The sequence below is a fragment of the Ensifer adhaerens genome, from assembly GCF_028993555.1.
GTDB lineage: Bacteria > Pseudomonadota > Alphaproteobacteria > Rhizobiales > Rhizobiaceae > Ensifer > Ensifer adhaerens_I.
In genome coordinates this window covers 1-57,242 of the sequence record NZ_CP118613.1, presented here as the reverse complement: position 1 = coordinate 57,242, position 57,242 = coordinate 1, and the positions used below count along the sequence as shown (strand labels likewise).

At 59.8% G+C, this 57,242-nt stretch carries 53 protein-coding genes and 2 pseudogenes (1 of these 55 running past the window's edge); 35 read left to right on the top strand and 20 right to left on the bottom strand.

What is annotated here, in order from left to right:
* Nucleotides 1-602, top strand: partial view of an AAA family ATPase gene (locus tag PWG15_RS36140; protein ID WP_275028148.1) — the 3' portion only. The gene continues 1,150 nt to the left of window position 1, outside the view; the window shows 602 of its 1,752 coding nt (coding positions 1,151-1,752); its start codon lies off the left edge, out of view; it ends in the stop codon at nt 600-602.
* Nucleotides 602-1,834 (top strand): hypothetical protein, encoded by a 1,233-nt coding sequence (locus tag PWG15_RS36135; protein WP_275028146.1) that lies wholly within the window; start codon nt 602-604, stop codon nt 1,832-1,834. Before PWG15_RS36140 ends, PWG15_RS36135 begins: the two co-directional genes overlap by 1 nt.
* On the opposite strand, the gene PWG15_RS36130 is transcribed toward PWG15_RS36135, so the two are convergent.
* Nucleotides 1,779-3,032 carry a DNA methyltransferase gene (locus PWG15_RS36130; protein ID WP_275028145.1) on the bottom strand — a complete coding sequence of 418 codons (1,254 nt, stop codon included), beginning with the start codon at nt 3,030-3,032 and terminating at the stop codon, nt 1,779-1,781. The genes PWG15_RS36135 and PWG15_RS36130 overlap by 56 nt on opposite strands.
* 309 nt (nt 3,033-3,341) lie before the next feature.
* Here PWG15_RS36130 and PWG15_RS36525 point away from each other — a divergent pair, with 309 nt between their 5' ends.
* A complete protein-coding gene (locus PWG15_RS36525) occupies nt 3,342-3,512 on the top strand; it encodes an EsV-1-7 cysteine-rich motif-containing protein (protein ID WP_342457090.1) in 171 nt (56 codons plus the stop codon).
* Between the two features lie 405 nt (nt 3,513-3,917).
* Here the strand turns inward: PWG15_RS36525 and PWG15_RS36125 are convergent, their stop codons facing one another.
* Nucleotides 3,918-4,355 carry a hypothetical protein gene (locus PWG15_RS36125; RefSeq protein ID WP_275028165.1) on the bottom strand — a complete coding sequence of 146 codons (438 nt, stop codon included), beginning with the start codon at nt 4,353-4,355 and terminating at the stop codon, nt 3,918-3,920.
* Between PWG15_RS36125 and PWG15_RS36120 the strand changes: the two genes are divergently transcribed.
* Nucleotides 4,308-4,967: an SOS response-associated peptidase gene (locus PWG15_RS36120; RefSeq protein WP_275028144.1), complete on the top strand. Its 660-nt coding sequence runs from the start codon at nt 4,308-4,310 to the stop codon at nt 4,965-4,967. The genes PWG15_RS36125 and PWG15_RS36120 overlap by 48 nt on opposite strands.
* Before the next feature lie 117 nt (nt 4,968-5,084).
* Here PWG15_RS36120 and PWG15_RS36115 read toward each other — a convergent pair whose 3' ends face one another.
* Nucleotides 5,085-5,234 carry a hypothetical protein gene (locus PWG15_RS36115; RefSeq protein WP_275028143.1) on the bottom strand — a complete coding sequence of 50 codons (150 nt, stop codon included), beginning with the start codon at nt 5,232-5,234 and terminating at the stop codon, nt 5,085-5,087.
* A gap of 61 nt (nt 5,235-5,295) precedes the next feature.
* Between PWG15_RS36115 and PWG15_RS36110 the strand changes: the two genes are divergently transcribed.
* Genes PWG15_RS36110 through PWG15_RS36100 form a run of 3 tightly spaced genes read left to right on the top strand, consistent with a single transcriptional unit; the run spans nt 5,296 to nt 7,601 of the window.
* A complete protein-coding gene (locus tag PWG15_RS36110; protein ID WP_275028142.1) occupies nt 5,296-6,267 on the top strand; it encodes a GIY-YIG nuclease family protein in 972 nt (323 codons plus the stop codon).
* A 15-nt stretch (nt 6,268-6,282) separates the two neighbouring features.
* Nucleotides 6,283-7,002 (top strand): hypothetical protein, encoded by a 720-nt coding sequence (locus PWG15_RS36105; RefSeq protein ID WP_275028141.1) that lies wholly within the window; start codon nt 6,283-6,285, stop codon nt 7,000-7,002.
* Entirely contained in the window at nt 6,999-7,601 is a 603-nt protein-coding gene (locus tag PWG15_RS36100; protein WP_127664450.1) for a GIY-YIG nuclease family protein, read from the top strand. The genes PWG15_RS36105 and PWG15_RS36100 overlap by 4 nt, the downstream gene beginning before the upstream one ends.
* Nucleotides 7,602-7,743: 142 nt before the next feature.
* Here the strand turns inward: PWG15_RS36100 and PWG15_RS36095 are convergent, their stop codons facing one another.
* Entirely contained in the window at nt 7,744-8,046 is a 303-nt protein-coding gene (locus PWG15_RS36095) for a hypothetical protein (protein WP_275028159.1), read from the bottom strand.
* Nucleotides 8,047-8,422: 376 nt separating this feature from the next.
* Here PWG15_RS36095 and PWG15_RS36090 point away from each other — a divergent pair, with 376 nt between their 5' ends.
* Together PWG15_RS36090 and PWG15_RS36085 are read left to right on the top strand one after the other, a co-directional pair.
* Entirely contained in the window at nt 8,423-10,033 is a 1,611-nt protein-coding gene (locus tag PWG15_RS36090; protein WP_275028138.1) for an RcgA family putative transporter, read from the top strand.
* Nucleotides 10,023-11,048, top strand: coding sequence for an RcgR family putative quorum lactone hydrolase (locus PWG15_RS36085; protein ID WP_275028136.1), 1,026 nt, complete (start codon nt 10,023-10,025; stop codon nt 11,046-11,048). The genes PWG15_RS36090 and PWG15_RS36085 overlap by 11 nt, the downstream gene beginning before the upstream one ends.
* An 83-nt stretch (nt 11,049-11,131) precedes the next feature.
* Here PWG15_RS36085 and PWG15_RS36080 read toward each other — a convergent pair whose 3' ends face one another.
* Entirely contained in the window at nt 11,132-12,508 is a 1,377-nt protein-coding gene (locus PWG15_RS36080) for a hypothetical protein (RefSeq protein ID WP_275028135.1), read from the bottom strand.
* 457 nt (nt 12,509-12,965) lie between these two features.
* Here PWG15_RS36080 and PWG15_RS36075 point away from each other — a divergent pair, with 457 nt between their 5' ends.
* On the top strand, nt 12,966-13,301 hold the full coding sequence (locus PWG15_RS36075; RefSeq protein WP_275028133.1) for a hypothetical protein: 336 nt from the start codon (nt 12,966-12,968) through the stop codon (nt 13,299-13,301).
* Between the two features lie 45 nt (nt 13,302-13,346).
* Here PWG15_RS36075 and PWG15_RS36070 read toward each other — a convergent pair whose 3' ends face one another.
* The 6 genes from PWG15_RS36070 to PWG15_RS36045 are packed head-to-tail and all read right to left on the bottom strand — an operon-like array spanning nt 13,347 to nt 16,623.
* Nucleotides 13,347-13,763, bottom strand: a complete 417-nt coding sequence (locus PWG15_RS36070; RefSeq protein ID WP_275028131.1) for a hypothetical protein — start codon at nt 13,761-13,763, stop codon at nt 13,347-13,349.
* Nucleotides 13,764-13,781: 18 nt separating this feature from the next.
* Entirely contained in the window at nt 13,782-14,378 is a 597-nt protein-coding gene (locus tag PWG15_RS36065) for a hypothetical protein (RefSeq protein WP_275028130.1), read from the bottom strand.
* A gap of 12 nt (nt 14,379-14,390) precedes the next feature.
* A complete protein-coding gene (locus tag PWG15_RS36060) occupies nt 14,391-14,726 on the bottom strand; it encodes a hypothetical protein (RefSeq protein ID WP_275028128.1) in 336 nt (111 codons plus the stop codon).
* A gap of 57 nt (nt 14,727-14,783) precedes the next feature.
* The gene (locus PWG15_RS36055; RefSeq protein WP_275028127.1) at nt 14,784-15,485 is read right to left on the bottom strand and encodes a thermonuclease family protein; all 702 of its coding nucleotides are present in this window, start codon (nt 15,483-15,485) and stop codon (nt 14,784-14,786) included.
* A complete protein-coding gene (locus PWG15_RS36050) occupies nt 15,482-16,018 on the bottom strand; it encodes a thermonuclease family protein (RefSeq protein ID WP_127664436.1) in 537 nt (178 codons plus the stop codon). The genes PWG15_RS36055 and PWG15_RS36050 overlap by 4 nt, the downstream gene beginning before the upstream one ends.
* Nucleotides 16,015-16,623: a hypothetical protein gene (locus tag PWG15_RS36045; protein WP_127664435.1), complete on the bottom strand. Its 609-nt coding sequence runs from the start codon at nt 16,621-16,623 to the stop codon at nt 16,015-16,017. The genes PWG15_RS36050 and PWG15_RS36045 overlap by 4 nt, the downstream gene beginning before the upstream one ends.
* Nucleotides 16,624-16,845: 222 nt before the next feature.
* Between PWG15_RS36045 and PWG15_RS36040 the strand changes: the two genes are divergently transcribed.
* From PWG15_RS36040 to PWG15_RS35960, 17 genes are all read left to right on the top strand, one after another.
* The gene (locus PWG15_RS36040; protein WP_275028157.1) at nt 16,846-17,757 is read left to right on the top strand and encodes a lytic transglycosylase domain-containing protein; all 912 of its coding nucleotides are present in this window, start codon (nt 16,846-16,848) and stop codon (nt 17,755-17,757) included.
* Nucleotides 17,758-17,768: 11 nt separating this feature from the next.
* Nucleotides 17,769-18,107 (top strand): TrbC/VirB2 family type IV secretion system protein, encoded by a 339-nt coding sequence (locus PWG15_RS36035; protein ID WP_015241462.1) that lies wholly within the window; start codon nt 17,769-17,771, stop codon nt 18,105-18,107.
* Between the two features lie 3 nt (nt 18,108-18,110).
* Complete coding sequence (locus PWG15_RS36030; RefSeq protein WP_014531077.1) at nt 18,111-18,410, top strand: VirB3 family type IV secretion system protein; 300 nt, start codon at nt 18,111-18,113, stop codon at nt 18,408-18,410.
* Nucleotides 18,411-18,412: 2 nt separating this feature from the next.
* On the top strand, nt 18,413-20,872 hold the full coding sequence (locus tag PWG15_RS36025; RefSeq protein WP_275028156.1) for a VirB4 family type IV secretion/conjugal transfer ATPase: 2,460 nt from the start codon (nt 18,413-18,415) through the stop codon (nt 20,870-20,872).
* Nucleotides 20,869-21,957 carry a lytic transglycosylase domain-containing protein gene (locus PWG15_RS36020; protein WP_275028123.1) on the top strand — a complete coding sequence of 363 codons (1,089 nt, stop codon included), beginning with the start codon at nt 20,869-20,871 and terminating at the stop codon, nt 21,955-21,957. The genes PWG15_RS36025 and PWG15_RS36020 overlap by 4 nt, the downstream gene beginning before the upstream one ends.
* Before the next feature lie 11 nt (nt 21,958-21,968).
* Nucleotides 21,969-22,670, top strand: coding sequence for a type IV secretion system protein (locus tag PWG15_RS36015; RefSeq protein WP_275028155.1), 702 nt, complete (start codon nt 21,969-21,971; stop codon nt 22,668-22,670).
* Nucleotides 22,660-22,887 carry a hypothetical protein gene (locus PWG15_RS36010; RefSeq protein WP_088196646.1) on the top strand — a complete coding sequence of 76 codons (228 nt, stop codon included), beginning with the start codon at nt 22,660-22,662 and terminating at the stop codon, nt 22,885-22,887. The genes PWG15_RS36015 and PWG15_RS36010 overlap by 11 nt, the downstream gene beginning before the upstream one ends.
* Nucleotides 22,888-22,902: 15 nt before the next feature.
* Nucleotides 22,903-23,931, top strand: a complete 1,029-nt coding sequence (locus PWG15_RS36005; RefSeq protein ID WP_275028122.1) for a TrbL/VirB6 family protein — start codon at nt 22,903-22,905, stop codon at nt 23,929-23,931.
* 25 nt (nt 23,932-23,956) lie between these two features.
* Complete coding sequence (locus PWG15_RS36000) at nt 23,957-24,652, top strand: VirB8 family type IV secretion system protein (protein WP_018210780.1); 696 nt, start codon at nt 23,957-23,959, stop codon at nt 24,650-24,652.
* Complete coding sequence (locus PWG15_RS35995; RefSeq protein WP_275028120.1) at nt 24,649-25,458, top strand: TrbG/VirB9 family P-type conjugative transfer protein; 810 nt, start codon at nt 24,649-24,651, stop codon at nt 25,456-25,458. Before PWG15_RS36000 ends, PWG15_RS35995 begins: the two co-directional genes overlap by 4 nt.
* Nucleotides 25,458-26,669 (top strand): type IV secretion system protein VirB10, encoded by a 1,212-nt coding sequence (gene virB10 / locus PWG15_RS35990; protein ID WP_275028118.1) that lies wholly within the window; start codon nt 25,458-25,460, stop codon nt 26,667-26,669. Before PWG15_RS35995 ends, virB10 begins: the two co-directional genes overlap by 1 nt.
* Nucleotides 26,650-27,678, top strand: coding sequence for a P-type DNA transfer ATPase VirB11 (gene virB11 / locus PWG15_RS35985; protein WP_275028116.1), 1,029 nt, complete (start codon nt 26,650-26,652; stop codon nt 27,676-27,678). Before virB10 ends, virB11 begins: the two co-directional genes overlap by 20 nt.
* Nucleotides 27,675-29,771: a type IV secretory system conjugative DNA transfer family protein gene (locus PWG15_RS35980; protein ID WP_275028115.1), complete on the top strand. Its 2,097-nt coding sequence runs from the start codon at nt 27,675-27,677 to the stop codon at nt 29,769-29,771. The genes virB11 and PWG15_RS35980 overlap by 4 nt, the downstream gene beginning before the upstream one ends.
* Nucleotides 29,772-29,822: 51 nt before the next feature.
* The gene (locus PWG15_RS35975) at nt 29,823-31,949 is read left to right on the top strand and encodes an ATP-dependent nuclease (RefSeq protein ID WP_275028114.1); all 2,127 of its coding nucleotides are present in this window, start codon (nt 29,823-29,825) and stop codon (nt 31,947-31,949) included.
* A 30-nt stretch (nt 31,950-31,979) separates the two neighbouring features.
* Nucleotides 31,980-32,948 (top strand): UvrD-helicase domain-containing protein, encoded by a 969-nt coding sequence (locus PWG15_RS35970; protein ID WP_275028113.1) that lies wholly within the window; start codon nt 31,980-31,982, stop codon nt 32,946-32,948.
* A gap of 56 nt (nt 32,949-33,004) precedes the next feature.
* Nucleotides 33,005-33,964 (top strand): hypothetical protein, encoded by a 960-nt coding sequence (locus PWG15_RS35965; protein WP_275028111.1) that lies wholly within the window; start codon nt 33,005-33,007, stop codon nt 33,962-33,964.
* Nucleotides 33,965-34,188: 224 nt separating this feature from the next.
* Nucleotides 34,189-34,929, top strand: a complete 741-nt coding sequence (locus tag PWG15_RS35960; protein WP_275028109.1) for a DUF8608 domain-containing protein — start codon at nt 34,189-34,191, stop codon at nt 34,927-34,929.
* Between the two features lie 319 nt (nt 34,930-35,248).
* Here PWG15_RS35960 and PWG15_RS35955 read toward each other — a convergent pair whose 3' ends face one another.
* From PWG15_RS35955 to PWG15_RS35945, 3 genes are read right to left on the bottom strand one after another with little or no spacing between them, the layout of a single operon-like run.
* On the bottom strand, nt 35,249-35,461 hold the full coding sequence (locus tag PWG15_RS35955) for a hypothetical protein (RefSeq protein ID WP_127629353.1): 213 nt from the start codon (nt 35,459-35,461) through the stop codon (nt 35,249-35,251).
* 6 nt (nt 35,462-35,467) lie between these two features.
* Nucleotides 35,468-38,287 (bottom strand): coiled-coil domain-containing protein, encoded by a 2,820-nt coding sequence (locus PWG15_RS35950; RefSeq protein ID WP_275028105.1) that lies wholly within the window; start codon nt 38,285-38,287, stop codon nt 35,468-35,470.
* Nucleotides 38,288-38,290: 3 nt separating this feature from the next.
* Nucleotides 38,291-38,692 (bottom strand): plasmid mobilization protein, encoded by a 402-nt coding sequence (locus tag PWG15_RS35945; protein ID WP_275028103.1) that lies wholly within the window; start codon nt 38,690-38,692, stop codon nt 38,291-38,293.
* Nucleotides 38,693-39,361: 669 nt separating this feature from the next.
* Here PWG15_RS35945 and PWG15_RS35940 point away from each other — a divergent pair.
* From PWG15_RS35940 to PWG15_RS35925, 4 genes are all read left to right on the top strand, one after another.
* Nucleotides 39,362-40,075: a ParA family protein gene (locus tag PWG15_RS35940; protein WP_275028154.1), complete on the top strand. Its 714-nt coding sequence runs from the start codon at nt 39,362-39,364 to the stop codon at nt 40,073-40,075.
* A complete protein-coding gene (locus tag PWG15_RS35935; RefSeq protein ID WP_275028101.1) occupies nt 40,068-40,505 on the top strand; it encodes a hypothetical protein in 438 nt (145 codons plus the stop codon). The genes PWG15_RS35940 and PWG15_RS35935 overlap by 8 nt, the downstream gene beginning before the upstream one ends.
* 3 nt (nt 40,506-40,508) lie before the next feature.
* On the top strand, nt 40,509-40,901 hold the full coding sequence (locus tag PWG15_RS35930; protein WP_275028100.1) for a hypothetical protein: 393 nt from the start codon (nt 40,509-40,511) through the stop codon (nt 40,899-40,901).
* Nucleotides 40,902-41,144: 243 nt separating this feature from the next.
* The gene (locus PWG15_RS35925) at nt 41,145-41,612 is read left to right on the top strand and encodes a helix-turn-helix domain-containing protein (protein ID WP_275028153.1); all 468 of its coding nucleotides are present in this window, start codon (nt 41,145-41,147) and stop codon (nt 41,610-41,612) included.
* Nucleotides 41,613-41,660: 48 nt separating this feature from the next.
* On the opposite strand, the gene PWG15_RS35920 is transcribed toward PWG15_RS35925, so the two are convergent.
* Entirely contained in the window at nt 41,661-42,224 is a 564-nt protein-coding gene (locus PWG15_RS35920) for a recombinase family protein (protein WP_275028099.1), read from the bottom strand.
* A 492-nt stretch (nt 42,225-42,716) separates the two neighbouring features.
* Here PWG15_RS35920 and PWG15_RS35915 point away from each other — a divergent pair, with 492 nt between their 5' ends.
* Genes PWG15_RS35915 through PWG15_RS35900 form a run of 4 tightly spaced genes read left to right on the top strand, consistent with a single transcriptional unit; the run spans nt 42,717 to nt 52,973 of the window.
* On the top strand, nt 42,717-43,271 hold the full coding sequence (locus PWG15_RS35915) for an RNA polymerase sigma factor (RefSeq protein ID WP_275028097.1): 555 nt from the start codon (nt 42,717-42,719) through the stop codon (nt 43,269-43,271).
* A complete protein-coding gene (locus PWG15_RS35910; RefSeq protein ID WP_275028095.1) occupies nt 43,252-46,467 on the top strand; it encodes a DEAD/DEAH box helicase in 3,216 nt (1,071 codons plus the stop codon). Before PWG15_RS35915 ends, PWG15_RS35910 begins: the two co-directional genes overlap by 20 nt.
* Nucleotides 46,468-49,572: a sacsin N-terminal ATP-binding-like domain-containing protein gene (locus PWG15_RS35905; protein ID WP_275028093.1), complete on the top strand. Its 3,105-nt coding sequence runs from the start codon at nt 46,468-46,470 to the stop codon at nt 49,570-49,572.
* 11 nt (nt 49,573-49,583) lie between these two features.
* The gene (locus PWG15_RS35900; RefSeq protein ID WP_275028092.1) at nt 49,584-52,973 is read left to right on the top strand and encodes a TM0106 family RecB-like putative nuclease; all 3,390 of its coding nucleotides are present in this window, start codon (nt 49,584-49,586) and stop codon (nt 52,971-52,973) included.
* A gap of 65 nt (nt 52,974-53,038) precedes the next feature.
* Here the strand turns inward: PWG15_RS35900 and PWG15_RS35895 are convergent.
* The 5 genes and pseudogenes from PWG15_RS35895 to repA form a co-directional block, all read right to left on the bottom strand.
* A pseudogene (locus PWG15_RS35895) lies at nt 53,039-53,155 on the bottom strand (integrase); the annotation flags it as partial.
* Nucleotides 53,147-53,385 (bottom strand): annotated as a pseudogene (locus PWG15_RS35890) (integrase); the annotation flags it as partial. The pseudogenes PWG15_RS35890 and PWG15_RS35895, both read right to left, overlap by 9 nt.
* A 242-nt stretch (nt 53,386-53,627) precedes the next feature.
* Nucleotides 53,628-54,842, bottom strand: a complete 1,215-nt coding sequence (gene repC, locus PWG15_RS35885) for a plasmid replication protein RepC (protein WP_275028091.1) — start codon at nt 54,840-54,842, stop codon at nt 53,628-53,630.
* Nucleotides 54,843-55,038: 196 nt separating this feature from the next.
* Nucleotides 55,039-56,028 carry a plasmid partitioning protein RepB gene (gene repB, locus PWG15_RS35880; protein WP_275028090.1) on the bottom strand — a complete coding sequence of 330 codons (990 nt, stop codon included), beginning with the start codon at nt 56,026-56,028 and terminating at the stop codon, nt 55,039-55,041.
* Nucleotides 56,025-57,242 (bottom strand): plasmid partitioning protein RepA, encoded by a 1,218-nt coding sequence (gene repA, locus PWG15_RS35875; RefSeq protein WP_275028089.1) that lies wholly within the window; start codon nt 57,240-57,242, stop codon nt 56,025-56,027. Before repA ends, repB begins: the two co-directional genes overlap by 4 nt.

Here is a 57,242-nt window from a genome sequence, read left to right as displayed (position 1 = left end):
CGGGGCAGCAAACAACGCTGCCCTATCGCACCGACCTGAGCGACAAGAACAGCCATCCCTATGCCATCCTGCCGAAACCCAAGGTGGGCGCGAGTGACCATGAATTTGCGCCAGGGCCAGCGTGGCGGCTAGTTGCCACGATCAACTCGATCGACAAGGCATCGCTCTACCAGATGTCCTATGCGCTTAGCCGGCGCTTTGGCTGGGTCTATGTCGATGCGCCGACCAACCTGGCTGGCTTCATCACCGAATATATTGCAAAGACCGACCCGGCCGCGCCTGTGCCGGCGGGGGGAGACGCCTGCGCGCTGGCAGACGTGTGGGGCGCGATCAATGCGGCCCGAGTGATCGGCCCAGCCCCGATCATAGACGCGATCGAGGCGATGCGCATCCTGGCCCCAGGGCGCTCGTTCTTTGGGCCACCGACCGAAGAAATACGCACGGCGGCGGTCGATGCCATCGACATGGTGCTCCTGCCCATGCTCGACGGGATCATTCAACAAGACGCGCACAATATCGCCGACGCCGCGGCTGTTGCCTTCGGCCTCACCCCGCCGGAAGCCGCGCGGGTGAAGAGGCGCCTGGAAGCGGTGGCAATCTGATGAGCCTCGATGCGGCCATTGTCGATTACTCGGCCGGGCTGCTGCTGCGGTATTTCAGGAGTGGCGCCGCCATCGAAGGCGGCGTGCCGCGCCTAGACTATCGCCGCGACGTGGAAGTCATCAAAGGACATTGGGCTGTGTCCGACGCCATTCGGACGTTGGTGGCCTATGCCCTCGAACACCAGCATGAAACGCAATCCCTGCTGACCTATCGGGAGCAGGTGCATGATGCGATCGCGCGTGGCCGGATCGATGCGCGGCGGACGTGGCTCTACCGCCAGCAGACCGGCTTGCCGACGGCCCTGGTGGCGCACGAACCTGTGCGCAGCTTCAACACCGGGCCGAATCTGGTGTTGGCGTGGGTCCTGCGCGAAGCTGCGGCCTACACGGCCCGGCTGCTTTCGTGGCAAGGCGCGAATTCGCCTTATCTGCCGGTCATCGAGCAGGCACAGGCCGAAATGCGGCTCGTCCAAAGGATCGAGGCGCTGCGCGAACCACTGCGGGCAGTGTCACTCGGCATACGGCCGACCGCTGGCGCGGTGCGCGACGCTGCCCGTTCACGCCGGCCGCTCTACCGCTTGGCCGTCGATGCCTACCGGCTCCTGCAGGGGCTGGAACGCGGCGATCGCGACGCGATGGACCGTGTGGCCCGAACCGCTTTGATCGCACCGCTCGAGGACTGGCGGCGTTTTGAACTGGCGGTGGGATTGGGGATTGGCGAAGCCCTGGCGCGGGTAACCGGCGGCCCGCTGCAGCTACATCTGCTTGGGTCCAATTCAGCAGGCCCGATCGTCACCGCGGGACGGTTCGCGGTCTATTGGCAGCAAATCACGCATTACCACACGCCGGCCCCGCTAGAGCCCTCGGAGATGGTCACGCGCGATGTCCTGAAAGACTATGGCATCGCCACCGGCACGGAACGTCCCGATCTGGTCGTGGTGGACCGCGATCAGGATGCCGTGGCGGCCGTGGTCGAGGTCAAATACATCGCCGGCGACACGGCGACCACTCGTTTTCGTGAGGCGGTTAATCAAGTCGTGCGCTATGGGCGAAGCTACGCCGCGGCGGACGCAACCGGGCCATTGCTGGCACGGTCGCTCGTCGCGTTATCCCGCAATGCGCCGGCGCGGACGGCACACACCTCACCGGCGCCTTTCAGCGTTGACTTTGAGACGCTCACGCAGCCGCACGGTCTCGACGCTTGGGCTGCGGCTGTGGCGGTTCCTCCTTAGTCGATGGCGGTCGCTTTGCGCCACCATCGGCGAAGAGCGGAACATCAGCCTCATCAACCGGCACCGCGCACGGGGGCGCAATCTCATAATTGGCGGAACGATCCCTGGGCAGCGGGGCCGGCTTCGGGTCGAAGCGTGACAGCGCGCCGTTCAAGTACTCTTCCGACATTTCACAACACACCCACTTTCGGTCGAGCGCTTCGGCTACAGCACCAGTGACGCAGGAACCGCCGAACGGATCGATCACAAGATCACCGGGATCGGTTAGAAACCGGATAAAGTATTCGGGTAGCTGGGGCGGGAAGCGCGCCGGGTGGATCGGGATGTTGTTATCGCGGCAGTATTCCTGGTAGCGGCTCGTGGACTCGGTGTTAGCAACCGCCAACAAGTTAGGTGGTACGGAACCGCCATTGTCCTTCTGGAATTTAGATGAAATATCGTGCCCGGACGGTCGCAGCTTGGCGACATACCCATTGCGGAGCAGGTCCTGCATGGACTTGCTGTAAGGCGCCAGCACGCGACGATTGTTGGCCTTTGGAAATGGGGTCTTAGATAGCCACCAGATTGTGTTTACGGCGTCTTTCACGCGCACGCGGCGCACGTTCACCCATTCGGCGGGTGACGGCAACTTGGCCGGATTCCACCAATAGTGCTCCTGGCACAGGTGGAAGCCGTATTCCTCCACCAGCATGACCAACAGCTTGAAGTGATACAGACTACGGGTTGGCTGCCCCGGAATCCAGGCGCCGCCGATGTCGATCACAAGGCTGCCGTTATCCTTCAACACGCGCTTGAAGCCCTCGGCAAAGGGACGAAACCAGTTACAGTATTCGTCTGCATCCTCATTGCCGTAGCTCTTCTTCCGCACCAGCCCGAATGGCGGGCTGGTCATGATGAGGTCTACGCTGCCGGCCTTCGTGTCGAACAGCCAGGCCCGTGAATCGCCCCAAACCATTTCCCCCAGCCGAGTCTTGTGGAAAGACCGGATTAGGCGCTTCGGGTAGCGGGCCTTGAAGTCTTCCGGCGGCGCTGCCTGCGCCGCTGAACTGACATGATGGTTGTGCAGGAAGCGGATGTACTCGCTGATGTTGTCAAAGCCGTGCCCGGCGGCCATCTCATCGAAGGATGCTCGTTCCTCTTCGGTCAGCCGAACGTTAGTGATTGTGTTTCTTGGTTTATTAGCCTTCGGCCGTCCCATTTGTCCCCCTCGAATCGGAAATACGAGAAAAGCCTAGCTCAGGACTTTTCGTATTACAAGAACGAAGGGTTCTTTCCTGTTTTACATCAACAGCAAAGCCATCGACGCCAGCACAAGACGGTATGCGTCCGACCGCGCATGGCTAGCTGATTGAGTGGATTGGTGTTTTCGCTGCGCTCCCTCTGTTGCGACAGCCATGCTTGCTAACGTTGTTCCTCCAATGAGGAGTGCTCGCCTCGCCATTGACTGTAGTCGCCAACGAGAACATTTTAGGAACACATCTACAATTGAACGGACAGCGACACAACGATGAGCGACGAAGCAGGCTCCACTGGGCGCAAGGAAACAGCGCTCCACCAGCACTGGTGCGAGCATCCTGGCTGCAAGAAATGGGGCTCTTTCGGATTTGCAGCAGGCAAGCCCGAACCGCGATGGTTCTGCATGGAGCATCGGCCGGAGTGGAAGCCGAAACATGCCTAAATCGGGCACATGGTGGCTGTCGGAGCGACTGTACTGGAAGAAGATCCGCGTCAAATGCGAATGCGGCGTACAGAGGCAATATGACGCAAAGGCGCTGTTTGACCGGATCGGCGATCGCAGCATGCCGGCGCTCCTCGGTGAAATCTCGGCCGCGATCGGCTGCGCAAAGAGCGCCAATCTCTACCGGGATCGCTGCAAGCTCACATACGAAATGCCTCCGGGGGAGTTGTCTGCCTCTCGACGGAGCCGGCTGGTGATGCGGCCCCAGCCGGCGCCCCCGATAAGATCACTTTCGCGAACCTCCCGGAATGGTGCGAGGTGTTATGCAAGTGCCGGCGTTGCGGTCACACCGATCGGCTTAACCGGCGCGCTCTGGCCGCTCGCTTCGGCAAAAGGCAGAGCATCCTATGGCTTGCGCCGCGGATGCGATGCAACAATTGCGAAAACAGGGACGGCAACACCATCTTCATAGGAAAGCCCCGACGATAAGGAGGAGGGGGGTCGATGCGCCATCGGCGCGGTATTGATTTGGTTCCTCACAAGGGAGTCATAGATCCGGATCGCAGCATAGGTCATCTGCGGCTCGCCGATCTCGCGAACGATCAACTGCTCGGCGCGCGCTGCTCCAAGTGCGACCACAACCAATGGGTTGACCGATGGGCCATCGCTGGCAAGTATGGTCACGACGTTACACTCGAGGGACTTCGGCCGCTGCTCAAATGCACCAAGTGCGGGAACACGAAAGGTAACGGCTTTCGGATCGGCAGGGCGCACCGCGACGGATAAGGGGGATGCATGTGCAATCGGTACCGGATCGAAGCTGAGTTTGACGAACTGTGGCACGCGACCAGGCCTCACCGGGACATGACCAACCGGGCAAACCCGACGACGGAAGTGTTTCCCGACAAAGCCGGGCCGGTCATCCGGAATGCCGACGGCGAACGCGAACTGGTGAATCTCACCTGGGGGATGCCGTCGCCGCCTTTCGTCACCAAGGGCAAACCGGATTACGGCGTCACCAACATTCGCAACGTCGATTCACCGCACTGGCGGCGCTGGTTGGCACCGCAATATCGCTGCATCGTGCCGTGGACGGCATTCTGTGAATACGAGGACACGAGTCCGAAGAAAACGGCGCGCTGGTTTGCGCTCGATAAGAGCGAGCCGCTCGCCTTCTTTGCCGGGATCTGGACGCCCTGGAAGGGAGAACGCGGATCCATGAAGAATCCGCGCGCCGGCGAACACGAGCTATTCGGTTTCCTGACCTGCGATGCCAATGAAATTGTGAAGCCGATCCATCCGAAGGCCATGCCGGTCATCCTGACGGAGCCGGCAGAGATCGAGCTTTGGCTTACTGCAGAATGGAAGGACGCAAAGCAACTCCAAAGGCCGTTGCCTTCCGACGCAATGATGCTGCTACCGCTCGAGAGCGCCGAAGAACCGATGCTGATCTAGCCGTCCTGAGCCCTTTCTGTGCAGTACTCGACTATGAGGCCAAGCGGTCGAGATAGAGAGTCCTCATGCGCGCAATGCGACCTTTGTCAGCATTTCAACGTCGCGCACGCCTGACTGCTAGATCTCCACCAGCCGGGCGGCAAGATCTTCAGCTGCCTGTCCATCTCGGGGAATCTGGTATTGGTGCAACAACTGCTCGAACACGTTGCTGAGCATTTCAACTTCGTCAGCACTGATAGCCTTGGATTGGTAGTCGCGGCGTTCCATTACGCCACTCCTTGGTTTTGGGATGAGAGTAAATCATCGCTTAGTCATGGCCGCCCGATTAATGAATACAGCATACTCCTTTCTGCGTGCATCTGCATTTTTCGAGATTACGCCATGTTTCATGGCCCGTCTTTTGTCGTGGGCGGCAATTGCAAACCGGCCGGGATTACTGCATTTGAGTCCGCAGGCGGGGATTCAGAACGTGCTGTCATTTGGCAATTTACTAGATCTTGTCGGTATAGAGCGAAGTGCAGTTAGGCTTCTTCGTCACCAAGACAATCGGTACACCGGGTACCACTCGCCTTATACCCTGTGGCGAGATCACCGCGATCGCTTTGAGGCTTATCAGGAGACCCAATCGATCAATGACGAGGCGAGATTGCGAGCCCCCTATTGGGCCTCCTTCGTCGGCGTACCTGGTCGAGAAACACTATTCGTAGGGCTCTATTCGGCCGAGCTGGTCGGCGTGTTGTCTGCCGATCGGGCGCATCCCGTTACTGGTGGCATTGAGGAGGCCGGAACCTGTCACCTCTATAAGCTTGAATTCCGGTCAGAGCTGGCTGAATTTGCGGGTCGCCTTTGGGTCGATTGGGGTAACGGTTATCGTTCTTGGATACAGAGAGGAGATAGCGGTGCAAAACCGGTTGTTGAGATCCGCCGCAATCTTGGCGAGCCCCCCTTTCCGGGCTTTCAGGCCCTTATCCTCAACCTTTCTGAAATCGAAAGCATCCCGGCGACCTGGGCTGCGGCATTGTCGGCCACACGCGGTATCTACCTTCTGACGTGCCCCAAGACGCGCGAACAGTATGTGGGCATGGCATCCGGCTTCGACGGTTTCATGGGTCGATGGAGAGAATATTTCGCGACCGGACACGGCGGGAATGTCGGATTGAAGAGCCGCGATCCCAGCGACTATCAAGTTTCGATCCTCGAGACGGTCGGCACCGGTGCGGCGGCTGCGGATCTGATCGCGCTCGAAGTTCGCTGGAAACACAAGCTTCAAAGCCGCCAAATGGGGCTCAATAGGAACTGACGGATAGGGGACCTCATGCGAGATCAATACGCCGGCGATGTAAGCGATGTACTGAAATTTGCGTTTCTGCGCTCCTTGGCCGCAGCCGATCGGACGCTAGGCGTGGCATGGTATTACGCGCCCGGCGATGACGGCCGACCCGACGGAAAACATCTGGAATGGCGTAATGAACCCGCTTGGCAAGTGTTAGATGCCGAGTTGCACGCCGGGCTTTCCTCACTGCCATCCCGAACGGTCGCCGCGCTCGAAAGCGCCGCCCTCTGGCCAGCAGGCTCGATCTTCCATCGAGAACCAATGCCGGCCCGCGTAGATCGCGCCGAATGGGGCAGGCGCAAACGTGAAGCGCTCGAAGGAGCCGATCTCGTCTTTCTCGATCCAGACAATGGACTAGGCGCGGAAACTGAAAAGCACGCAACATTTGCGGAAATTCGGCGCTTGCGTCGGCCCGGCCGGGCAATCGTGTTCATCACGTTCCCCGGCCGAAACATGCCCCATGACGTGCTTGTGAAGCAATTGCACGCGCGCCTGCAGGACGAGGCGCATGCGGGGCAGGTTGCGACGCTTCGCACAAACGTTTCAGTTCCCCGCGCTCCGGGTGCCAGCTCGTATGTCCAGCGGCAACGATGGTTTACGATGGTTGATCCCGATTTTCTGTTGATCCAACGGGCGGAGGCTTTTGCCGAAGCTCTGACCGTAGTTCCAAGGTTATCGGCAAAGTTGGATCAAACCACATGACAAAGGCCGATCAAATTCGAGCACTAGCGGCCGCTGGCCTCAAGACGGCGGAAATCGCGAAGCAAATGGGCATCCGCTACCAGCACGCTTACAACGTGCTGAATGGCCAACGGCTGACAAAGGCCGCGAAAGTCACCGCTGCGCACCAACGCGTTGAAACAGCCTCAATGTCCGCGGCCGGAAAGCCGCCGCTGAGCGTGGAAATACTCGTTGAAGGCGGGTTTCGCAAATTAGGCCGCTGGATGCTTTCTGGCGACAGTCTCGTCCTGGAAGGTCCAGTACCAAAGGAAATCGGTGTCTATGCCTTCGTCAAGGCCGGCATCGCTCAGTATGTCGGCGTTGCGACCATGGGCTTGTCTAAACGGCTCTATTTCTACGGCAGACCGGGTATTTCCCAGCGGACAAGCCAGAGGCTCAACGCGATGATTAAAGCCGAACTTCTTGGCCTTCACGTAATCGAAATTTATGTCGCTTCGCCGCCTGATCTGGAATGGAGCGGCCTGCCGGTCCACGGCAGCGCCGGGCTCGAACTCGGACTTATTAAGAAATTCGCATTGCCATGGAACATGCGCAGCACTGGACTCGCAAAAACGCCCTGACGCGCAAGCCATCCGTTGGCGTTATGCTTTCATAATCAATGACTTAGTTCCATAAGCTATCTTATGCGATGTTATAACATAACTATCTCGACACCAGCAGTGTGGTCTCAGCACACTATTGTGCAATCGGCATAAAGGAGACTCAGGAAATGGATGTGCTTGGGCGGTCGCAAGGGGTTTCCAATACGGAATCCATCTCATTGGCGTTCAAGGTGCCGCGTGTTGCGATCAGGTAAGCCGCCATATAGGTCAGCTTCATCCTCGATTCTCGATCGCTCCGCGGCCTGTAGTTTACGATCGCCAGCCAACGGGCTTGTTCATCGCTCGCAACGCCCAACAGTCCGTTTGCATAGGCGACGTTCGTAACCTCGCCCGCTGCCCTGCGCTCATCCCACGCACGAACGGCATCCGTAGCCGCCCGTTGCGCAAGAATATGACGATCCATCAGCTCGCGAAGGGAAGGGGAAACAGCAGTTTCCGCCCCGCCCGAAGGTCCCGCGATTTCTACGTACGAAATGCCATCGGAAGCTAACGCATTCAACGCCGTGTGCAGTCTGAATGAACTGAGCCCCCTGCTATGGCACCGAAGCAAAGTTGAGAAGCTGTCGGCCTCTGTAGGATGCTGGAACGCTGACGATGGCAGAATTGACATGGTTGAGTGCCTCATCGATGGCAAAAGGATCCCTCCTCCCGGCAGTTGCACGCTCCATCTTGGAAGCGCCACAAAGTTGCGTTCAACAGAAATGGCCGTATTTTGAGGGCAGAGGCACGATAGGAAACGAAATCCAGCGAAGCGAAACGAAAACAGGGCCGGTAAACCGTTGATAAAAAACGGAAAGTTTTTTCTTCCTCCGCCGAAGGACGGGAGCGATTTCAAAGAGCTATTCAAACAATTGGCTGCGGCGGGAGCGGGCCGGCCATTTGGCAGTGATGGGTTCCCCACGGGCCCATGGACGCCCGAACTTCTCGCAGAGGCGATTTCACAGATCGATTCCAACCGGATCGGCGTCGATCTGCGAACAGTGCAGCTCTGGTTTCAAGAGAATGACAAGGGAATTAGCACCGCCAACATTCGTTGGCTGGCAAGGATTTTTGGGTGCGATGATCCGGCAGCAACAAGCGAATGGCAGATAGAGCTTAGCGCGGCGCAATCACGGCTAACCGCCAAGAGGCGAGATTCGAAGAAGGCGGGTAGCAGCACGGCGCTGCGGGTTCCAGATATGCCGCCGCCTGTGACGGTCGATGATCAGACGCATCCTGCGGGCGATCTGCCACAAGGCATTGATGCCACCCGGCGAAGACAGGGTTTCAGCTTGGCGAGAATATCTGAGGCGCTTTTTAGCCATGGATCTCCCTTGAATCTACCGGCGTCGATATTCGCGGGTGCCTCCGCCCTTGGGTTTTTGTCGTATATCGTGGGGATCCACAGCGCCACCTATAGCAGGGCGGATGGTGTCGTTAAGCAGGTCGGTTTTCTATGGGCACCGAACTGGACGTTCCTCTTCATGGTGCTCTTGCCGCTATTTTTCGCGTTCGTGATAGAGCTGCTGGTCTTCTGGAAACATGACGCGCGCTTCAGACTGGTAGCGCCGGGCGACCGGTTGGAAAGCGACGATGCCTGGACGCGCAACGTTCAAGCTTATTCGTACACATACTGGGCGGTTTTCTTGATCTGTGTCTTGTTCGCGGGTCTTCTTCAGTGGATCGGCGTTTGTTTGATCCCGCTGCTAGAAGGCGGTGACGACTACGCGACCAGTTGGGGCACGTTAGCGATTGTGCAACCTGACGTCATATCAGTGCCAGTTTCGATTGTTTTCACGGCACTCGCATATCTCTACATGTGCCTCTGCTTTTATCTTTTTTTCGCGGGCCTCATTCTGCTTCATACGATCGTCCATGATCTCTGGAGAATTGAAGAGGCATCAACGATACGACCGGTGGAACATCGGCGCGAGGGCGGTGAAATCGGCCTTAGGGTGATGCGGGGAATTTTCCGGTGTACTGTCCTGGGTGTTCTGGTCGCCATATGCATGAAGGTCCAAAGCTCTTACCTAAGCTCGAACGGAGGAGATATCGTGACCTGGATAGCCGACGATATGTCTTCGGCCCTGTATGAGCGCCACGACGGCGGAAATAGCTTCAGCTATAGAATGCCAACGCATTACAGCAGTCTCCTGGTCGCCATTTCGACCTGTATCGTTTTTCTGTACGGTTCCATCCGCTTGGGTGTCGGAAAGCGGTTTCGCGTGCCTCTATGGAGGATGTCTGCAGTCGTAGGGTTGCTCTTTGCCAGCTACTTGTTGATCGATGCCTTTGAGGGCTTTTCGATCCTCCTCGGCGTTGGAGTGCTGCTCGCGACATACGGCCTCTTTGATCCAGAGTTTGGGCGATGGCGAGCAAGCGAGTTAGGAAGCAACCAGAGTGTATCATAATTGGCTTGATCGTTGGGACGAGCGGCGGGCGCGGCGCGGTGAGGAAGCGAAGAAAGTAACGGATTTCATCCTCGACGCCGGCCGGGCCTTTCCGGGCGAGACGAGGATAGAAACTTTCGACGAGTTTTGTGTCCTTGCGGACCAGGCCCTGTCTGATTCAAGCTTTTACGATGAGCCGAGCGGGAGCGGTCAGGGCTTTGAAAGGCACGACGGGTGGCTCAGATTTCCATCTGACATTTCTACTGACGTCGAAGAGAACAACGTCGTTTGGGCAAAAGTCACCGAGAGCGGCTCGCTCGATCAGGCATTGTTGATTTTTCATCACTGGAATGCCAGCGCCCGAAATCGTCAGATTGCCAAGTTTTTCTCGCAGCGTGGGATCACGGTTGTCGAGATTGCTATGCCTTATCACTTCGAGCGCATCCGTCCCGGCTCGCTGTACGCCGATTATATGCTTAGTTCGAATCTCGGCCGAACGATCCAGTCTGTAAGGCAGGCCGTATGGGACGGGCGAAAGCTCATCCGCTGGCTGAAGAGCGAAGGCTATCGAGAGGTCTCGGTTCTCGGCATGAGCCTTGGCTCCTGGGTTGCGGGATTGATCGCTGCGCATGATCCGGCCGTATCGAAGGCCTCGTTATTTTTGACGGCGGGTAGTCTCGCAGACATGGTTTGGACGGGGCGCGCGACCCGATCGATACGTGATAGCCTTGAGCCTGTAATTGAGCTCACCGATCTCCGAAGGGCATGGGGTCCGCTCAACTTGGAGAATTACGCGCATAATCTGGCACGGCCTGGTCTCCATCTTCACGTCGTGTTGGCTAAGAGAGACAAAGTGGTTTTGCCCGACCTATCGAGACGCCTCATTCAGAAGCTGAAGGACGCCGGAGTCAGGCCGAATGTTTTGGAACTGAATTGCGGTCACTATTCGCTCGCCTTGCCGCCTTACATTCTACTGGCGGGTTCGAGCTTGAACCGGTTTCTATCGTGTGCGGACAAATCGGCCCGGCGAATATGAAGTTGGCGTCGGCCCCCAGTTTACCAGTCTGGCAATCCTCCGGATCAGCGCGGCTTAGACATGGCTCGCATCCTAGCCTCTCTTTACCTGCGTTCGTTCAAGCCCTCTCGTTTGAATTGGAAGCTGAACGCTTCCTGCCGTTTGCCAACGGTGCCATCCTTCCGAAATCGCGTGCCGTTTACTGCGAAGGTGACATGATCGTCGCTGGCATAGAGAGTGACCCCTGTTACCGAAAGCCGCAGAAGGCCGCCGTGTTGTTCGATTGTCACGATGTCTCCCACCTCGATCCCAAGAATCGCCTGCGCTAACATGGAGCGTTCGCTTTCGAGCTCTCCTTCCCAGCGCTCCAATTCCCCCTCGATCTGGCGCCACGCCTCACGCGCGGATGAAAATGGTCGCTTTTCCCCGAACCATAGCCGGTCCGCGATGGCCAGCGTCTCGTTGGGAACTTCTCGTTCGATTGCGTAGGCAGCGTTGAGCATCATCTCGTTCACCCGCTCCGCCTCGAGAAAGGCAAGAAGCCGCTCGCGATAGGGCGCTACTGACGCCCTCGTGATAGTCGGTGAAAACGACACCTCACGCTCAGGCATATGGTCAATCGGCATGATCTCTTTCAGTGCCAGCCTGCCGGTCACATAGCGCTCCGGCGGATCTTCATCGCGCCAAGCCTTGCGGGTGTATTCCACCCACAGCTCTGCTGCCGAAACGCAAAGAGTGCTGTCAAGAAAGAGACGCGACTCGGGCGTGAAGACGTGACGAACAGACCAGGCATGATCGGTCGCCATGAGCGGCATGACCACGTGCTGGAGCCTTTGGTCGCGGACGAAGCGGACAAGAGCAGCGATCCGCTCCTGGAGGTTTGAAGTCAGGCGCACGAAGACTACTGGACCATCTGCAGTGGACCAGCTTTTCTTGTATGCGTTCTCAAACACCAATAGCTGTGGCCGGGCCAGCGGCAACAGCCTGCCGACAAGGCCTGCCAGGCTATTCTGTGCTGGATGCGCCCAAGTCGCGGCCACCTTCCCCGCCTTAACCCACTCATGCCCACGGTCTTGAATTGCCAGCAGGACCTGTGCGGCAACATCAGGACTTACCTCGGGGAGCCGGCCCCCTCGGAGCTCGGCTCCGCTCACATCGATCCCGCGACCTTGCAAGTCGGAGAGCGCCGCTCGATAGAACTGTTGCTGCAATTTCGACAGTAATTCCGCTGATCTGGCCCGAACCGATTCCCGGCGGCGACGTTCTATTTCCTCACGGAAAGCACCCAGCGGTGGACGACGTAAGATTTGGCCTGCCTCCACTTTCGCCCAGTATCCGCGCGGTGGCTTCGGAACCTGCAGGCGCGCGCAGAGCTTGCCGACCGCAACATCCGATACGCCAAGCTCCTTGGCCACCTCTTGGGTCGGTTTCTCCCAAACCAACGCGAACAATTCCTCGCGGGAAAGGTTCTGTCGAACCATGCCATCTCCTCGTTCTGCCCCGAACAAATGGAATACCACACTGGCGATCTCCGCCGTGGCAGTTGGCCACCTTCAAATAATGCCGCGCGCGCAGATCTTCTAAACGAAATGGAGCGCTTAGCTCTGTTCCTCAGCTCCGCCGCAATCTGCTGACGGTGCGAAGACGACTACGGCCTACGGCCTCATAGATTTTCAACTCACCGAGAGGGGGAGAGTGCCCTCTGTCCTCTCTCCCCCACAAGCACTAAACCGGTCTCCCCATGCTTCGGCCGAAGGCCTGCAGCACCGGTCGGCTGCGCCGACGCGGCCCTACGGGTGGGTGATCCCCCTCCGGTTTAGTGCTTGTCCCCCTCTCTTCCGCTGCTCCGCGCGAGCTCGGGAGCAGGAGCGAGGCTCCTGCCCTCCCCTCGATTTGGGAGGTCCAGGAGTGACCGCCGAGCCAGAGACAGAGGGTGCAATGACAGAAGATATTGGAATGGAAGCTACGGCTGCTTTGGATGCAAGGATGGAGCGGCATCTAGTGGCGCAACGGGCCGTCGCGGATGTCGTGCGCAAATGGGATGAGCGTCGAGCCGCCGGCGACGTGACCGAGGTGGTCTATGCAAATGCCCTGCTCGAGGTGGCGAAAGAAGAAGAGGCGGCAAGGCTTAGGATCGTTGAGCACCAGCCGCGCGACGAACGGGAATCAATGATGAAGCTCGCTTATTTTGCTGCGTATCTGTTCGCGACAAGGCGTTCACTCAAGACGGAAGAAATGGAAGCCGTCATGCGCTCGGCCGATGCGATTGCATAGGTAGACGCGACGAAAACAAAAGCCGCCTCGAGGGCGGCTCTTCTGTTAGTTGATCGTTGCGATCCACTCGCCGGATGCCGATTTGGCGAAGCCGACGATACGATCAATCGGCTGCGCATCACGTGACATCTTGACTGAGGTCATGCAGGCGACGCCGGGACCTGCACCGGCCTTGTCGCACTGGCCGAGCGCCAGCGAGATTTCCGGTAGATTGTTCCGATCCCAAACGAGAGGGGACGCCGCATGGGCTTTGCGGTAAGCGACTAGGGCTTCGGCCTCGGTCGGCGCTTCGACAGTTGGGACCGGGCAAAGGGATGGATCGTCAGAGATAGCCGCGGCCAATTCGGCTTTCGAGATGGCCTGAGCTTCGACATTCGGCTCCGCCGTCGCAAGGTAGGTGCCGCCGGCGCCAGCCGCTATACCGAGGGTCGCTGCGATCGCGATTAAGGTATTTTGGTGCATTGAATCTTCCTCTGATGACTAGGTCCTGAGATTGAACCAGAAGCGTTCTTTGACGCCCTTGTCTTTAGGGATGTCGAAATACCAGGGATTTGCGCGACGCGGCCGGGGAGACGTGATCTGCACCTTGCAGCCGTTGTAGCGGTTGTCGCGGTTCAAGAAATCGTCGTTGTGGCTGCCGCTGCGGAGAACCTTCACCGTTGTTCGATTCCGCTGATTGGCCTCTTCGTCACCATAGAGGCGATTAAACTCGCCGCGGTTTTCGCATCTGTCCACGATCCGGACGCACTGGTCGTCCTCGTTGCGGCGCGGGCCAAGGTCATCACCATCATTGCTCGAGGCGGGATGCGAACCTGCAGGGCATTCTTCGAATTCTTCCCGACCTGGCTCGCCGGCCTTCGCCCCTTGGCAAATGGGCCAATCGAATCCCGGTCTCGACATGGCTGCAATCAGCTTCTTCATTGGCGGAACACAATAGGGGACGCCCTGCCACGATGGGTTTTGAGATGCCGCGCAAAGGAGAACTTGGCAGCCCCAAGAAGCATCCTGTGCCTTTGCTCCTGTCGGGGCGAAGGTAAGCGCAGCAAGACCGGCTGCAGCATAAAGCAGGTGTTTCATGTCAGTTGGCCCTCATAATGGTTGCTGCTGGAGACGCCCGATCCACGAAAGCTTGTCGAGCGGTGTGACGTGCGCCACTCGGTCGCCCGCTGCGTAGATGACGGCGGCAACGAGCGCGAAGGCTGAGAACCAGAGAACCCCGATTCGAAAAAGCAGCGGCTGGTTGGGAATGTCCCGGCAAAGCGGTGGAAAGGCGAATAGGCCGACGAGAAAGCTGTCCAGTGCCAGATGACGTTGATCGAGAAAGAGGATCGAAACGATCAGGAGCGCCAGGGCGAACGGACCGTGCACCCACCAGATTCGTTCCGAAACGACGATGAGCGCAAACGATAAGGGCATGGCGAGCATTAAACTCGCCAGCGGATCGGTTGCGAATGAGCTCGCAAAATGTGCGAAGTCGGGCAACTATCGGTCTGTCCTCTTGGGCTTTTTCCGCGCGTCGACGAAGGGAGGCGATATTTCGCTTTCCCGTTCGACAAGCAGGTTCAAATCAGCGATTGGCTGGCGACCTAGCGTCTTGTCCACCGCCTTGCGACGCCACTCGTTCATGTCCAGGACGTACGTGGCCCACATCCCATAGCGGGCCGCCATCGCGTGCTGCTGATAGACCAGGTATTGGCCATTATAAGAATTGGGCGACGCGACACGCGCCCATCCGACACGAAGCATCTCCACCGCAATATCGCGGCCCCCTGACGTGCAACGGGCCAGCGGGATACCGTCACCGCCATAGGCTACGACGGTACATTCGACCGGCTTGCTGCCTATCGTCCTCTTGAGCCAAGCCTTTGCAAGTGGGCCGCACGGAACTGGTGAAGGCGCCTTTTGCCGCTCGCGATCCACCCACTTGGGATCTATCGCCCACTGTGGCAGCTCGCACGCGTCGATCTCGACGAGGCGAACGCGTTGCGCATATTGCGGATACCACAGGGTGCGGCCGTCCATGACGGCGACTCGGCCTTTGTAGACCGGATTTTGGTAGATCTGAGCTACGCTCAATCTCTGCGGTGGCCGAGCCGCCGCGGCCGGAGTCTTGATGAAATCCGCGCCTATCGCTGCGTGGGGGATCGTAGCGAGCGCGGCGGCTGCAAGTAGGTATCGCTTCATTGATCTGCCTTCTCGGTGCGCGCATTCACCTCGCGGCTCAAGAGAATGGCCGGATGCTGGACGTCTTCGAACTGCCAGAGGCCGGCACGCTTATCGCGCGCAAGTTTCTCAGCCACGGCATAGGGGACGTGATAGGGCATGCCCTCACCGCTGAGGGCCGCGAAAGCGTATCCGCTCGTGATCAGGACGTTTGCCAGATCAAGCCGCTCCTTCCCAACTGTGGCGTAGCAGACGACGTAAGCGATACCGTCTTTCTTCACCACAGGGGCGCAAACGGGTTTGGTGTCTTTGATATAGGCCGCCAGCACAGCAAGGGACGCCTCGCCGCAGTCGCGTTTCTGCCCGTGCTTGTCCGTATAGGCCGTGCCGCGCAAACAGGACTGGATGCCATAGAGGCGGAATCTTTCACCATTGGAAACCCACGTGTCGCCAGTTTCCAGGGTGACGCCAGGAAGAAGATCGAAATAGCCTGCGGGCGCTGCGGATACGGATGTCGGCAAGAGAGCCAACAGAATGGAAAGAGACCTTCTCATTGACCCTTCACCCTCGGATCGGCCCACATTCCGAATGACCCCTTCTGGCCAATCTCCTCAGCTTTGGAGAGATCCGGACGAACGGGAGTCCCATCTGGCTTTTTTGCGAGGCGGAGCGCGCCGAGCGACAAAAGCTGCTCCTCGAACATATCGACGGAGTCGAGGCTACCGGGGAAATTATAGTAGCCGTAGCAGGTGGCGTTCTGGACGGGCGAACCTTGCTCGCTCACGAAGGCACGGCAAAACACGACCTTCGGGCTTTGTAACAGGATCTGAAGCTGTTGCTGCGCATAATCGGTGCAGCTCCCGGCGAAGTCTTCATTGCGATTGACCATTTCGCCCTTGCATGGCTCCAGGCCAAAAAGGTGCAGTGTTGTCTTGTCATCCACGCGGAAGTCGGTCGGTGAAACGGCCTTAAATCCGGCAGTTGTTGCATATCCCTTCCGATCGGCGACCTTCCCGCTTCCGTCGTAATATTCGAGCACGAGAACGGTCTTGCCCGGCGCTGCGAGCGACTTGATGTAATCCTTGTTGATGTCCGAGACGGAAAAAGCAGGTGTTGCGATTGCGCAACTTGCGAGTGCGGCGATGATGGTCCGTTTCATTTTCTAGCCCTTACCCATATTGCTTCAACTCGTCCCCTGCAATAGGGGGGTTTAAGTCTGCCTCGAAAAGTTGTATCGCTGAACCAAATCGATGCGACACCTTCACCAGCTTAGTTGGTTTTCGTTTCGATCACAACACCGCAAGTTAGGCGCGCGGCGATGAAAAAAAGGGCTAGATTTTCAGGCGTTTTGGGCTGGGCCGCTTTGACGGGAAGCGCCCTTTTGTGCACGAGTTGGGGTCAGATTTCTTACGCCCAGGATGGGCAGAAATCTTCAGGTACTATAGCAAAAAGAAGCACTTGGACGAACGAGCGCAAGGCGGAGCTTGCAACGAACTTCGATGAGCGCTGGCGCGGCTCAGAAAAGGAGTTCGTGCTAGGCGTTGATGGCGTAGTCAAGCAGCAAAATGCGGGTCAGAACAAAGCTGACAAAAGCCCCCATGATTTTGGGGGTCTGCATCATATTGATGCAGATTTGAGCAATTTCGCCCCCTCCAAAGACATGCCGAACAGGATTCATGAACCGCAAGTTCCGACGGGTTCAATACAGCATATTGATGCAGTTCGGCAGATCAATGATAACACCAAGGACGTGTATGACTGCGGTCCGCCTCCGCTCAGCCCGGAAGAGGTTAAGTCTCTGGTTGTGCAGACGGCGCGCAAATTTCGCGTCGATGAAGTCTTCGCGACGGCCATCGCCTGGGCGGAGAGCGGCTTTGACCAAAGCCGCAATTCCCCAAAGGGCGCGCGCGGACCGATGCAGCTCATGCCTGCTACGGCTGCGCGGTTCGGCGTCAAGGACATCTGTGATCCCGCACAGAACATTGAGGGCGGGATGAAGTACCTGCGCTTTCTGCTCGATGAGTTTCAGAACCCGCTCCTGGTCGCGGCTGCCTACAACAGCGGCGAACAGCGGATCTATCAACACGGCGGCATCCCGCCGTTCCAGGAAACAGTCGGATACGTCGCCAAGGTGGTGAACTACCAACTCGGGCTGCCAATGCCGTCGGCGAAAGGCAGGGCCAGGCCGGCCGCCGCTCCGCAGGCGGTCTCGGATGCGAGTGACAGCGGCGACGCCGGTGTCATCGCCGTGAAGAAGACCGGCAAGTTTGTCGGCGGTGTCATGCACTTTTGAAGGAGAGAAACATGCAATTTGAAATGCAAACGAGGAAGTCTCAGGCGGTGAAGCTCGCAGCCACGCTCGGCATTGTGGCGGCATTCCAAGTCGCGGGCGCTGATGTTGCTCTCGCGCAGAGTGCAGGCGGCGCCTTCGGGCCGCTGCAGACGGCGGTGCAGATGATCGTCGATTTCATCACCGGCCCGTTCGGTCGGCTGCTCGCGATCATTGCCGTTATCGGCCTTGGCTTTCTGGCATTCGCCGGTCGCTTGTCGTGGTTCACGGCCGGCGCGGTCGTGATGGGAATCGGTCTGGTGTTTGGCGCACCGGCGATCGTCGACGAGATGATCTCGGCGGTCGGTCAGTGACCGATGAGTGAGTTTCAGGACGAAAAACCAGCTCTGACGCCGTTGGTGATCGGGCTAACCCGGTCCCCAACGCTTTGGGGCGTCCCCTACATGGCGGTGGTGCTGATCGTCGGCGTCACCATCATCGGCTGGCTTGCAACGAACGACCTCCTGGCATTGCTCATAGCGCCGGTCGCTTATCTTGTCCTGTTCTCGCTCTGCACCTGGGACAACAGGATCCTCGATGTGATGCAGGTGACGTCCCGCAAGACGCCCCGCACGCCCAACAAGCGCTTTTGGGGCACCAACTCTTACGGACCGTGACCATGCTGAAAGTCGTCAAAGAAGAGCTCGGATTCGGCCGGGTCGCCAGCAATGAGCGGCCCATGTCGACTCATATTCCGTATCTCCGACACGTCTCCGACACAGTGATCGGGCTGGAAAACGGATCGCTTCTAAGCGTCATCAAGCTCGATGGACTGTTCTTCCAGACGGAGGACCAGGCTGAGCTCAACATGCGGTCGGTTGTCCAGAACACGATGATCCGTGCCTTGGGGTCGAGCCGCTATTCTCTTTGGTCGACCGTGATCCGGAGAGAGGTCGAAACGCAGATCGGTGGCGCCTTCGACGAACCATTCTGCGACCTGTTGAACAAGCGCTACATGGGGCAACTGCGCCACAAGCGCATGTTTACGAACGAAATATACTTGACGATCGTGCGGTCTGGGATGCGGGGCGCTCTCGGCGTCGGCGACTCGTTGAAGAGGCTCTTTGACAAGACCAACAAGGACGCTCGGGTCCAGCAAACGCGCGAAGATGTTACCGAGCTCGAGGAGCTGATTGGCAACATCGCCCGCGATCTGCACAAGTATGGAGCCCGGGCACTCGGAATTACCTATCGTCGCAGGAATGACGACGAGGCCAAGATTGAAGGGCGTGAAGCGAAGGAAAAAGGCGAGCCCTACTCCGAACCCTGCGAGTTCTTCAATGCGATCCTGAGCTGCGGTGTGCCGCGCAAGATGCGCCTGCCCCGCATGGGCATTCGCAATTATGTCGGAACGTCGCGACTGCATTTCAGCAAGCGGACGATGCAGGCTCAAGCGGCTGTCGATGAAGACACCCGCTTCGGGGCGCTGCTGTCCATCAAGGAATATCCGCCCTTCACCGGGCCGGGAATGCTGGACGGCCTGCTGCAGGTGAACCACGAATTCATTCTGACGCAATCCTTCACCATCGCCGATAAGCCGATCGCTCAAGAACGCATTAGTCGATTGCAGAGGCAGATCAGAGCCTCGGACGAGTCCGGTAGCTCAGTCGAACAGGATATCGACTATGCGCTCAATAGCCTGATGAACCAGGAAGCCGTCTTCGGTTTCCACCATCTTTCGCTCCTATGCCTCTCCCGCGATCTCCCGGGCCTTAGCCGCACCGTTTCCGAACTTGGTGCTTGCCTCACCGACATGAATCTCACCTGGCTTCGCGAGGATCTGAATCTGGAAGCGGGCTTCTGGGCGCAACTGCCCGGCAATCACAGCTACATTGCTCGCAAAGCGATGCTGTCGAGCGCGAATTTTTCCGGCCTGTCCTCCATGCACAATTTCGCGACGGGCCAGGCCGATCGCACTCATTGGGGACTGCCGATCACGATCCTCGAAACCACGTCGCAGACGCCGTACTGGTTCAACTTCCATCGCCGCGACATCGGGCACTTCCTCGTCACGGGACCAACCGGCTCCGGTAAAACGGTCGCTTTGACTTTCCTGCTCGCACAGGCGATGCGCGTGTCACCGACGCCGAAAGCCGTGTTCTTCGACAAGGATCGCGGCGCGGAAATCTTCGTAAGGGCGATTGGTGGTTCATATGAGGTGCTGTCACCGGGAACGCCGACCGGCTTTAACCCGCTGCAGCTCGAAAATACCGGCCCAAACCGCGAATTCCTCCTTCGCCTATTGAAGGCAATGCTGCGCTCCGGTGATCGCAGTGACTTCACTCAGGAAGACGAGGATACGCTTGAGCGGGCGATCGTCCGCCTGATGCAGGAACCTGCGGCGGAGCGCAATTTAGCGAACCTGGCCGCCCTCCTTGTGGGCCGGTCGCGGGCGGATGCCAATGACCTTCACTCTCGCCTTCGGCCTTGGATCGAAGGAGAAAAGGCGTGGCTTTTCAACGCCCAGCACGACGTCCTCTCTTTCTCGGGGCGCAGCGTGTTTGGGTTCGACATGACGAACATCCTCGGCAACGAGGATCTCCGCACGCCGGCGCTGATGTACCTCTATCATCGTCTTGACGAGCTGCTCGACGGGAACCCGGTCATGTTCTTCATGGACGAGGGCTGGCAACTCCTTATGGATGAGACCTTTTCGGCGTTCATCGTCGACAAGATGAAAACCATCCGAAAGCTCAACGGCATTGTTGGCTTCGGCACCCAGTCCGCGGCGGATATCGCCAAGGCAAAAACCTCGCATACGCTGATCGAGCAGTCGGCGACGAACATTCACTTTCCGAACCCGCGGGCCGACGAAGAGAGCTACATCAAGCGCTTTGGCCTGACGGTCAAGGAATTCAACTTCATCAAGAACACTCCGCCCGAAAAGCGAACTTTTCTGATCAAGCACGGCAATGACTCGGTCATCGCTCGGCTCGATCTCTCCGCCATGCCCGATCTCGTGAAGGTGCTTTCCGGCCGCAAGGGGACCGTCGAGGAGTGCGCGGCGCTTCGGGAACAATATGGCGACGAGCCTGAAAATTGGCTGGCTGAATTTTGCGGATGGGAGAAGGCCGAATGAGGACGAGTCCTGCTTTGTGGGTGATTTCTGCGCTGTGGCTTGGTGCCTTCGGAACGGCGCACTCTCAGGTGCCGGTGCTTGACGGTAAGGTGCTCGAGACCGACACCAAACGCGACGAGACGACGACGGAAATCGAGAAGACGGATAGTGACCGTCATACGATCAGCAAGAGCGTGACCTGCTCGATGTATCGTCCGGGTCGCAGCGGTGATGCCGCTTCCGCTGCAACGGCCAACCCGGAAGTCACCGGCCTCGTGAAGCGAGTGGCCCAGGAAGAAGGTATCGACGAAAGCCTCTTCATGGCGCTCGTCTACCAGGAAAGCCGGTTCAACCCGTGTGCGAAATCGCCGGTCGGCGCCATTGGGCTTTCTCAGCTCATGCCGGGTACGGCAAAGGATCTCGGGGTCAATCCTTATGACATGGAAGACAATCTTCGTGGCGGCGCGCGCTATCTGAAGCAACAGCTTCGCCGTTTCAACGGCAACACCAATCTGGCGCTGGCCGCCTATAACGCGGGTCCTGGCAACGTCCAGAAGTGGGGCGGAATCCCGCCTTTCAAGGAAACGCAGGGGTATGTGGCGAACATCACCCAAAAGTGGCTTCCTGCTTTTGGCGGCTCCGACGTTGCGAATATTCCGGCGAATTATGGCGGCGGTTCTACCGCCTTCTCCGGGATGCGGGACTCCACGATTAATTCGATGGCGACATCCCAGGCGATCGGGGAAAGCAGCGGAAACGTTGCCTCTTGGCTGCAGCAGTTGGGCGCAATGTCCAGCGGGACGATCCAGGACAGTTGGGACCACAATTCCGGCGCGCGAAATGCCAACCTCGAAATGATGAACCAGGTCATCCGCCTCAGCACGACGATGGCAGACCTCATGAATTCTCGAAGTGCGGTCGATGTCGGCAATCTTTCCGGCGCATCAGGTACGAGCGACTTCAAGAATGATGACGACGAGGAGGATCGCGAAACGACCGGCGTTTGCGATCCCCACGAGGGGCCTGAATGGAGCCCGACTGAGAAGGCTTGCGTCCAGAAGCGGGAGCGCGAAGCCAACGTAAATCTGATGTTGACCGCTCAATGAGGAGAACTGCCATGAAACGTTTGATTTTAGCGGCGTGCTCGGTGGCCCTTGCGTCCGCAGCTTCCGCGCAAGTCCCGGTCATCGACGCTGCTAATCTTGAGATCGCCCAGAGGACGTCGACGACGACCGACCAAATTCTTGGGACGAATAAGGAAGTCCTGAAAACGGTCCAGGAGACCCTTCAGGCGGTGACCGGGGATCGCGGTAGCGATGCAAACCAGATGCAGAACCTTGCCGTTGGTAATGGATTCAGCGTCTCCCAGATGCCGTCCTTCGACAGCCTGATGTCGGGCGGCGTTCCGAATTTCGGAGGCATGGGCGGCGATGTTGCCAAGGTTGCAACGACCTTCATCAATGGGCTGCAACTGGTGAAGAACCTGTCCGGTCAGGCAGGCAGCTCGTTTTCGGGCGACAAATCGTATGAAGAGATGGTCAACACCGTTCTCGGTGTAGCGGCGCTCGTGACTGGCTCGCAGCAAGCCGTCCAGACGCGCCGCACCTCGTTCGAGCAGGCGGGCGCAAATATCGGCCAAGCCAAGGACATCAAGGGCTCGATCGATCAGAACACACAGCTTCAGGTCCAGGCAGGCCTGACCATCAACGAGCTGATCGGCGTCATGAACGGCGCCGTGTCTTCGCTCCAAGCCGATAACCAGCGGCGCCTGACGGACATTTCCAACTCGAAGAAGGCGCTCTCCTACAGTGACAAGTAAAATCACCATGACGGCAAAGGTTCTGTTTTCAGTCCTAATCGCGGCCGGCCTCGCCGGCTGCGGTACGGCGGCCAAGGAGAAGACCGCACCCTGCAAGAGACCTGCCAATCTAACTTCTTACGCGCCGGATCCTCGCCAGGAATGCGGACCGATGATGAGCGTCAATGGTGATGCAGCGGCCGCCCTGGCGGCAATCGAGGCAATCGCGGCTGAATAAGGACAATTTGCAACGATGCACGATTTCTTGGGCGATCTGCTGGACAGAATTGAACAGACAGGCGCGGATTTCTCTGAGCAAGCCTATGGGATTGTCGGCGATGAGATCGTGCCGCTGCTCACCATCATGTTCATCGCATATGTGGGATACTACGGGCTCCAACTCTTCATGGGAACGGCCCGCATCAGCGTCAGCGAGATCATTGGTCGCGTGGCCCGTATGTTGATCATTCTGGCGCTGGTCAGGGAGTGGGACTACTTCGACACTCTTTTCTATTCCTGGCTGAATAACACTCCGGAAGATGTGGGCCGGGCGATCCTGACCGCCACCGGGACAGGCATCACAGAGCCGACAAACGGTCTTTCGATGATCTGGAAAACGGCAAACGAGGCCGCTTCTGCCTTTGCGGAACAGTCCGGTTATTTCGCGGTACTCCCGTCCATGATCGGTTTTCTGATCATGCTTGCAGTGGCGGTTTTCATTGCAGTGGCTCTGGCGATCCTACTCCTTGCCAAGGTGATGATGTGGGTGCTGATCGGGACCGCACCTATCTTCATCGGCTGCATGCTCTTCGAACAGACAAGAGGCATGGGCGTCGCCTGGTTCCAGCAGGTGCTGATGTATGCGCTGATCCCACTATTCGTCTACGTCGTGGCTGCATTCCTGATCTCAGCGATGGACCCGGAACTGACAAAGGTCACGAGCGCTGCAAACCAGCGGGAACTTCAGCTTAGCGACATTTCCGCTTTCCTGCTGCTTTGCGCCGCGGGCGCATTTGTACTCTTCAACATTCAGGTTCTCGCGCAGGGCATTACCGGTGGCGTGGCCGCCGGCATTGGCAACGTAGCGCGCGCCGTCGGCCGATTTGCAGGCATATCGGGGCCAATATCCACCCTGTCAGGCGGACAACGTCTGGCGGGGTCAATTGGCAACGCCGGCATGCAAGCCAGGGCACGTACCCAGGAAGGCATGAGAACCAACATTCGCAACGCCGCTGCTGAGGCGATGCAGAACCGCATTAGCAGCAACAGCATGCCTCGCTGAGGCGCGAATTTAAGGGCTAGAACGAATGGCAGAAACGAATGACGCAGCTCTTCGGAGCTACTTTCAGGACGGCGATCGTTGGGAACAGGAGATCGTCAAAAAGGCCAAGCGATCGCGCTCGCTCGCATGGTTCGTCACAATGATTTTCGGCGCGATCACCCTGCTGTCACTGACAGCATTGGTGATGCTCGTTCCGCTGAAGAGCTTTGAGCCGTACATCGTCGAGGTCGATAAGAACACCGGCTATATGGAGGTGAAGACCGGCCTAACCAGGTCTGCAAAACTGACCGACCAACAGGCGGTCACTCAAGCGAATGTCGTTCGCTATATCCGATCTCGCGAAGGCTACGACCCATTCGCGATCGAGCAGAATTTCGGCATCGCCGCCCTACTCTCCACTGATGATGCGGCCCGTGAGCTGCAGGAGCTTTACAGCGCGGCCAATCCCAACAATCCCGCAAAGGTCCTCGGCAAGAACAAGAAGGTGACGGTCGACATCAAGTCCGTCACCTTCTCCAATGCAAGCACGGCCTTGGTCCGGTTTTCGACCACCGAAAAATCGGACACGGATTCCATCGTCCGTCACTACATTTCGGTCGTTCGCTATCGCTATACGGACACGCCGGCGACCAACGAATGGCGCTTTGAGAACCCCTTGGGCTTCCAGGTCTACAACTACCGTCGCGATCAAGAAACGGTTACGCCCGGAGGTGAGGAATGATCAAACGCCTCCTGCTTTCCGCGGCCTGCGCGGCCGCGATGATGACTCACGCCCATGCTGCGCAGGCACCTCGCCCGGGAAGCCTCGATTCGCGCGTAACCAGCGTCGTCTATCAGTCCAATAACGTGGTGAAGGTCTCTGCCACCTACGGCATCTCCACCATGATCATCTTTGACGAGGACGAAAAGTTCGAAACGATCTCGCTTGGCGACACCGACAGTTGGCAGGTTGCCCCTTCCGAGAAGGGCAACATTCTGTTCGTGAAGCCGATCGCAAAGAACGTCGCCACCAACATGAATGTTGTGACCAGCAAGAGGATCTATTTCCTCGAGCTCAACGACCATGCTCCGTCCGATGGCAAGCAGGTGTTCGGGATCCGTTTCGTCTATCCCGAGAAGGATCTTAATGCCGCGCTCCGCAAGGAGGCTGAGTACCGGGCGGCCTACCCGAATATGTCGAATGTCGATAAGGCCAACGTCAACATCGACTATTCGTTTTCCGGTGATCCGGCGTTGAAGCCCTTGGTGATCTTCGACGACGGGAAAAAGACCTTCTTCAAATTCGGCAGCCGGGTCCCGGCGATTTTTGCCGTCCAGTCCGACTTTTCCGAGACGCTGCGCAATTTCCGGAAGGAGGGCGAATACATCGTCGTCGATGGTGTCGCGACGCAATACACGCTGCGCGACGGCAATCAATGGACCTGCCTCTTTAACCTTCGCAAGCCCGACTTCGGCGCTCCGGACCCTGCCATTCTCGGTCCGGCTCCTGACACCAAGGCGACGAAACGTAGGAGGAGCGGCAACTAATGAAGCGCAGCCCTGAACTTGAGGCCATGACGACGGCCGATGAAACGGCCGTCAGCAACAGAAACGCTGGACGCAATCAAACCATCGGCATGGCTGCCCTACTCCTGGGGGGCGCTGTCGCCGCCTATTTCGTGCTTGCCACGGCAGGAGAAAAGCCGCGTGACGTCGCCGATAGCGATGAAGAGTTTCAGACTACCACCTTCCGGCCGCCGTCATTCGTGCGTGAGCAAGAAGAGCCAAAGCCGGAGATAGAGCCTGCAGTCATCAATCTGCCCCCTCCTCCGGAGCCAGTTGAAGAAGAGCCCGCCGATACCACGGAGTTTAAGGTTCCACCGCCACCAGAGGCCGTTGAAGCCACGCCCGAGATTGCGCCTGTCGAAGAGTTTCCCGAACGCTATAAGTCGGGGCTGATCTCGCTTGATCAGAAAGGAAATGGCAACGGCGACGGCGGTTTTCCAGGCGAAGACGAGTCCGGACTCAGCGTTGCCGGCGAAGACCGCAACAGCAAGTACCTCGCTGCGGCCTCGAGTCTCGCCGTTCGAAGCGCAAAGGCGCGGCAGATCGAACGCATCGACGCCATGATACCGGAAGGAACGTTAATCCCCGGCATCCTCGAGACCGCGATCAACAGCGATCTCCCCGGTCAGATTCGCGCGATCACGTCGCAGGACGTCTATTCCTTCGACGGGAGACGCGTTCTCATCCCGACTGGGACGCGCCTCATTGGCGAATACCAGTCCGAGATCACCCGCGGGCAAAAGCGTATTTTCGTCATCTGGACCCGCCTCATTCGCGATGATGGTGTGTCGGTGCGCCTTAACTCCATCGGCACGGATAGCTTGGGGCGCTCGGGCTTAACCGGCCATGTCGATAGCAAGTGGCGCGAGAGGTTCGGCTCCGCAATCATGCTTTCGGTCGTCGGCGCCGGCGCCAGCTTCTTGACCGGCTACGGAAGCGACGAGGCGTTCGGCGACAACAACAGCGAGGCACAACGTGGCGAGGAGCTCGCCCGCGAAACCATCGCCGAGACCTTCTCGGATATGGCGAACCAGGCCTTGAGCGAAAACCTGCGTATTCCTCCCACCATTAGCGTCAGCCAGGGCGAGCGGATCTTTGTCTACGTACGCCAGGACCTCGATTTCAGCGCCATGTATGACGACCCGGTCACCGAAGCGATGAAGGAGATTCAACGTGAACGTCGCCGCAGGTAACACCACTACGATCAGACACGATCCCCACTATTTCCTCAACCGCGCTCTCGAACCGATCAGGGAGTTTCTTGACGATCCGAGGGTGGTGGAAATCGCCATCAACAAACCGGGCCATGTCTATGTGGAACGGTTTGGCGCCGACTATATGGAGCATCATCTAATCGACGCCCTGACGGGTGAAGCAATCCAGAACGTCGGCGAGCGTGTTGCGGCTGCGACGAACCAGTTCATCAGCCGCTCCAAGCCAATCCTCAGCGCCGCTCTCCCGACCGGCGAGCGTATCCAGATCGTCTTGCCGCCGGCGGCACCCGAAGGCGGCTCGATCTCGATCCGCAAGCAGGTGGTCAACAACTTCACGCTCGAGGAGTATCGCGACAACGGTTCGCTCGATAAGGTCTCTGTAGCCGTCGGCGGCCTCAGCGGCATAGATCGCGAGCTGATAGGGCATCTGCGGGCCAATCGGATTTACGATTTCATCCATACCGCCATCACCAAACGGGTCTCTATCCTCATCAGCGGCGGCACTTCCTCCGGCAAAACGACCTTCCTCAATGCCTGCCTGAAGAGCGTCGATCCGCATGAGCGGATCATCACGCTCGAGGACACGCGAGAGCTCTTCCCGCCGCAAGCAAATGCCGTTCACCTGATCGCGTCGAAGGGCGACCAGGGCACAGCCGACGTAACCATTCAAAGCCTGCTCGAGTCATCCCTCCGCATGCGGCCGGATCGCCTGTTCGTCGGTGAAATTCGAGGAGCGGAGGCCTTTTCCTTCCTCCGCGCAATCAACACCGGCCATCCCGGCAGCATGTCGACGGTTCACGCCGATACGCCGATGGGCGCTTATGAACAGCTCGCCATGATGATGCAGCAAGCCGGCATGTCGGCGGGTTTTTCGAAGCAGGATCTGATGTCCTATATTCAAATGGTCATCCCGATCGTCATCCAGCTCCGTCGTGAAGGCGGCAAGCGCGGGGTCTCTGAGATCTTCTTCGCCCGGGATGAGTCATGACGAAGCAGCTCCAGGCTTTCTACCTACTCTTTTGCGTCGGGATAGCGTTCGTTGGCTGGATGCTCGGGTACGGCCTGGGGCTTCAGCTCTTCTATAAGGACGGTCGGATCCTCGAAACGACGATCACGAGCAATCCCTTCGCTCCGATTCAACAGCTCTGGCATTACAAAACGAGCCCTGCCCTGCAGAAGGTCGCGCTTGGTTCTATGGTGCCGGCGCTGCTGGTGGCGGGCCTCGTCGCCTACATCGGACTGAAGCCGACGAGCAGCCCATTGGGGGATGCTGCGTTTCAGGACATAGCTTCGCTCCGGCGCGGGAAATGGTTCCGCAAACAGGGCCATATCTTCGGGCGGATAGGACGGAACATACTCCGCAGCAAGGACGACCGGCATCACCTGATCATTGGCCCGACGCGCTCAGGTAAAGGCGCGGGCTATGTGATCCCCAATGCGCTGATGCACGAAGGCTCGATGATCGTTACCGATCTCAAGGGCGAAGTGTTCAAGGCGACGGCGGGTTATCGCCGGCAGAACGGCAGCCAGGTTTTCCTATTTGCGCCCGGCTCCGAAAAGACCAACAGCTATAACCCGCTGGACTTTATCCGGCCGGAGCGCGGCAATCGCACGACCGACATTCAAAATATCGCCAGCATTCTTGTGCCCGAGAACACGGAATCGGAAAATTCCGTCTGGCAAGCGACCGCCCAACAGGTACTTGCGGGCGTGATCAGCTACATCACGGAAAGCCCCTTCTACAAAGACCGGCGCAACCTCGCCGAGGTCAATTCCTTTTTTAACAGTGGCGTCGATCTCCAGGCGCTCATGAAATACATCAAGGAGAAGGAGCCCTACCTTTCGAAGTTCACCGTCGAGAGCTTCAATTCCTACATCGCCCTATCGGAACGCGCCGCCGCGTCTGCTCTCTTGGACATTCAAAAGGCGATGCGGCCTTTCAAGAACGAGCGGATCGTTGCCGCGACCAATGTCACTGACATGGATCTTCGCGCAATGAAGCGTCGGCCGATCTCGATCTACCTGGCGCCGAACATCACCGACATCACCCTGCTGCGCCCTCTCCTCACCCTGTTCGTGCAGCAGGTGATGGACATTCTCACGCTCGAGCATGATCCCAATTCCCTCCCCGTCTACTTCCTGCTCGACGAGTTCCGCCAGTTGAAGCGGATGGACGAGATCATGACCAAGCTGCCCTATGTGGCTGGCTATAATATCAAGCTCGCCTTCATCATCCAGGATTTGAAGAACCTCGACGAGATCTACGGCGAAACGTCGCGGCATTCCCTGCTCGGCAATTGTGGCTATCAGCTCGTCCTCGGCGCCAACGACCAGGCCACAGCCGAGTACGCATCCCGCGCGCTGGGAAAACGCACCATCCGCTACCAGTCGGAATCCCGCACGATCGAACTGATGGGCCTGCCTCGCCGCACGAAGGTGGAGCAGATTCGCGAACGCGATCTGATGATGCCGCAAGAGGTCCGGCAAATGCCGGAGAACAAGATGATCCTGCTCATCGAAGGACAACGGCCTATTTTTGGGGAAAAGCTGCGGTTCTTCCAGACGCAGCCGTTCAAATCAGCCGAGGCGTTTTCTCAAGCCAACATTCCGCAAGTCCCGGAAGTCGATTATCTCTCACCGAAGCCCGTGCCGGCGACAACTCCTGAATATACCAAGGGGGGAGATCCTTCCGTCGAAATGCTCTCGGCGCAAGCGAAAGAGGAGAAGCCTTTGACGACCGCCGCGGCGGAGGCAGCTCCGGTCAAGGCAGAACCTGCGGCAGACCAGAAAGCTCCAGCACCTGCCAAACGCACCGTCAATAAAAAGGCGCTGCGCCCGAAGCCTAAGGCGACTGCTGCAAACACTGGTGGTGCGGAAGCATCTGCAAGCCTCGATGCAATGGAAGCCCGGATAAAGGCCATCGAGGAGGGCCTCAAACCAAAGGCCGCGCAGATCAAAGAAGTGGTCGACAAAAAAGCTGAGAAGCTTGGCGACAAGTCCCCGACCAAGCGCCGCAACATCATGGACATCTTCAGCGCGACGATACCTGATCCAGTCGACGTTGGAATGCCGGCCGAATAGCCTCTGAGGAGACCGCTTCCGGACCCGTTGCGGTCATCTGCGACAGTCGCCATGAAGGGCTCGATTGAGCCCGGTCCAGTCATTCCCGCCACGCTTCGCGGGCGACCGCTGTGCGCCCCATTTCGGTCGTTCCGCGTTCCGTACCGAAGCACCAAAAGCAGTCGTCACTACGATCGAAGTGGTCCGGATTTTCGTAATCTGCTATTTTACAACTACACGTTTCAGGGAATCATCTGGGGCATTCGATTGTACATTTCCGAAATCTATGCCGCCGGCTTTCGTTGCTTTGCTCCCAACACGCCTCTGCAACTGAAACTCTCGCCCGGCCTCAATATTCTTGCGGGGCCGAACGACGCCGGGAAAAGCGCGATCATCGACGCTGCTCGCTACGTCCTTTGGACACGTGGCGACGACAACATCCGCCCAGACGAACACGACTTCCACGTTGGTATCGACGGAAAACGGGGTTGCGACTTCGTCGTGAGATGCACGTTCGATGACCTCAGCGCCGATGAGGAGGCCCGTTTCCTCGAATGGTGCGCCAACGAAAAGGGGAAGCTTCGTCTGCACGTCTGCATGCGGGGCGCTCGACGGGTTTCTCCTGGCGGCGGCAGTATCATTTCCAGCCAATACCGCGCTGGCGCAGAAGGCGACGGCCCACCGCTCGACGGGGAACTGCGCGAGTACCTGAAGGCCACCTATCTCAAGCCTCTCCGTGACGCCGAGCGCGAGATGCGAGCAGGACGCCGGTCGCGTCTGTCGCGAATTCTCGGCGCGATGCCCACGATGGGTCCTCAGGGCAAGCCGGCAGCGCCAGGTGCCAAGGATACGCTTCATGACACGCTTGCCGCCGCTGACGCGGCGGTCCGGGATAACCCTGCCGTAGGCGGCGTCGCCAGCAGCGTAAATACCGATTTTCTCGACAAACTGTCGTTTGTGGATGACCGCCTCGTCGCGACGCTGGACCTCGGCGCGGGCGGCTCGTTCGATCAAATCCTCGAACGGTTCGAGCTCTATCTCAACGCGAAAGCGGGCACCGAGCGCGTGCAGCGCGGGTTGGGCTACAACAACTTGCTGTTCATGGCGGCCGAGCTGTTATTGCTTCAATCGCATCCCGATCAGGTACCATTTTTGCTGATCGAGGAGCCGGAAGCGCACTTGCATCCTCAGCACCAGACGCTGTTCATGGAGGTGCTTGCAGCACGCGCCGCCAAGCCGAATCCCGAGAAAGGCGAAACCCATCAGCAGGTTCAAGTCCTACTCACCACTCATAGCCCGCAGCTCGCGGCCGGCGCCGACCTTGAGACCATGACGATGATTGTCGGTCACCGCGCCTTTCCGTTAGGTGCGACGCACACCCGGCTCAACGCCGACGACTATGAATTCCTGCGTCGGTTTCTCGATGCGACCAAGGCCAATTTGTTCTTCGCCCGCGCGCTGATTGTTGTCGAGGGGGACGGTGAGCACCTGTTGCTACCTGCAATCGCCGAAAAGCTCGGTCGTCCGCTCAGCCGCCACGGCGTGTCAATCGTCAATGTTGGTCATCGTGGTCTGTTCCGTTATAGCCGGATCCTGCAACGTAAGGCCGGGAATGTGATCGCGGTGCCTGTGGCACTGATCCCCGACAGGGACATCCCGCCACCTGAGGCGAAAGTCCTCGTCGGCGACCGCAAGACTGAGAACGAGTTGACTCAAGACGAGATCGCAGCGCGGCTGAAGACGCTGCGGCGCGATGTCGGCGACCCCGTCGACGCTTTCATCGCAGATAGCTGGACGCTCGAGTTCGATCTCGCGCTCCGGCCTGAGCTTGCCGAGAGCGTTCATCAGGCGGTCCAACTCGCCAAGACCAGCAGTCGTAAGCCTGAATGGCTTGCGAAAATCGTGAAGAAGGCCAGCGAAACCTACGCAGGCTGGAAAGAGGCTGGGCACTCTGCGACCGAGATCGCCCTCAAGATCTACCAGCCCGTCCATGACAAAGAAGCCTCCAAAGCCGAGGTCGCGGAGCAACTCGCTGCCATATTGCGCAAACGCTCCGATACGCCGGAGCAGATGCGCGATCGGCTTCCGCCCTATCTGGTGCGCGCAATCGACTATGTGACTGGTGGCTATGTCCCCGGTGCGCCGGCGATCGCTCCCGAGCCGGAAGCTGAAGACGAAGAGATCGGGAGTGCGGGATGAAAGGCGCAGTCGTGGTGGAGATGTAGCGCCGTGTTTGAGATCCTGCCTCTCACTCCTGAACTGCTCGCCGAACTTGGCGACGAGCTCGGCGGCTGCGATTTTAGCGATCCGAGCCAGACCGACTTCCTGGCGAAGGCCACCCCATGCGACGTCCAGGCCGCGCCCGGCAATGGCAAGACGACGCTACTGGCGGCGAAGCTCATGCTACTTTCGCGCAACTGGTTGACCCGCAGGCGGGGCGTCTGCGTCATCTCGCACACCAACGCCGCGCGGACGGAAGTCGAAGACTTGATCGCCCGTCACCCGACCGCGGCGCGGCTCATGTCCTATCCCCACTTTACCGGCACCGTCACGGCTTTCATCAACCAATACCTCGCGTTGCCCTATCTTCGAGGGCTGGGCTGGAGCTTTCGCCAGATTGACGACGACGCCTTCGCGGCTGAGGCGCTACGGCGGTATCCCGGTTGGGGCGTTCTCGACAGTCTCGCCAAGAGCAAAAAACTCAAGCTGAAGCGTAAGCTCGAAGAGTGGATTGCATCCCTTGATTTGGAGCCGAGCTTCGCGGACACACGTGCAGAGCCCCAGGCGCTAGCGGTGCGCTGCCGCAAAGGGCAATGGGGCGCCCACACCGATTGTGGGAAGGCGCTCGAGTCCCTCAAAGCCTCAATGGTCAGGAGCGGGCTGTATCGATACGCCGACATGACCGCGCTTGCGTGGCGCGCGCTCCGAGAAAATCCGGCTCTTGCCGACCGCCTTCGCGATCGCTCCCGCTCGTCATTCTTGATGAAGCGCAGGATACCAATGGCGACCAACTCCGGCTGCTGGAGCACGTCTTCAAGCAAGAAGGGGCGGCGTTTCAGCGTCTCGGGGATAGTAATCAAACGCTCTATGAAGACGATGCAGCAGCCCCGACCTATTGGACGCCAGGCCCCGGCTGCATCCCCCTCGATACGAGCCGCAGGTTCGGTGGCGATATTGCCGGTTTTGCGAGCCGGCTAACCGCACGTCGAGCTCAGACCATTGTGGGCCTGGGCATACGGCCGGCGTCGCGGGTGATGTTCCTGTTCGACGAAGCTACGATCGGGGGGGTTCTCAGAGCTTTCGCAGACGAGGCACGAGCGCTGTGGGGCGGTCATTGCAGCATGCGCGACGTCTGGGCGGTCGCATCACGTCACAATCTGGCCGGCAAGAAAGGGGCGTGGCAGCCGAAAAGTCTCGTCGACTATCATCCCGCTTATCGCAGCGAGGGCGCGTCTCGATCGAAAGCGAACCTCCTTTGCCGGCAGTTTCAGAAGGCCGCGGTTCACTACGACGCAGCCCGACCGCCCGCAGAGGTCAGTGAGATGCTCGCCGCAGGAGTGTCCGGACTGGCGCGTGCGCATGGTTGGAAAGCAGCGAATGATCGTCCCGTCACCGCGCACAATGTCTGGTCGGCGTTGGCCCATCGCGACCTCGCGTTGCCCCGCACCGTGCGTCGACTTCTGCGGGACCATGTGCTTGCCGGCACCGCAGTGTGGGAAGAGGCGGCATGGAAGGCGTTCATGGGAGCGTTGCTTCCGCTCTTCGGTCCGCCTCCTCAAGGCTCCGAGAGCGATATCGCGGATCTTTGCGCATTTGTCGCCGAACAGAAGGCGGATCTTGCCGATCCGGCGCGTCGCTCCACGAAACAGGTTCAATTCGATGATCTAACGCTGCGGCTGGGGTCAATCCATTCGGTCAAGGGCAAGAGCGTAGATGGCATTCTCGTCCTTGAGAGCGAGGTTTGGAAGGGCAGTAGTGCAGACGAACAGTGCATCGACCTAACCACGGTGCTTCCACGCGCGTTCGGCGTCACCGACGAGCTCTTTACGGGAGTAAGGCTCACCGCCGCGACGAATGTCTTTGTGGGCGTGACTAGGCCACGCGAATTGCTAGGCCTCGCGCTGCGAAAATCGCATTCGTCTGCAGTGGCAGCGGCGGCGCAAGAGCAGGGATGGACGGTTATCGACCTGACCACAAAGGTTCAACAAAATTGACGACGACTGCCAGATGTCCGCTTGTCAAATCACTCGGACCAAGTCCGAATGTTCCGCTCTGCCCCCAATTTAGACTTTCGAGGGCGGATCGCCCGCACCTTGCTCCGGCAGCATTATGAATTTCACTGGTTCGGGCCAACATGGCGAATACGAAATCCGCAAAAGGAGAGATGTCGGACAATTTGAACAAGGCTATACATGGCCGGATAAACGGGGATCGAAAAATGGCATCAAACCGCGAACTCTGGCCTGAGTTCTTCAACGAACTAGACTTTCCGGCATTCCCTTGTCCTTCATGTAGCCGGGGTCGGCTGGTTGTGGATCCAGAGACGTATTCAAAGGTGCGTTCCGGTAGCAGCGATCTCCACCTCCAGGAGCACGGCTATTCGCCTGACGAAGATTTCGGGCGCTTTACGTGCATCATGGTATGCAGCAGCAAATCCTGCCGTGAAGTCGTGACAGTCTGCGGCGACTATACCGAAGTGGAGACCTATGGCAGCCGTCGGGAAATTACGACGGCTACACAGAACTGGCCACACTTCATGGAACCGGCACCACCGTTGATGGACATTCCAGGCGAAACACCGACGGAAGCCGCGAAGGCGATGCAGCAGTCGTTCAACTCGTTTTGGGGTGACCGCGGATCGGCCGCCAACCGGCTTCGAATCAGCGTCGAACGCATCATGGATGCCCATGGCATCCCCAGGGAAGAGGGCCGCAATGAAATCAAATTGTTCAAGAGGATCGACCAGTTTGCTGAAAAGTATGCGGGCGGGTCTAAGGATACTTTAGACGCCCTGCGGCACGTCGGTAACCTCGGGAGCCATGACGGCGATGTGTCGAGGGAGGCTTTACTAGATGCCTACGAAGTTTACCAAGAGTGGTTGCGCAACTTCTACCGGGCCTATCCGGACCGAATAAAGGTGCTCACGGATCGGCTAATCAGGAGCAAGGGCAAGTACTAGCTTGTCCTCCAGACTATGCCCGTATCAAGAATCAAAGGGCAGCTCTTAATATAGACGCGCTCGGAAGCTACCAATCCACTCCCGGCCCCAAACACGTCATTCGGCAATCGGCTTGGCGGTGACCGCTGGTCCGCATGTCGGCCGTTCGTGCTGGCCGCAGCGAGCGACTGCCTACCACCGACACCTAAAATCATACTGCGGCCGCTACCGGGCGGCTCTCCGATTGCACGGCCTGCGAAAAGAGCAGTCTCAAAAGCAGGTCAGGTCCGGCCACGAAGACGAGCGCGATTGACGCCGATCTCGAAAAAACAACTGAGCGTTAGAAGGGCCAGAAGCCGGCAAGATAGGCCGCGGTATCATTTAGCCAAACCATGGTGTCGCGATACCAAGCCATGACCGAGTCATAGGCGACCTGGACGACGCCTAAGAACATCACAAACACGATAATCGCACCCAAGAACTTCCCGAACCCCTCGTCGCCTTTGGGGTCGTTGCTCTGGATGACGTACTGTTGACGGTTATCGTTGAGCATTGCCTCTTAACGGTCCCGGTCGTCGCGGTCGCGTTCCCTCTGTTGCATCTGTTCCCGCTCCAGCTCCTCGAGACGAGGAATATGCTGTTGGGCGGGGTCTGTCCGTATCGTTTCTCCGCTGCGCTGAGCGGCTTCCTTATCCCTATTTAGACGATCTTGTAGGCGATTTGTAGCATCGACGGTGGACGCCAACTCGTGAGCTTCGCGCGTGTCGTTGTCGATCGGCCGCCGATCCGGCTCATCGCGAGCTTCGCGTCCCTGGTCGGCAGCAGCATCGACATTCGCTGGCGCCTTCCCCTTTTCTTCGTCGAGGTCGGGCTCTGCTTCCGCAAACTCTTTCGCCAGCTCGTTCATATGGGCGTCGAAATCCCTTTGAGAGGGCGGCGCTGCAATCTTGAAGTCCGTGTCGACCGTGACGTAATCGACGCCACTCTCCCGAGCCGATGCGGCTTCCTCTTCATCATAGCCGTAGTCGGTTTCCGTCCGCGAGAGATCGACAACATCCTCTGGTCCAAGCTTGTCGAGTTGCCCATTCATATCCGAGAGGAATTGCCGTTCGGCAGATATCTCGCTTCGGGTCGCATAGCTGTCCTCTGCAATGTCACTCAAACGCTCATTCAGGCGGTCGATCCGCTCGGCTATGACCGTCTGCACCGCCTTAATGACGTCTGCGCGACTGTCATCCTGTCGGTCCTGCACTTCGGCTTGTTTTTCCGCGCGGTCGATGGCCTGTCGCAGATCCTGGTCCTGCTCGGCAACGTCTCTGAGGTAACTGTTTCCTTCGACAGCCAACCGCGCGGCCCTTTCCATCGCCTGCTGAAGGCCGGCTTGCAGCCCGCCTTTGCGGTCGGCCGAAAACTCGTCGGCCTCGATCCGATCAAGTCCCTCTCGGTGGTGCTCGATTTCGATCATGGCCTCGTTGCCGGCCTCAACAACAGCCTCGCCGTGCTTGGCGACCGCAGCGTCCCACTCGTCGTTGGCCGGATCACGCGGCTCGCTGCGAAGCGATTCGCCACCTTGCTCCGCCAATGCCTCTTTGCGCTGCTCGTACAGGTCCACCAGCTCACGCTTCTGATTGACGAAATCTCGGGCCAGGCCGGCTATCTCGTCAAAGTCCGCCCGATCGTCTGCCGAGACCGACCGCTCCAACTTGAACAAGGCCGTCTCGACCTTCTTCTCGTAGGTCTCAAACTCTGCTCGTGACATTTCGCGCAATTCCTGACCCTCCAAAACCACCTCCTGCAACGTAGCCAAATTGATGCGGAAGGTCGATCCAAATTCCGCGCGTATGACAGTGCCGCCCGTTTCCGTCTGCGCTTTTGAAACGCTTGATTCTAAATACTTTTGGTGCTGCGTGGCATAGGCCACGGTCTGACGATCACCACCCGCCAGAGCGACCTTCTGCCATGATTCCTGAACCTTTATGATGTACTGCCGGCTCCGATCGCTCTTCGCGACCGTGCGTCGGCCGCTACGCTTGGCGTCGTATCGCGCCTGCGCAGCCTCGCTCGTCCCGACATGCTCTGTGCGGCCTTCGCGGCTCACCGGCCGGACCTGGGTGCGCGTGAATGCCGGCGGGGTGGCAAACTCGCGCCGGTCCGTCATTTCCATTTCAATGCCGTGCTCCCGCGCCTTCTCTGCCATGACCGATCGCCATTCGCGAAACACGGCAGGCGTCGTCTCGATGCGATTACCGGAATCCGATTTCATCGCCACGATCGCATGGGCATGCACATGCGGACGCTTTCCCCCCTCCCCCGCCTCTTTCGGATCGCTAGCCGGATCGTGCATGGCGAAGACATACCGGTGGCCAGCAAACTGATGCGCCAGAAAGTCGCGAACCGCGGGTTCGAACGCGGCAACGTCGGTTCCGGCCCGAGCCGACATAATGACGTGCATCACGTCGCGGCTCTTGCGGCTGTGGAGCTCGCCGCGCCATTCCTTCTGCACTAGATCGCCCGCGATCTTCTCATTCGCTATCGACTGGCCGCGATCGTCGCGAACGTCGTCATGCCGATCGACCAGCCCGCGCAGGCGGCTGGCGCCGAACTCGACGCCATTTCCGTAGCCATGAAAGGAGAACTTCGCCGCAGCCTCGCCCGCGGCCGCGCTGGCGTCGTATCTCGCCTGGATGATGCCGGCCGCCTTCACGTCGCCCGTTAGCCGCTCCCCCTGCTCACTTCGCAACACGACAAGCCCCTGAACGCTCACGGAGCCGCCCTCATTTTTTGCGATCGCATAGGCATAGCGCCGGTCGCCAAAACCGCTCGTGAGCGTGCTTCTCACCTGCTCGTGCAATGCCGTATCCGAAGCAAAGCCGGACGCCGCAATTTCGACGGAAAAACTCCCAATGTCGCGGCTTTCCGCGCGGTTCTGAAAAAGGTGGTCCCAATCGCCACGGATGCGCGCCAATTCCTCCCGCCCCTCGAGGATCCTGCCGCTTTCATTCTCCACCTTCAGCTCGCCGCCACGGGACACATAGTTCAGCATCGCACCGACCCGAGCACCGCCGCCATAGGACGCCATTTTAACGACTGCCGGCTGGCTTCCCCTTGCGACGGCCGCTAGCCGCGCCTCCATCGGTCGGGCGCCCGTCGCCACCTGCGCTCGAGGAGCCGCCCTGCCCTTCGATGCAGATCCACGTCCACCGGATGCGCCACTTGAGCCTCCGCCGCCACCTGCAGCGCCGAGTTGAGCCAACTGCTTCAGGCGCCTTCGCATCTCTTCTTCGGCCGAAGCGCCTCGCCCGCCAGACGACATTTCGTGCAGCAGCGCTGCGCGCCGCTGCTCCCATTCGCTGGTGAATGCGCCGAAGAAGATTTCCAAAGGCTACTTCTCCCCTCGACGCTGATAACCAGCTCGCCGCGTCAGCGCACGCAGCTCGCTCATCACGGCCGCTTGAACCCGCTGCACGTTCTCAAGGTTGATGTCCAATTCACTTGGGTGGACACCACGGCCGCTGTTGAGCGCCCTCGCAACCTGGTTCAGGTTGATCCCGATCATCCGCATGTCTTCGAGCAGAGCCGCCATCACCAGCCGGTCATCGCCGGTCAGCATTGGCCGAACCCCCGCCCCCTCCAAAAGCAGCGACCGGAAAAAGCTGGACACCGTCATGCCGGCATCCTCGGCGGCCTTCTCGATCGCCGTATGTTCGTCACCCGTGACGCGGACATGCACGGTGCGATCTTTCTTCGTTGGCTCGAGAAGAGCGTTGAATTTCCCGTCATCCATTTGGCCGTTGGCCCCCTACTGGCGCTTGCGTCAGGTGATCGAGGGCTCGTCCCTCGATTGCAGGAAAAGGGCGTAGCACATTTTTCCGTATCCTGCCTCTCCAAATTGTAAGGGGAAATTCGACTAAACAACTCCTGCCCTCGCTACGCTCGTCCTTTTGTTCTTCCGGACGAGGGAACGCTCACCAGGGTTCACCTCCGAATCCGCTTTTGAAGGCCTTTGTCTGCCCCTCGTACTCAGCCGCAAGGGACGCTCCGCTCTTCGCCCTTGCGGCTTCCGTGCGAGCGTCAAAGGCGGCCTTACGCGGCTCCGGGGTTCACTGATCGGGCGGAGCGTTTAGGTTGGCGCCGCACCGAACGCCGTCGAATGAAGCGGCCGGCAGTCACATGCCAATGTCGTGTTGATATTTCACACGAGCTAGCAGCACGATCGTTCCACATCATGTGTTTATGGGGCGATTGCGAAAATGGTTTCACATCGTGGAGGGAATTGTTCACATCCTATAGCCGTGGTTTAGTTGGTTCGATTGACTACACGGGGCGGTAGTGCAATGATTCCACATCGTACGGGCAATTGTTCGCATTATGTGCAAGTGCGACGCGGAAACTCCGTGCAAGTCCACGACGAACTGCCGGAATGAATTTGGACCAGCAAAGGGAGTTGCGACGCTTGCCACTATTTATTTCTGCCGTGAGCGGCAAAGGTGGGGCTGGGAAGACAACAGCAGCAATCTTGATCGCCGGGGAGTATGCGCTTCAGGGGAAGCGTGTGCTTCTCATCGATGCAGACGGCCGCCAAAATCTGCAGGAATGGTGGAAGCGCTGTGAGGCAAAGGACAACCTGCCTGCCAACATCGAGCTCATAACCGCCGCGCGCCAGACCACCGTTCAGCAGCTCCTGGAGAACGAGGCGAACAAGTTCGACGTCGTTCTGATGGACTCGCCCGGCCAGGACACGGTTCTAAGGGACACGATCATCGCAGGGTCCGATATTGTGCTGACGCCGATCCAGCCGAACCAGGACGAGATCAAGGCGGCGGGACAGGCGGCGAGCGACACGGCGGAGATCTCCGACAAGGTGGGGCGCGTAATTCCGCACGCCAACTTCGTCACCAGAATCACAATGCCCGCGAAACTGCTGGAAGCCTATCGCCTGATCAGGCCGTTCGTGCAGAACCTGCAAGAAGGGGGCTACGACTCCTATCTGCTCCAAACGGAGCTTATGGAGCGAAATTGCTACCGCGAAATTCGAAACGGCTATGGCACCGTGCAAATGCTCGATCTTACAGAGTCGGTGAAAAAAGCGAGGGCGGAAGTTATGAGCTTGGTTCGGGACATCGAAGCGCTTTTGGCAGGCAAGAAAGAGGTAGCAGCGAATGGCTAAGGGTCAAACGACCGTTTCCGACTTTGCAGTCGCGCCGCGTCGCAGCCGCTCACTGGAGCAAGCTGCGACACCGACGAACTCTGCAACGAACCCGGCTGAGCCGTCGACAGAAACCAGGAATGCAGATCAGCCTCAAGAGCCTGTACCGGTCGGCACTGAGGCTGGTCAGCCCGTCAATGGTCTGATCGCCCCGACAGAAGAAGCTCGGCGCGAACGGGCCACCATGAGAGCATTGCAGCGAGAGGATTCGAGAGTTCGCTTGCGCGACCTGAAGAGGGCGCGCGATCGGGAATCCAAACACTACGTCAATTGCCCGCTGGATTACGACACGAAGATGCGGCTGCAAAAGGCCGCCATTGAGAACGACGTGAAGATGACGGTCATCATGAAGGCGGCGATCGATCAGTTCCTCAAAGATAACGGCTATTGACCGATGATAGGCCGCGGGTTCCTCCTTGGCGTGGCCGTCGGCTGCGTCCTCGGCGTGTATATTGCTCCCCATCTCGGCCTCTCGACCATCGGTATTGGGAACTTTTCAGAAAGCAACTTGCCTCAATTGAATATTCTGAGAGCCGTACCCGAAAAGGCTACGTGGCCGACAGACGATCAGGCCAAAGTCCAGCTCTTCAGACTATCCAAATGGGATATACGTAAGCATGGAAACGGATCAAAAGTGATCATCAATCGTTGCATCCGAATTGCCGGTACCGAGATCGCTTGCGAGCTTGCCGCGCACCTCAAGTGGGTCGAGGGCGAAACGCGAATTGAGGCGGTTTTTCAAGGGAAAGACGGCGACTGGACGATGATAGCGGCAAAGAATCGGTGATTGCTTTTCTCGTCTGCTTCACCATTGTAATTGTCGGTTTGTTGCCCGAATGCTCGGGCGCGAGCTGAAGCATTTCGCTTCGCGGACCCAAAGCAATGGCGATCGGAATCCCCCCAAATAGGTAGGGAAATCACTATGACGCTTCTCAGGCCTCTGTGCGAAATTGCTTCACTGGTGCATGCTGACCGCTGAGGCGGTATAAATAAAGAAGGGTAAAGGTCGGTGACTGATGCAAAGAGCTTGATGCGTGCACGAGGTCTGGTTGAAACAACCGATCCGGAGTTTCCTAGGCCTGTCTTTCGCCAACCTGGGTTCGACGGCATTCTTACCGCAAAGGAAATGGACGAAAAGATCTCGGCCTGGCTCAAACATACACGCGAGGCCAAGGGTATCTCCCGCGCCGATGCAGCGCATTTGCTCGGACTGTCGGTAACTGTTTACGGCAGGTACGAGCGGTCAGAAAGTCGAATGACCGTCCCCCGCCTGATTCATCTCTGTGAGATCATGGGCTTTGTGCCCCTGGATATGCTCTTCGACACAGCGCCGCACTTGTGGGGCAAGACGCCAGAAGAAGCCGAGGAGCGCCGAACTCTGACGCGGCTTATCGAACGCCTGCCGCCCGAGACTATGCGCGATTTGATTCGGCTTCTGAAGCGCATGACCCCAGGGGAAGAAGTGGGCGCGGCATTGTCTACAAGCGAAGGCCACTAAGCGGCCTTGCACCGCTCCTGCGCTTGAGGCTTCAACAGCCTCACTGCGTCAGCTTTGCCGGGCATTGAACCTTCGGCTGACGCTGGACTTGTTCAATCCGAGAATCTTCGCGGCTTGTCCGATGCTGATTTCGCCGCTGGCGATCCGCGGCCGGATCGCAGACCACTGCTGGTCCGTCACCTTGAATTTGGGTCCGGCCTTCTTGCCTGCTGCCTGTGCGGCCGCCAGACCTTCGAGGGTGCGCTGCTGAATTACGTCGCGCTCGAACTGCGCGAAGGCACCAGCGATCGAGAAGAACAGCCGGCCATTGGGCGTGGTGGTGTCGATGAGTTCCGTAATGGAGTGGAGACCGATCTCTTGCATGTGCAAGCGCTCGGCGAGCGCGAGCAGGTCATGCAGGGATCGCGAAAGGCGATCGAGGCGCCAGATGCACAGCGTATCGCCGGCGCGAAGATAGCGAAGCGCGTCCTCAAGGCCGGGCTTTATCACAGCGCCCCCGCTGATCCTGTCGGTGAATATCCTCGAGCATCCCGCCGCTTTGAGAGCGCGCTGTTGCATATCGAGGTTCTGTTCGACGGTGGAAACCCTTGCATATCCGATCTTCTCGCCCATCATACCCCGTTGCGTAATTAAGCATCCAATTCATCGATTATGCAATCGTGCCCGGATGAGCGGCTTTCGGCAACTGATTTCATTGCGTTTTCTGCGGCCTGTGCAACGGGTGCATAAACGATCCTTTATGCAACGACGCCGACTTCAAGCACGAGATCTAGGAGGCTCCGATCGCGCGGGTGAATGTCTGCGCGCTCAGCTTTTGAAAGCAGGTTACCTTCGAGTATGACCCTGCGAGCCTTGATCGGCATGCTACCCGGAAGGCAGGAGAGAAAATCGGTTAATGAACGCGTCGTTACGCCACCAGATTCAGGATCACGAACTGGAATACTAACGCTCCCCAAAATGCGCAACGGTCGCTAGAATTGCGTCGCGCCTAGATTGTGGTGTTAGGGGGGACTAGCGGCGAATTGCCGAAAATTATTTCTGGAGGAGCATCCCAAATTACCTGCGTGCGGCGCAGTACTCTTTAAAACGCTTGGTGCCCGATCAATGAACGATGAGGCGACGCATCTTACCCCCGGCGAGGTTCGCCGCATCATCGGCCGGCTGCGCAGGCCAGATCTCTTACGCCTTGCGACGCTCGCCCGCGTCTGGGCGACCGGTCTGCGCCGGTATGACGCGGACGACTTGCTCAACGAGGCGCTCGACCGCGTGCTGTCCGGACGGCGGCCCTGGCCGATTGATGTGCCGCTGCCCCCCTTTCTGTCGCAGGTGATGCGCAGCATCGCCAGCCAGTGGCGGCAGGAGGATCGCCGCGAACCGCGCAAGGATGATGAGACCGAAGAGGTGTTCGAGGAAGAGATGCATAATCCGGGCGCCGGCTACGAATTGGGCGACCTGATCGCGCGGATGCGGCGTGCGCTCGGGACTGACCCACCCGCGCTGGGCGTCTTCGAGCACATCCTCGCGGACAGCGACCGTGAGGATGCGCAGGCCGCACTCGGCATGAACGCCACACAATATGACACAGCGCGCCGGCGAATGGTGCGCCAGATGTTTGAAGCCTTTCACGCAGGATGGAATTATGAGCCCCAGCGTCACTGACGATCGCGCGCTTGCGCTACTGGCCGAAGGCGTCCTCGACGCCAGCCCGGAGGAAATCGTGCGCGTCGCCGTCGCCAACGGCGTGGACGTGGTAGCGCTCGAGACGAAGGTCCGCGCCATGATCGAGGCCCGCGTGGCCGCAGCCGAGCGGTCGGAACGGACTAGCTTCTCGGTCGGCGAAACCGTGGCCCTGCGTTCCGACCCGAAGCGAGTCGGCGTGGTCACCTCGATCACCCCGAGCAACCGCGAGACGCGCTACGGCGTGTTCATCGACGGCCGCATGGAGACGCTTTACGCGAGCCAGCTGCTGCCGGCCGACATCGCGCCGGCGGCCATCGGTGCGACCATCAACGAGTTGAATGCGCGGCTCACCGCGCTACAGCTCGCGGCGCCCAGCCTTGCCAATCTCTATTCGCTCCAGGCCGGTCGCATCGACTTCATCCCCTATCAGTTTCGTCCGGTCCTGAAGTTTATCCGGGCCGACCGTCCACGACTTCTGGTCGCCGATGAAGTCGGCGTCGGCAAGACCATCGAGGCCGGACTGCTGCAGCGCGAGCTGCAGGCGCGCCGGCCATTGCGCTCGGTCCTGATCGTTTGCTCCAAAGCGCTCGTCGTTGAGGAGAAATGGCATCGCGAGATGCGTCGCTTCGATGAGGAGTTCGTGACTCTGTCCAGCAGAGATCTGCGTCATTGCCTCGACCAGACGGACCTGGATGGCGAATGGCCAGAACGCTACGCCCGCGCGATCCTGCCCTTCTCGCTGGTCAACGAGAACCTGCTGCACGGCTTTCCGACGCGGCGGGGCGCCGCTTTGTCGAAGGGGCTGGCAACGCTCGACACGCCGCCGCGGTTCGATCTGCTGATCGTTGACGAGGCGCACAATGCGCGCAACACCGACACCAACCTCCATCAGGGCCTGAGACTCCTCGCTGACAATGCAGAGGCGGTCGTGCTGCTGACCGCCACGCCCGTCCAGCTTGGCACGGGCGACCTCTTCTCCTTGCTCAATCTGCTTCGGCCCGACTTGGTCATCGACCGTCCGACATTCGAACGGATGGCCGCGCCTAATAGTGAGTTAAACGCCGCGGTCGCTGCGATCCGCGCTGGCCAGGCCGGTTGGCAGCGCGAAGCGCTCGACCATCTCGGCCGGGCCGCGGCGACCGATTGGGGCCGGGTCATGCTCGCGCCTTCCCCCGAATATCGCGCGGTCACTGCGGCGATCGGCGAAACGCGCGACGATGAGGGCCGCGTGCGCCTCATTCATCGCGTTGAGGCGCTCCACAGCTTCGCCTCGATGATCAGCCGCACCCGCCGCCGCGACATCGGCGCATTCACGACGCGCAAGCCGCGGACCGAAGCCGTTCCCTTCACGGCCGAGCAGCAGGCGGTGCATGACGCCATCCTTGAGGTGCAGCGTTCAGTGTATCAACGCACTCATGGCTCCGGGCCGCTCGGGTTCCTGATGACCACGATCCGACGGCAGGCTGCGAGCTCGCTGCACGGGCTCGTGCCGTTCCTGGAGACGATCCTCACCCGGCACCTGTCGGAGATCGAACGCGTCGAGATCGACGATGAGGCCGTAGACGCGCTGGACAACGGCGTCGACGCGATCCGCGACGAGGTCACCGAGGTGCTGGCGCAGGCGCGCCTCCTGCCTGAGAGCGATCCGAAATTGGATCGCCTGCTGACGATCGTCACCGAGAAGGCGATGATGGCGAACCGGCGGCTGCTGGTGTTCAGTGCGTTCCGCCACACGCTGACCTACCTAGAGAGCGCCTTGCGCCGACAAGGCGTCCGCGTGGGCCTCATCCACGGCGACGTCGACGACGACGATCGCCGGGCGCTTCGACGCGCCTTCGCGCTGGACCCGACGGACCCCGACGCCGTCGACGTGCTGCTGTCCTCCGAGGTCGGTTCGGAAGGTTTGGACTTCCAGTTTTGCGACGCCTTAGTGAACTACGACATCCCCTGGAATCCGATGCGGATCGAGCAGCGCATCGGCCGTATCGACCGCTACGGGCAGACCAGCGAGACCGTGGCGATCTACAATTTTGTCACCCCAGGCACGGTCGACTTCGACATCTACGAGCGCTGCCTGTTGCGCATCGGCATCTTCGAGCGCGCCATCGGCGGCAGCGAAGCGATCCTGGGTGAGATCGCCACGAGATTACAGCAGGTGGCGGAGGACTTTTCGCTGACCGACAGTGAGCGCAGCGCCCGGCTTCAACAGCTTGCCGACAATGAGATCCGGCAAATCGCCGAAACCGAAGCGCTGGAAGAGCGCGAGGCCGAACTGTTCGGCGTGCGCATCTCGCGTCGCATCGACGATGAGATCGCGAAGGCGTCGAGCCGCTGGCTGGAGCCTGCAGCACTGGAACGGCTGGTCAACCTTCATCTAGAGCGCACACTGGAGGTCGGCCGCACGCCGATTTCGGGCCAGGGACCGGTCAAGACGCTGCGCCTATCGGCGGACGCCCGGCGGCGGCTAGTGCCGGCGCGCGCGCGGGGCGGGCGTCCGAGCGTCGCCGAGCGCGAGTGGGAGGCTTGGTTGCGCGGCGATCAGCAGATGCTCGGCCTCACCTTCGACCGCGAGGCCGCCAATGCCGATCGGAAGCTGGCGTTCATTACGCCCGTGCACCCGCTGACCCAGGCCGCTGCACGCGCTTTGGCCGGCGATGAGGAGATTCATGTCTCGATCGCGGCGCCAGCGTCTGGTCTGCCGGCCGGCGCACATCCGTTCGCGATCTATCAGTGGCAGCTGGTCGGGCTGAAGGAGGATGCGATCCTCGTGCCTGTCGTCGCCGATCCCGAGGTCGCGCACGCCTTCATGGACCTGCTTGTCTCGGCGCGAGATGCGGAGGCGGCGGAACCGCCCACCGCGTCGATGCTGGAGGCGCTGGACAGCTGGCATCACGAGCTGTGGTTGGCGCGGCGCGCAACGCATATTGCCGAGACGGCGGAAATAGCGCGGTTTCGCCGCGACAGCCTCAATGCGAGCCACAGGGCACGTATGGCCGTCCTTGGGGAGCAGCTCTCGCTCGCGAGCGAGGAGCGGATTCGGCGCATGCGCACGGCCCAGATCGCCCGCGCTGCGGCCGACCACAAGGACGCATTGACAAGCCTCGCGCAGGACGAGGCGCGGGCTGACATCCTGGCCCGGCGGGTCGCCGCCGGCGTGATCGAGCTGGAGGAGTGAATGGTGGAGAGCTTCGAGGCATGGCTCGACGCGCTGCGCAAGAAGCGTGAGCGCTGGGTCGCCGCAAGTCATGAGAACGACTTCGACCGCGGCATCTGGAACGCCACGGTCGAGAAATATGCCGATCCGACGCACTTCATCTTCGAGCTCCTCCAGAATGCCGAAGATGCGGACGCGACCTGGGCGCGCTTCGAACTCACGCCGGACGCGGTGATCTTCGACCATGACGGCCGCCCTTTCGAGCGCCGAGACATCGAAGGCATCACCGGCATCGGCAACACGACGAAGCTCGAGGAGGCGAACAAGATTGGCTGCTTCGGGATCGGATTCAAATCGGTTTACGTGGTCGCGGAGAGACCGCAGGTGCATTGCACGATCGAGGGGCGGTCTATAGCGTTTGCCATTCGCGACCTGGTCGTGCCCGAGCTGATCTCTGGCGCCCATGGGCCTGCGTCCACGCGCTTCATCCTACCGCTTCCGGCCAAGAGCGCGGCGGCGACGATCGACAAGGTCCACTCGACTTTGGACGAGGCGGGCCCTCGCAGCCTGCTCTACCTGAAAAAGCTAAGACGGCTTGATTGGACCGACGGCTCGTCGCGCGCGCACTGCGTCGTGGAGGATGACGAAGAAGGCATCCGCTCGCTTCGCACCACGACCAACGGCAAGCCGGCGCAGGTCGACCGCTTCCTGGTGCTTTCAAGGCCCGTTCGCCGCGATGGGAAAAGATCTGATCTCACGGTCAAGATCGCGATGCGCCTCAACGACGGCGGCGAGATCGTGGCTGAGGCGACGCCGACGCGCTTGTCCGTGTTCTTCGAGACCGAGGAGCAGACCGGCCTTCACATGCACGTACACGGGCCGTTCCAGCTCACCGACAACCGCGCCAACATCAAGCGTGACAATGAATGGAACGAGCATATTGTCGACGAGCTTGCGGCGCTGCTCGCCGAGAGCCTGCCAAGGCTTCGCGACCAGGGGTTGATAAAGCGCAGCTTCCTTGAGGTGCTGCCGAATCGGAACGACGATCTCTCCGAACCCTGGGATCGGCTCCGGACGGCTGCGATCGCAGCGTTCCGCGAGCATCCGCTGGTGCCCGCCCATTTTGGTGGCCATGTCCGCGCGGGCGACGCGGCCAGAGGCCCTGCGGACATCCGCGACCTTCTGAGCGACGAAGGGCTCGCGGCCTTCGCCGGCCTGCCTAGCAGCCGCTGGACGACCGGCGTCCTTCGCAACAGCCGGTCGGACGCGTTTCTTTCGAGCCTGGAAATTGCGGAATGGGGCGGCGCCGAACTGCTCGCGGCATTCCAGCGCGCCTTCGGCCCGATCCATTCTTACAGCTCCGACGCCGATGTCGCACGCGCGGCTTGCACGTGGTTCGACGGTCTCGACGACGAGGCTGTCCAGCGGCTCTATCTGCTGGTCGACGCCGCCATCCGGACGCAGAAGCGTTTCGTTTCGTTGGCGAACGCGTCGTTCGTCCGCCTTGAAGACGGCAACCGCGCAAAGCCGGTCGACGCCTTGCTGCCGCCGACCGGCGTGCCGATGGATGAGGAGGCTACGTCGCACGGCCTGGTGCTCGTCTGTTCGGCGCTCCTTCGGGCGGGTCGTGGCCGCGGCAAGGACGTCGAGCAATTCCTGCGCCGCGTCGGCGTCAACGAAATCGGCGAACGCGATTATCTCCGCGCGATTATCAACGCCAACTACGCGGCAGGCGCTTCGCCGCCGACAGTCGAGCGCCATATGCGGCATATGCGGCGCTTCCTGCGCTGGCATGCCGAGCATGGCGACGTCCGCATGCTCGAAGGCGTCGCTTTTCTGCGGGTCGAAGGCGCCGAGGGCTATCACGCCGCCAGCGCGGTTTATCTCGATCAGCCGTACGTCACGAGCGCCCTCAGTCTCATCTATGACGGCAAGGTGAAGGGCCGTGACCGCCGGCCGCTCTGGAGCGGCTATGACCGGCTGAAACGCGAGCAATTGCTGGCGCTGCTCAAGGCGCTTCGCGTCGAAGACAAGCTGGCGGTCTACCGTACCTCGATCCCCTACACGCATCCGCATCGGAACGAACTGGTCTATGGTTTTGGTTCGGCGCGTGTGACCGACAGCTGCGAGAATTTCGACTACACTATTCCGCAGTTGCCGGCCCTCCTGGCACGATCCAATCCTGACATCTCGAAGCAGATCTGGCGCGCGATCGCGGCAGTAGGTAGCCACGTGATGCGCGCCTCCTATGCCCCGAACCAGACGCACGAGCCCCACCGAGCGCCTTCGACCCTGGCGCTGGGCTTGCGCGATGCGGCTTGGATTCCCGCAAAGGATGGATCGCTGCGCCGACCAAGCGCCATCACTGCGCCCGAGCTGGCGGACGGCTTCTCAACCAAGGGCAATGAGGAGTGGCTGCACGCGATCGGCTTCGCCGCGGAACACCGTCGCCGCTCGGAAGAACATCAGGCGCGGCGGAGTGCGGCACAGGCGATCGGCCTTCCGGCGGAGCTGGCCGATCAGCTGGCGACGCTGTCGCCTGAAGCCGTCCAGGAGCTTGGCGACGAGATGCTTCGGCGGGTCGCGAGCGGCGCGTTCAGCACGCCCGAATTTCCCGAACGCGAGGCGCCCAATCCCGAGCGGCGCGCCGCCCGTATGGCCGAACGTGCGCGCGCGGCGCCGCCAAAGACCTATGAGGTCCGTGAGCGCAGCGTCCGTACGAGCGACAGGGACGCGCGTCAGTCGGGGCGGACCTATCTTTGCGATTACTATACGAATGATGCCGGCGAGATGGTCTGCCAAGCCTGTCATCAGAGGATGCCGTTCAATCTCCCGGACGGCTCGCCCTACTTCGAGGCACCGGAGCTAATACCCGATGCCTCGGCCGAGCTTGCGGAAAACCATCTCGCGCTCTGTCCGACATGTTGCGCGAAGTGGCGCCACGCGCGCTCCACGACCGATGCGGACGTGGTCGCGGCACTGCGCTCGGCGGCGGCGCCGCAGATCGCTGTGATGCTCGCCGACGAGACCACCCTGATCCGCTTCGTCCAGGTCCATCTCGACGACCTTTGCGCGATCATTTCCGTCACCGTTGACGACGCGACAGCGCCGGCCGAAACCATATGATGTACTAGGCGATGTTAAGAATCGGCCCCGATCTACAGTTCAGCGCCACGGACCTGGTCGGCCACTTGAATTGTGGCCACCTGACCGCCCTTGACCTCCAGGTCGCCGATGGCGCGCTGGAAAAACCCAAGATCTGGGACCCGCTGCTGGAGATCCTGCAGCAGCGGGGCGCCGTGCACGAGGCCGCCTATATCGAGCATCTCGAAGCGTCCGGGCTCGCGATCACGGTGGTCGAGGGCAAGGGTGTCGACGATGCTGCCGTCGCCGCCACCATCGCGGCTATGAAGGCGGGCGCGCCGATCATCGTCCAGGCCGCGCTGCGCACCGCACCGTTCTCAGGACGGGCCGACATCTTGCGCCGGATCGAGGAGCCGAGCGATCTCGGGGCCTGGTCCTATGAGGTCATCGACACCAAGCTCGCCCGCGAGACCAAGGGCGGCACGGTGCTGCAGCTCTGCCTGTATGCGGACCTCGTTGGAGACATCCAGGGCCGCGCCCCTGAGTTCGCGTATGTGGTCACGCCCCTTTCTGATTTCGCGCCTGAGCGGTTTCGGGTCAGCGATTATGCTGCCTACTACCGCAATGTCCGGGACCGTTTCGCTGCTTCCGTTGACGGTGATTCCGACACATACCCAGAGCCGGTGGCCCATTGCGATATCTGCCGCTGGCGGGGGCGCTGTAACGATCAACGACACCAGGACGACCACCTTTCGCTTGTCGCCGGGATCACTGCCGTGCAGAGGGGCGAGCTCGCCAGTCACGACGTCACCACAATGACTGCCCTGGCCGCGCTCCCCCTGCCGCTGCCGTGGAAACCGGAACGCGGCGCGGCCGCCTCATATCATCGAATGCGGGAACAGGCCCGTATCCAGGTCGACGGCCGGGCGGGTGGCCACCTACTCCATGAGCCGCTGCCGGTCGAACTAGGTTTCGGCTTGTGCCGTCTTCCGGAGCCGGACGACGGCGACATCTTCTTCGACCTCGAAGGCGATCCCTTTGTTGGCGAAGGCGGCCTCGAATATCTGTTCGGCTATGCCTTCAAGGGTACGGACGGCACGCTCACTTACGTCGCTGACTGGTGCTTCACGCCGGCCGATGAAAAGGCCGCCTTCGAGCGCTTCGTTGATATCGTCATGGAACGCCGGCAACTTCATCCCGGCCTGCACATCTATCACTATGCGCCCTACGAGCCGGGCGCGCTCAAGCGCCTGATGGGGCGCTACGCGACGCGCGAAGAAGAGATCGACGCGCTGCTGCGCGGGCAGGTCATGGTCGATCTCTACTCAGTGGTCCGCCACGCCATTCGGGCCAGTGTCGAGAGCTATTCCATAAAGAAGCTCGAGCCGCTCTACGCGTTCACGCGCGCCGTGCCGCTGCCCGATGCTAACTATGCCTTGAGCAAGGTGCAGGCCTGCCTCGAGCTCGGGGATACGGGCGGCATCGGCGCGGACGATCAGGCCGTTGTCGCAGGCTACAACCAGGACGACTGCGTCTCGACAGCGCGGCTGCGCGACTGGCTGGAAAACCTGCGCACAAGCGCCCTCGCCTCCGGCGTCGACATTCCCCGACCGAGCCCGCCGGAAGAAGCAGCCCCGCCGGACGTCACCGTCTGGCAGGCGCGGATTGACGCGGTAGTAGCGCGGCTGACCGAAGGCATTCCGGTCGACCCGGCGGAGCGCAGCGCCGAACAGCAGGCGCTCTATGTCCTGGCGAACGTGCTCGACTGGCACCGCCGCGAAGCGAAGGCGATCTGGTGGGAGTACTTCCGGCTCGCGGCGCTCTCTGCGGAGGATCTGGAGAGCGAGCGGGCTGGCATCGCCGGCCTCACGTTCGTGGATACGGTCGGCGGCACTGTCAAAGCCCCGATCCACCGTTACCGCTTCCCGCCGCAGGACGCGGAGTTTCGCGGAGGGGAGGATTTGCGCAGCGCCGGTGGCGAGCGGTTCGGCAAGGTCGAAGCCGTCGATCTGGAACATCGCTTCATCGACATCAAGAAGCGGGGCGATACCGCCGCGTTCCATCCCGAGGCGATCTTTGCGCATACCTACATCGACACGGGCGTCCTCGCCGAGTCGCTGGTACAGATCGGCGAGTACGTGGCCGATCACGGCATCACCGGTCGCGGCCGGTACAAAGCCGCCCGCGATCTCCTGCTACGGCTGGCGCCGGATGTCGGCGCCGTGCCGCTCCAGCAACCGGACGAGAGCGCCGTCGATGCCGCCTGCCGCCTTGTCCGTGCTCTGCAGGGCGTCCTCGCCATCCAGGGACCGCCGGGCGCGGGTAAGACCCATACCGGCGCCCACGCGATCTTGGCCCTCGTCAAAGCCGGCCTCCGTGTCGGCGTGACCGCCAACAGCCACAAGGTCATCCGCAACCTGCTTGAGAAGGCTGCCGAGGAAGCCGAAAAAGAAGGCTTCGATCTGCATTGCCTGCACAAGGTCATGGATCCGGTCGACAATGTCCCCCACATCACCGCCACGACGAAGAACCCGGATGCTCTCAATGCCTTTGCGAGCGGCCACCATGTCCTCGGCGGCACGGGATTTCTGTGGGCGCGGTCCGATGCGGCCGGCCTCGTCGACGTGCTGTTCGTAGACGAGGCCGCACAGATGTCGCTCGCCAATGTGCTGGCGATATCGCCGGCCGCGAACAATCTGGTCTTGCTCGGCGATCCGCAACAGCTCGAGCAGCCGATGCAGGGGTCGCACCCGGAGGGCACGGACGTGTCCGCTCTCGATCACCTGCTTGGCGGTCGCCAGACGATCGCTGAGGACGAGGGCCTGTTCCTCGATCAGACTTGGAGACTGCACCCGGACATTTGCCGTTTCACGTCCGAACTGTTTTACGAAGGCCGCCTGCTCCCCCGCCCCGGCCTCGAAAATCAGACCTTCCTGATAGACGGCCCGCTCGGCGGCGCCGGCCTGCGCTACGTCGCCGTGCACCATAGCGGCAATCAGAATTGCAGCCCGGAGGAGGCCATTCGAATCCGCGACCTTGTGAACGGAATACTCGACTCGGGCGCGCGCTGGCGTGACCGCGAGGGCAGCGAGTCACCGCTCACGCTGAATGACATCCTGATTATCGCGCCCTACAACGCGCAGGTCTTCGAGATTCAGGAACGCCTGCCCGGCGCGCGGGTCGGCACCGTGGATAAGTTCCAGGGTCAGGAGGCCCCCATCGTGATCTATTCGGTCACGACCTCCACCCATGCCGACGCGCCGCGCGGCATGGAATTCCTTTACAGCGCGAACCGCCTCAACGTCGCCACCTCCCGCGCCAAGATCCTGTGCATCCTGGTCGCCAATCCGGACGTGTTCGAGCCGGACTGCCGGACGCCGCGCCAGATGCAGCTCGCCAACGGCTTCTGCCGCTATCTGGAAATGGCAGATGCGGTCAAATAGGATGACGAGCTTCTCCTTGCCGCTCTTGGTGAGTGCTTCGGGCATGCAAGCGAACATCGGTGGACTTAGATAACCAGCCGTGCCGCCCGGCCCGCCTTGCGCTCGGCATCGTTATAGTAGCTCGCCGCCTGCGTCACCGATTTGTGCAGCGACCGCTGCATCGCTTCGGGCAGCGGCATGCCGTGGCTCCCCTCCTCGGCGCGTCTCACCGGATCACCAGAGGTGATGGGCCACGAATTTCAGAAGTAATGCCTCCGGCGCCGGCGAGATGCTTCAGGGTCGCGACGTCGTCGTCGGTCAACAGTTCGGCGAGCTGGTCGCGGCGGTCGAACGGCAGGATGGCGTCCAGTGCATCGAGCTCCTCGGCACGGCGGTGGAGGGCGTCGGTCGTGGCGAGCGGGGATTTCGCCATGGGTTCGGCCTTTTGAGCGATGAATTGCCCGACGTTAGCTGCTTTAGCACTCGAGAACAATCAATAGCGAACTCTGCAAGACCAGATCAATCGGAGTACCGGAAGCGAAAAGCCGCCTCGCTTCCGTTAACTGATTTTTAACCATGGAATCGTTGCACTTAGCTCAACGGCCATACCAACACCGAACGACACGGCGCAGGCACCGCGCGCCGGATCGCTCGATCGGAGGCAAGAAGGGATCGTCAGGACGCATGGCGCCTGGTCGGAGCATTCGCCCGTAACAGCGCCATCAGCATTGGCCCGAGCGAAAACTCGCCGCGCGCCGCCTTTCGCGTAAGATCCCGGAGATAGCCGCCGGCATTGTTGATGTGCCCTCCCCTTTCGAGGATGCAGGCGACAGCAACTGCGGCATTCTGCTGTCCCATGACTTCGCAGGCGTCCTGATAGGCTGACGGGCTAACCCCCAGCGTCGATCGAACGACGACCGCCGCCGACATCAGGTCGCGCCAGCTTCCAACCGCGCCGCCCGGTCCATAATCGTTGATCTCTGGGCAGGCCTTCAGCACCATACCCAACGGAAATGCCTTTATCGGCTCCCGCGCCGGCCGGATGTCCTGGCTCGGCTTCGCCCCCTGCTCATTTCCAGAGCTAGGTTCAAATTCATTGCTGGATTCGGTATTTGAATTCTGTATGTGGCGTTCATTTTGATCAGCATTGCTGCCCATATCATCGGAATTTTCCTGAATTTCCAGCCGGTTGATGATTTCCTCGCGCAGCATCTCCATTTCCTCGAGGATTTGCTGTAGATCGGCAGCCGTCGGCGTGCGGGGGATGCGCACGGTCAGGCCGAGAAACATCTCTTCCATCTGTCCCCAGTCGCCGGCAGCCCCCTCCTCTACCGCAGCGCTGATCAACTTGCGGACGTCGCGCCGGCAGATCGACAGCGCTTCCCTGGTAATGCGGAAGCGCTTGCGCTCGGTCGCCACCTGCTGCGCGGCGTGCGCGAGCTCCTCGGCGCGCGCGAGCAGCGGCGCTAGGCTGAAGCCGAACGCCTCCTCGATTGCGCCGGTTTCGTCCTTGCGCGCATAGCGCTTGCCGTTAGCGCTGTCCTTCCGCTGGATCAGACCAGCGTCGACGAGCGCCGCGAGATGTCGCCGCAAGGTCGTACCGGCAATACCGTGCGCGCGCACGGAGAGCTGATCGTTCGACGGAAAGACAACGAGGCCGCGGTCTTCCGAGAGCTCGTTGTCCGGATAGAAGGTCAGCAGCGCATCGAGGACCGCCAAAGCGCGGTCCTGGACGCCGAGCAGCGCCCTCGCCTCACAGGCGTCACGAAACACTTTCCATTTGTCGGCGGTCTTGCCTGATTTGATTTCGGCCGTCCGCATCTGCCCTCTAACCTGGGCAAGCGAAACCGGCCGCCGCCCGAAGGGCGTCGTCACATTTCCAACCTGCATTTTCCTTCACCTTTCAGAAGGCAAAAGAAATCCGCTCACCAAAACGGCGCCAAAGACTCTTGACGGGGATTCGTGAAAATGCGATTCTCAGATTGCTTACATATGAGAGAGGCTTCCACGACGGCGACGTTTGGGGGCCTTTTTCTTTTGCGGTTCTATGTCTCCTATTTGCTCCGATTGTCAGCTGACAACTCGATTAGTCGGCTGATTTTCCGTGTTTTTCCTGCTCAAACATCGCAACGAACTCGTGCATGTGCGAGGATAGGAATTCTGCGAATTCTGCCGATGTTACCGTGATCTTCGAACCCCGGCCGTTGCGTTCGATTGATGCGAGCGGCAAGCCCTTTTTGGTTCGCACCGCTTCAACATCCTTCGATTTTTTCTCGGTTGCCGTCATAGCCTTCCATAGACGATCGAACCGCTTGTTGGTTTCGTCCGCCAAAAAATCAGGCGCCTGCATTTCCTTCTCGAGCCGTTTGGCCGACGTGCTATCCTTCAGCCTTTCCGCGAAAGCCAGCCAGCGCGGCCGCCCGACTTTCGGGGCCGGGCCTACAGCCAGGATAATTTCCGATGGGACACCTTCGGCAACTTGCAGCAGCCGGGAGATCTCCGGCTTGTCGACAGACAATGCCTTGGCAATCGTATCGCGGTCGAACCCGTGCTCTTCCAAACGTCGTGCGAAAAGAGCCCGCTCAATGAAACTGAGATCGACACGAGGGCCGTTCTCCTGGCCCTGCGCGAGAACGACCTGCTCGTCAGTCAGATTCCGGACAATCGCCTTGACGGAATGACCGAGGTCGACTGCAGCACGCAGACGTCTGTGGCCGTAGGCCGCCTGATAATGGTTCGGCTTGGCAGGGTGAGGTCTGACGAGGATAGGTACCTGCTGGCCGCTGCCTGCGATCGATGCCTTCAGTTCGTCGAACTGCGGATCCGCTTCGAGCGGTATACGATCCCGAACGAATGAGACCTCTACGAGAGCGGGATCGAGTTCGACCACCTTGTCGCCGGCCGCGATCGCTTCGCGCAACTCCTTGGCGGACGCCGCCTCCTCGTTCAAACGACCGAGCGACAGGTTCATGGCGCGCACAGCGCCGGCTGGCTTGTGTGCCACCGGCGCTTGCGGAGCTTCCGTCTTGTGCTCGGCCGAGCTCACCATGCTCTTGAGGATGTCTCTGCCTTTCATGCCCTACCCCATGAAGTTCGAATAAGGGTTTCCACTTCGGAGTTCACGCTGTCCATCGCTTCAACGGCCCTGTCGTAAGTTTGGCGGTGCATCGTTTCGCGGCCCGCCTCGTAGATCGTCTGCTTGGAAAGGCCCGCGTCGGAGACAGCGGTCGACTTGACCATCATCGAAGTCAGGACGCGTTCGCCAAAAAGGCTTCTGAGAAACGCAACGATTTGTGCCTGAGGCCCGTCATTCGGTTCGTACCTGGTCACCAGGTACCGCATCCAGTCGTAGTCGAGATCACCTCCAGCTTCTTTAACCACTCCGAGCAGATCGGAGGTCATGGACAGAAACTGGTTCATCGATGCTACATCGAGCATTTGAGGGTGAACGGTAATCAGAACCGAAGTTGCCGCACAAAGCGCCGACAGCGTCAGGAAACCGAGAGTCGGGGGGCAGTCGATAACTACGACATCATAGCGATCTTGTAGATCCATGAGCGCATTGCCGACACGCATGAAGAACATGTCGGTATCAGCGGAGTCCCGAGATGCGAGAGCCCGCGGCGTGTCATGTTCAAACTCGTGAAGCTCCAGGTTCCCAGGTATCAAATCCAACCCTGCGAAATAGGTTTGCCGGACCACCTCCCCTACAGGGCGCCGTTCGGCGTCGTAGCGGATAGCACCATAGAGCGTCTCATTGTCGTTCACATCGAACTCAGGCTGGAAGCCGAGCATGGCTGACATGGAGGCTTGAGGATCGAGGTCGACCGCCAATACGCGATAGCCGCGCAAGGCAAGATACTGGGCCATATGCGTTGCGGTCGTTGTTTTACCAGAGCCGCCTTTGAAGTTGGTCACCGCGACCACCTGAAGGTGATCGCCTTCGCGGCGGCCAGGCAAATAAGCTGGCTTCGTTCGTCCGAGAAGCTGCCGGATGGTGTTCACTTCTTCAAGCGAGAACGTCCTTCGGCCTGCGGCCGTCTTTTCGGATGTGACGGCCTCTTCCTGCGAGGCAATATGCCGGACGTAGCTGTCAGTGACACCGAGAAGCTTTGCGGCCTCCGTGCTACTGAAACGCCGAAGCGTTTTCTTTGCATTGGGCGAAAAAAGCTTCTCGAATAAGATCTGCAACTGGCCACTGAGCGAGGCCGAGTCGTGCGCTATGGTTTCGTCAATTGAAACACGGGAGTGCTTCTGTTGCTTTTCAACAATCGCAGCTTTTGTCGCCAT

Coding starts and splice junctions, on each gene's coding strand:
- PWG15_RS36135 (WP_275028146.1), top strand. CDS start 602: ATGAGCCTCGATGCGGCCATTGTCGATTACTCGGCCGGGCTGCTGCTG.
- PWG15_RS36130 (WP_275028145.1), bottom strand. CDS start 3,032: ATGGGACGGCCGAAGGCTAATAAACCAAGAAACACAATCACTAACGTT.
- PWG15_RS36525 (WP_342457090.1), top strand. CDS start 3,342: ATGAGCGACGAAGCAGGCTCCACTGGGCGCAAGGAAACAGCGCTCCAC.
- PWG15_RS36120 (WP_275028144.1), top strand. CDS start 4,308: ATGTGCAATCGGTACCGGATCGAAGCTGAGTTTGACGAACTGTGGCAC.
- PWG15_RS36115 (WP_275028143.1), bottom strand. CDS start 5,234: ATGGAACGCCGCGACTACCAATCCAAGGCTATCAGTGCTGACGAAGTT.
- PWG15_RS36110 (WP_275028142.1), top strand. CDS start 5,296: ATGAATACAGCATACTCCTTTCTGCGTGCATCTGCATTTTTCGAGATT.
- PWG15_RS36105 (WP_275028141.1), top strand. CDS start 6,283: ATGCGAGATCAATACGCCGGCGATGTAAGCGATGTACTGAAATTTGCG.
- PWG15_RS36100 (WP_127664450.1), top strand. CDS start 6,999: ATGACAAAGGCCGATCAAATTCGAGCACTAGCGGCCGCTGGCCTCAAG.
- PWG15_RS36095 (WP_275028159.1), bottom strand. CDS start 8,046: ATGGATCGTCATATTCTTGCGCAACGGGCGGCTACGGATGCCGTTCGT.
- PWG15_RS36080 (WP_275028135.1), bottom strand. CDS start 12,508: ATGGTTCGACAGAACCTTTCCCGCGAGGAATTGTTCGCGTTGGTTTGG.
- PWG15_RS36075 (WP_275028133.1), top strand. CDS start 12,966: ATGACAGAAGATATTGGAATGGAAGCTACGGCTGCTTTGGATGCAAGG.
- PWG15_RS36070 (WP_275028131.1), bottom strand. CDS start 13,763: ATGCACCAAAATACCTTAATCGCGATCGCAGCGACCCTCGGTATAGCG.
- PWG15_RS36065 (WP_275028130.1), bottom strand. CDS start 14,378: ATGAAACACCTGCTTTATGCTGCAGCCGGTCTTGCTGCGCTTACCTTC.
- PWG15_RS36060 (WP_275028128.1), bottom strand. CDS start 14,726: ATGCTCGCCATGCCCTTATCGTTTGCGCTCATCGTCGTTTCGGAACGA.
- PWG15_RS36055 (WP_275028127.1), bottom strand. CDS start 15,485: ATGAAGCGATACCTACTTGCAGCCGCCGCGCTCGCTACGATCCCCCAC.
- PWG15_RS36050 (WP_127664436.1), bottom strand. CDS start 16,018: ATGAGAAGGTCTCTTTCCATTCTGTTGGCTCTCTTGCCGACATCCGTA.
- PWG15_RS36045 (WP_127664435.1), bottom strand. CDS start 16,623: ATGAAACGGACCATCATCGCCGCACTCGCAAGTTGCGCAATCGCAACA.
- PWG15_RS36035 (WP_015241462.1), top strand. CDS start 17,769: ATGCAATTTGAAATGCAAACGAGGAAGTCTCAGGCGGTGAAGCTCGCA.
- PWG15_RS36030 (WP_014531077.1), top strand. CDS start 18,111: ATGAGTGAGTTTCAGGACGAAAAACCAGCTCTGACGCCGTTGGTGATC.
- PWG15_RS36025 (WP_275028156.1), top strand. CDS start 18,413: ATGCTGAAAGTCGTCAAAGAAGAGCTCGGATTCGGCCGGGTCGCCAGC.
- PWG15_RS36020 (WP_275028123.1), top strand. CDS start 20,869: ATGAGGACGAGTCCTGCTTTGTGGGTGATTTCTGCGCTGTGGCTTGGT.
- PWG15_RS36015 (WP_275028155.1), top strand. CDS start 21,969: ATGAAACGTTTGATTTTAGCGGCGTGCTCGGTGGCCCTTGCGTCCGCA.
- PWG15_RS36005 (WP_275028122.1), top strand. CDS start 22,903: ATGCACGATTTCTTGGGCGATCTGCTGGACAGAATTGAACAGACAGGC.
- PWG15_RS36000 (WP_018210780.1), top strand. CDS start 23,957: ATGGCAGAAACGAATGACGCAGCTCTTCGGAGCTACTTTCAGGACGGC.
- PWG15_RS35995 (WP_275028120.1), top strand. CDS start 24,649: ATGATCAAACGCCTCCTGCTTTCCGCGGCCTGCGCGGCCGCGATGATG.
- virB10 (WP_275028118.1), top strand. CDS start 25,458: ATGAAGCGCAGCCCTGAACTTGAGGCCATGACGACGGCCGATGAAACG.
- PWG15_RS35980 (WP_275028115.1), top strand. CDS start 27,675: ATGACGAAGCAGCTCCAGGCTTTCTACCTACTCTTTTGCGTCGGGATA.
- PWG15_RS35975 (WP_275028114.1), top strand. CDS start 29,823: ATGAAGGGCTCGATTGAGCCCGGTCCAGTCATTCCCGCCACGCTTCGC.
- PWG15_RS35965 (WP_275028111.1), top strand. CDS start 33,005: ATGTTCCTGTTCGACGAAGCTACGATCGGGGGGGTTCTCAGAGCTTTC.
- PWG15_RS35960 (WP_275028109.1), top strand. CDS start 34,189: ATGGCATCAAACCGCGAACTCTGGCCTGAGTTCTTCAACGAACTAGAC.
- PWG15_RS35955 (WP_127629353.1), bottom strand. CDS start 35,461: ATGCTCAACGATAACCGTCAACAGTACGTCATCCAGAGCAACGACCCC.
- PWG15_RS35945 (WP_275028103.1), bottom strand. CDS start 38,692: ATGGATGACGGGAAATTCAACGCTCTTCTCGAGCCAACGAAGAAAGAT.
- PWG15_RS35935 (WP_275028101.1), top strand. CDS start 40,068: ATGGCTAAGGGTCAAACGACCGTTTCCGACTTTGCAGTCGCGCCGCGT.
- PWG15_RS35930 (WP_275028100.1), top strand. CDS start 40,509: ATGATAGGCCGCGGGTTCCTCCTTGGCGTGGCCGTCGGCTGCGTCCTC.
- PWG15_RS35925 (WP_275028153.1), top strand. CDS start 41,145: ATGCGTGCACGAGGTCTGGTTGAAACAACCGATCCGGAGTTTCCTAGG.
- PWG15_RS35920 (WP_275028099.1), bottom strand. CDS start 42,224: ATGGGCGAGAAGATCGGATATGCAAGGGTTTCCACCGTCGAACAGAAC.
- PWG15_RS35915 (WP_275028097.1), top strand. CDS start 42,717: ATGAACGATGAGGCGACGCATCTTACCCCCGGCGAGGTTCGCCGCATC.
- PWG15_RS35910 (WP_275028095.1), top strand. CDS start 43,252: ATGAGCCCCAGCGTCACTGACGATCGCGCGCTTGCGCTACTGGCCGAA.
- PWG15_RS35905 (WP_275028093.1), top strand. CDS start 46,468: ATGGTGGAGAGCTTCGAGGCATGGCTCGACGCGCTGCGCAAGAAGCGT.
- PWG15_RS35900 (WP_275028092.1), top strand. CDS start 49,584: ATGTTAAGAATCGGCCCCGATCTACAGTTCAGCGCCACGGACCTGGTC.
- repC (WP_275028091.1), bottom strand. CDS start 54,842: ATGCAGGTTGGAAATGTGACGACGCCCTTCGGGCGGCGGCCGGTTTCG.
- repB (WP_275028090.1), bottom strand. CDS start 56,028: ATGAAAGGCAGAGACATCCTCAAGAGCATGGTGAGCTCGGCCGAGCAC.
- repA (WP_275028089.1), bottom strand. CDS start 57,242: ATGGCGACAAAAGCTGCGATTGTTGAAAAGCAACAGAAGCACTCCCGT.